This is a genomic window from Elusimicrobiota bacterium (genome assembly GCA_041658405.1).
Classification (GTDB): domain Bacteria; phylum Elusimicrobiota; class UBA5214; order JBBAAG01; family JBBAAG01; genus JBBAAG01.
Genome location: JBBAAG010000006.1, coordinates 1 through 57,671, shown reverse-complemented (window position 1 = coordinate 57,671; position 57,671 = coordinate 1). Strand labels below are relative to the sequence as shown.

Below are 57,671 nucleotides of genomic sequence, written 5' to 3'. Positions count from 1 at the left end.
ATGCTTCGTTTAAGGGAAACAATAGCGAGGGAACGGGAATAACAGGAGAAGTTTTTGCCGGTATTGAGCATTTTTTTGTAAAAAGTTTTTCGGTTCAATTAGATTTTGGCCCTGCCATTGTATCACTTACAGACAAAGGCTCATCAGAGTCTGTCAACGACTTGGAATACGTGGTTAATTTCGGAATAAATTATTATTTTGGGAAAAAATGATAGCTGTAATAGATGAAATATGATAATTATCGGAGGAGATAAAATGAAATTTGAAAAAGTGTTTTTAGTTTTTACGATTTGTATTTTTACATGTTCTGTTTTAACTGCTGCAGGTTTAAGATTTGGTATGACAGGCGCAATAAAACAAAAAGTGGTAGAGTTGGATAAGAAAGTGGTAGATAAAAACAAGGAAAAGATCGTCGCCCCAACAACTCCAGGCGACGGAACGGGTAGAGACGGCTTAGGAGCAGGCCCAGTACCAGTGGTTCTTGGAACAGCTGGAAATTATGTGATTCTATCAAAATCAGGTATTTCAACCATTCCAACCTCCGCAATCACTGGTAATATCGGAGTGAGTCCCATCGCAGCGATCGGTATCACAGGATTTTCAGAAGCAATGGATGTCTCAAATCAATTTTCAATTGCCACTCAAGTTACTGGAAGGATATACGCTGCCGACTATGCGGTTCCAACCCCTGCTAACCTGACAACAGCTGTAAGCAATATGGAAACTGCGTACACCAATGCCGCAGGACGAGCTGCTGATTTTACCGAAATTGGTGCGGGAAATATTGGCGGGATGACACTACCCGCGGGTACATATAAATGGGGTACCAGTCTTTTAATCCCGACGGATGTTACGCTCTCGGGTGGGCCAAACGATGTATGGATCTTCCAGATATCGGGAGATCTAACCATTGCCGCTGCGAAGAATGTGATACTATCTGGCGGTGCACTACCCAAAAACATTTTCTGGCAGGCCTTTGGTGCTGTATCCCTTGATACGACCGCGCATTTTGAAGGGGTGATACTGTCACAAACAGCAATTACGCTGAATACTGGTGCAACGATAAACGGCAGATTATTGTCGCAGACTGCGGTAACTCTTGATTCCAACACGGTTGTACAACCTGCCCCGTAAGGCAAGGGATAGAGGGAATTAGAAGAATGAAAAAAATATGTGTTTTATTACTGTTTTGTAGTATATTTATTGTGGGTATAAACACAAAAGCACAAGCAGAAATTAGTACCACAAAATTGGATACCAGTCTAACTAAACAGATACAAATCACAGAAGTTGATGGGAGAACTGTAACAGTTGGCAGCGGGATGCTGGACGACATTGAAAAAAGACAGGTATTCGATATTTGGAATAAAAACACAAAAATTGGGCAACTGCGAATCACTAGAGTACAAGCCCACAAATCTATTGGCAGGGTAATTCATAATTACACCGGGCGTGTAGAACCAGGAAATATAGTTGTCTATACAGGAATAAAACTTAAAGTCGGGGGAGCAGGAATAACAGCAGGCGGAGATGTTTTTCATTTATCTTCATCTACCGTATACGGTTTTGGAATATTTTATGAGTTTGTAGGGCCTAAAGGCTGGGGTGTTGAACTAAATTCAAGTGCGTATACACGAAGTGATTCATACAACTATTTTCCAGATGATATATATAGGCACACAGGATTCGGTAATGACCGCCATTATTCGTTTCCCATGCTTGTGAAATACCATTTTTTTTATGATACTAATTTCTCGGTATATTTTGGGGCAGGGTTGTATTATAACGAAGTTCATGCTTACTGGCTTACTTATACATACAGTTATGACGAATTCGTTGAGGGTCCTATGCCGATTATGAGTACTGGGATTGAGTTTTGGGCTAAGCACAATATGCATTTAAGGCTGGATGCCAAACTGTTCATCGGAAAAGAAACTGTACACTCAGGTTCTACTACAACACTATTACTGTCTCCATGTTTGAGTTATCATTGGTAATGAAACTTCCCGGGTAACAACAAAATAGAACGGGTGTAAATGTAGTAGTGGTAATATAAAAAAACGGTAGTTTATTATTATTCATTCACGGGAAATAATGAATACGCCGCGAAACGGCTTGCCCGGGAACTACAGTGCGATGTTGAAGCTATAGTACCAGTTCCAAAATTATTCCCGTTATTAATCTTACTCTCCCTTATGCGTATAGGAACAATGACAAAACGTACCAGTCACGATCCTGCGCCTTATGACCGGGTAATTATCCTAACCCCTATCTGGATGGGCCAACTTGTCTCGCCGATACGCGGGTTTATACGGAAACACATGAAAAGTATCGGGAAACATATTTTTGTGACCACTTGCAGAAGTGATGAGGAGAATAAGGATACAAAATTTGGATCCGAAAATGTTTTCAAAGAAGTCAAAACGCTAGTAGAGGACAAACTTATGCTTACAGAAGCGTTGTCAATAAAATTATTGTCGTCAGGAACGAAACAGTAAAGACAGAAATGGGTTATCCACAGTATGCACAGAATTAACAAAGAGAAAGGAAAAAGTAGCAAAAAGGAAAGAGAAATTACGACTACGGCTATATCTTGTTCATCTCATAGACTGGTATTGACAATGGGGAGTACTCTAGATATCATAGTACATCAGAAAAGGTGATAAGTTTTATGAAGCTAATAAAAGAACCTGTTTTTACTCCGCTTTCAATCACAGAAATCCAGCCTTCGGGATGGTTAAAAAATCAACTTAAACTCCAGGCAAAAAGCTTAAGCGGGAAAGTTGACGAATTTTGGCCTGATATAAAAAACAGTAAATGGTTCGGCGGTGATGCCGAAGGATGGGAGAGGGCTCCGTACTGGCTGGACGGTGTTCTACCTCTTGCCTATTTATTACGGGATAAAAAACTAATAAATAAAGTAAATAAATACATGTCTTATATTATTTCCAACCAGAAGGACGACGGATGGCTTGGGCCGTATTACAAAAATTATGATTTATGGGGACAGTTTTTAGTGTTAAAAGTCCTGACACAGTATTATGACGTAACCAAAAATGAAAAAATTGTAGATGTAGTAAAAAAAGCATGTAAGAATATTAATGTTCATATAAACAAAAACACAGTAAATAACTGGGCGCATTCCAGATGGTTCGAGGCACTGATACCAATTTATTGGTTATATCAGAAAACGAAGGAAGACTGGCTGCTGAGATTAGCCATAAAATTATATGCTCAGGGTTTTAACTGGGGTAATTACTTTAAAAACTGGCCAATAACAAAAGCAACACCCAAGGGTGGATGGAATTACATGGGCCACGTTGTGAATAACGCAATGGCAGTAAAGTCGCACGCATTAATTTATCAGATGACCGGCGATAATATTGACAAACAAACAGTGTATGAGATGATCGATAAACTTGATAAATATCATGGAATGGTTACAGGTGTTTTTTCAGGTGATGAGTGTTTAGCAGGGTTAAATCCTGTTCAGGGAACAGAGCTATGCGCAGTTGTAGAATATATGTATTCATTAGAAATATTATTATCAATTTTAGGAGATACAGTTTTTGGAGATAGGCTGGAACTAATTGCGTTTAATGCATTACCCGCAACATTTTCACCTGATATGTGGGCACACCAATACGATCAGCAGGTTAATCAAATTGAGTGTGTAATAAATCCCAACCCTGTGTGGACAACAAACGGGCCTGATGCAAATATCTTTGGGCTAGAACCTCACTTCGGGTGTTGTACCGCAAATCTGAGCCAGGGATGGCCTAAATTCACTGCGCATTTATGGATGAAATCAAAAGATAACGGTTTAGCAGTTTGTGCTTACGCTCCGAGTAAAGTAATCACTAATATCAACGGCAGTAAGATAGAAGCAAGTATAGAAACAAGCTATCCTTTCAGCGATACTATAACAATAAAACTTAAAACTGATAAAACAGTAAGATTTCCTTTATCTTTACGAATCCCATCGTGGGCCAGGAAAGCACTTATTAAAGTTAATAATAAAACACTGGGAGATACTGTGAAACCCGGCCATTTTTTTAGGATTAACAAAAAGTGGAGCGGGTTGACTATAATTACGCTAAAATATCCGATGCAACCAGAGGTTCTGAAAAGACCGAATAATACCGTAGCAATAAAACGCGGGCCAATTATTTATTCATTAAAAATCGGTGAAAAATGGAAACGTATAAATGAAAATACACCATACAGGGAACTCCCTCATGCTGATTGGGAAATCCGGCCAACAACTCCATGGAATTATGCACTTATGAAAAAAAATGTTAGTAATTTAAAATTTATTGATTATAAAATAAATGATTTTGTTTTTAAATCTGCAAAAGTACCGGTTACAGTAAAAGTTAAAGGCCAAAAAATTAATAACTCTAAACAAGTTGAAGATCTTGAATTAATCCCTTACGGATGGACAAATTTAAGGATTACTGAATTTCCTGTCAAATGAAAACAAAAGACTTATGAATTTGTTCCGTTACCATACAAATTCCAGGCCGGTAACTATCAATAATCCCAGGTAACTTCGTTCTGTTTTTACTGAATAATCGCGGGAGTAATCGTAACCCATAACATTTGTATGATTATATAAGTTATTAACCTGTAAAAAACATGATGACTCTATGCCAAACGATTTAAACTTATAATCCAGCTTGACGTCAAGCGTATGGTAGTCAGGAAGCCGTTCTGAATTATACTTACCGTATACAGGCTGATACGACACGTTCCCGGAACTATATACTCTTTTTGTAGCACCGGTTATTGGAGTATACGGGCTGCCGGTAGTATAATCAAACTCAGAATATAACATCAGTTTCGTTGATATTTTCCAGTCCACTACAATAGACATATTAAACCGCCTGTCTTGATCCGGATAAAACTCTTCATTCACAGGAATAATACTACCTGATGAAAGTTTAGATGAAATAACACGCCGCGAGTCAAGCAACGCTGCGCTTATCCATCCGGACAAGTTTGTATTACCACTTTTTTTCTTTTCAACAAATAATTCCAGGCCCCGGGAATAGCCGTACATATTATTAGAAGCAGTAGAATTAAAATTATTACTTTCAAATAATATCAGGTTACTATAATCTTTATAGAACAGTTCTGTCCGTAATAAAACTCCTTCTGCAATATCTTTTTCATAACCAGCAACATAATGCCATGCTTCCGGAAGCTTTAAACCAGATTTATCCTTATCTTTTAACACCCGCGGTTCAGCGATAAACTGTGTAACTTTCCCAACTGCAAGTTTTACAGTATCGTTTTGTGAAATACTGTACTCAGCAGAAAACCGTGGCTCAGTGACAGTCTGTCCATTAAAGTCCAGGTAAGTCATCCGGCAACCCGGAAGGAGCGTAAGTTTTTCATTGAACAAGCTTATCTCATCCTGAATAAACGGGCAGTAAAGAGTTGCGGTAGAAGTAGATTCCATCACAGTTTTTACTACCCGGTTTCTGTTATTCAGATTGGTATAGCTATATTCCATATCAAACACTTCTTTGATATCGGGATACTGCTGGACATCAATCCCCGCCTGTAAATGCTGTATTTCCGAAGGTATGAAATGAAATACCGGCTTCACGTTGTAAAGATATGACGTACTGTAGTTATACAAATAAAAGTATTGTACTTTAGTTGCGGATATGTTTAATTCATCAGTGATTGAAAAACTGGATAGGTCAGCGCTTAAATCACTTTTTGAGTATTGTTTAGTCCATCCGGCAATAAGGTTAAGATAAAAACTTTCCGCTGGTTTGTACAGCCACTGTAATGACACCACAGGCGTTTCGCTCAATGACAATGCTGAGACTGAAACTCCGGCTGCAATACCGGTACTGGGATTTACAGCCATGTTAATCTCCTCAAAAGAATACAAGCCGGATAACGTAAACTTGCTTTTCCCGGTTTTGAAAGTAAAGTTACCTTGAATATCGTAGTAATAAGGAAACATTATTCCCTGTTTATTTATAAGCAGGTTGAGAAGAAGGTCATAGTAAGTCCTTCTCATCCCGATGATAAACGACGATTCTTCCAGCAATGGCACCGGTACCTCAAGGTTCAAACTAGAACTTATCAACCCAAGAGTGAATGAACCTTTAATTTTTTTATAATCCCCTCTCCGGTTATTTACATTTATTACTGACGATAATGCATTACCGTAAATAGCGGGATATGCACCGGTATAAAACGCTATGTTTTCAATAAGTGAGAGGTTATACACGCTTAACAAGCCGCCGTAATGGTATAGTACCGGCAGGTAAATACCATCCCAAACACCTGCGTTTTCCCAAGGTTCTCCCCCGCGTACGTACATCATTGAACTAAAATAATTTGCACGTACTACACCAGGCATTGTCTGCAATATCTTTAATGGATCATCAAAATAGTTTTTCATTGCACGCTGAATTTCTTCTTTCCTAACTTCCTGTTTTGAAACAACAGCTTTTTCTTTTTCTGCAGAAACCACTATTTCGTTAAGAGACGGGACGTTCCCCTCATGTAGTGCAACATCGAGATTAATATCAGCGATAACATCAACTTCCGTTTGTTTTGATTCATATCCCATTGCATGGAATGACAACAGGTAATGCCCTGTAGGCTGAATTGTCAATACATACGTACCGTCAGCAGAAGTTTGTGCATATTTTTCTGTACCGTATATTTCAATATACCCGTCAGTCAACACGATGTTTGTAACAGAATCGTACAGTTTCCCCGTTATTTCATATGAATAACCTGTAGAAACATGTATGAGAATGAATGATAGTATTAGTAGATAGTTAAGTTTTGTTGCCATTGTCAATTACACCTTGATAGTTTACTTAGCATTATTAACCTGCGAAGTTACATTCTTCGTTGCAAACACGCAGTTTCGTATCTGAACATTTTTTAGTATCTGTATTACGGAATCAACGTGCCGATACTCAGTATCAACGTCGCTGTACAAAAAAACAGTTGCGTGTTTGTTGAACACTGCCAGGTTTTCCAGTATATCCATAAGTTTATCCGTATCTACCTGCTTACTGTTGTAAAACAACTTCCCGTCTTTTTTTATATACACATTTATCCGTTTCTTTGCGTCTATTTTACTCGCTTTTACAACCTGCGGCAGAGTTACAGTAACAGCTTTTTGTGACGATGTCAGTGTAGTTACCATCAAGAATATTAATAATAAAAACGCAATGTCTGACATTGACGAGACCGGAATATTAACTTTTCTACGCCTAATCTTTATCATAATGTTTTAAGCGAGATCCTGTAAACCCCGTTTTTCTGCAAATGTTCAATCAACGCAATAACATTTGCATACTTACACGCTTTATCCACCTTGATAATAGCACCGGTTCTGGTACCAAACTTCATGCTATCAAGGCTAATATTTATCTTGTTTTGAGACAACCGCCCGACAGCGTTAAGTTCAAGCTGGAACACTTCATTAACACTTACCACCCGCGGTTGCGCGCCCTTTTTTGGAAGCAGTATATTCAACCCGCTTTTGTATACAAAAGACATTGTGACAATAAAAAATATTATAAGTAAAAATGCTATGTCTGACATTGACGACATCGGTATCTCGTTATTTCTGCGCCTTACTTTGATCATAAAAAACTCTTCTTACTTAATCTTTTTTTCTATAAGCACTTCAACCAACCTATTTGTTAACCGTTCAGAATCGTTGATAAAGTTATCCACAGTGTTCATAAAAACGCTATGCGCGCTTACCACCACTATAGCTATAACAAGCCCGGCAACTGTTGTAATCAGCGCTTCATAAATACCCGCGGCAACAAGCTGGGTAGAAACTTCTTCTGCTACGGCAATAGATTTGAACGCGTTTATCATACCGGATACGGTTCCCAAAAATCCGGTTAGTGGCGCGAGGTTGCTGATTACTACGAGCATGTTTAGCCGTTTTTCAAGAATTTTTATTTTAATATTGATACACGCTTCCATCGATTTTTCCATTCTTTCAATTGTCTGGTCCAGCATATCAAGCCCTGCCGCCATGACTTCTGTAATATATGCGTTTTTGTGCTTAGCCAACACTTTTTTCGCAGATTCAACATCTTTTTCGTCGAGTTTTGCAAACATATCTTCAATTTCCATTCCCGGTTGTATTTTAACCATAAGAAAGACGGCGCTTCGTTCTATTATGTATGCCAGGCCAATTATTGAAAATATCAGTAGCGGCCACATGAATATTCCGCCCATTTTAAACCATTCAAGAAACGACATTCCTGCCATAAAACATTTCCTCCTAATCTGTTATTCAAGTTCAAACTTAAAAGGAATCCGTACTTTAACAGCTACCGGCTTCCCTTCTTTCGAAATTGCTGGCTTAAATTTTGATTTGTACAAAGCAGCAATAACTGCGGCATCAAATTCTGTACTACCGCTTTTCACAATAACAACTTTCCTCATCTTACCTTCAGCATCAATATATCCTTCCGCAATTACACTAGATTCAATGTCTCTTACCCTTGCGGTTAATGGATATTCCGGCTTAACTTTTTGTATAAATTCAGGCAGCCTTGCTACTTGAAAAAAGGGCAGGTAGTTAGAATAATTTTGCAATTCAGTAACTGGTTTTGCTACTTCTCTGGGTAGTTCCTTTACTTCTTTGGGAGTTTGCTCTACGGGTTTAAGTTCGCCGTCTGCATTTTCAGATTTCAGCATCATTGGAAGCAGAGGTTCCATGTCCACTAACTGTACAAGTTTATAGTCCAACGGATTAATCTCGTCTTCAACAATCATTACCCTCGGTAAGTAAAACATAAGAAAATGTACCGTAATCGATAATATTATTGATACGGTAAGCAGTTTGTCATTAAATACGCCGGTAGTCCGCACGGTATAATTGTCCTTTATAACCTGATAAATATCTATTCTCAAATGTCTTTCCCAGTTCTTTGATTTAAGTATATCAATATTCAATTTTCAACTCAATTGACAACTAAACGATGTCATAACCTGTTTGATTGGGTATAAGGATCCCAATTTCTCAGCGTTAGTGACCTTAAGTTAGATACCTATTAAATATTAAGGAACTAGTAACATCACAAGGGGTACCCCCTGTGGCGCGAAAAACAAAAACCGAGTAAAATAAATTGGAGTAATTTTCGTGGACCTCGCGCTTATGAAAAGTATCGTGGAACTTATTTTTGTAACCACTTGCGGAAGTGATGAAGAGAATAAGGATACTACATTCGGATACGAAAATGTTTTCAAAGAAGTCAAAGCGCTGGCTGGGAATAAACTTGTGTTCGCAGAAGCGTTATCAATTAAGTTATTATCGCCAAAAACAAAACCTTTGAGCGATGAAGAAATGATGAATATCAGGTTGTCAGATACTGTTTTCTGTAATGAAATTGAAAAACGTTTCCACCAAATGGTTGAGAAATTATAAGTCTGTGTAGAATCCTACAAAGAAAAAGGTGTTAGTTGGAGGAAGGCATGAAGATCGGCGATACTTGGAATGAGTCAGAAACTTATAGTGATGCGTTGACCGGGCGCTCCGTGCGTCGTTTGACCACCACCGGACGGATCAATCAGACTCCTACGTATCATACGAATTCAGGTTTTTCCGCTGACGGACGATACATGGTGTTCGTCTCCGTTCGTGAAGGATCTACATGGGTTATTGCCGCAGAGGCCGAGACAGGCGACTTGAAAGCGCTTTGGCGCGCACCGGGCGTCGGCGACCGTAATTATATTCACCGCGGGATGTGCCTCACCTTTGCCGACGTTGATGGCCGCGGAATTTGCGGTAACCGTGTCAGCATTGCCCCGAAATCTGGTGTAGTAGTGTTCACTATTGAGAGGCGCATCATGGCAGTGGATATTCACACCTGCGATGCGCGGATTATCTTGGACGACTGCGGCGATGAATGGATATTCGGAGCGCCAAGCGTTTCTCCCGATGAGAAGTACGTGGGAATCACACTAAGCTCAGCTCACCCGGAGATGCGGGGCAGCCAATGGCCACTAATTCCTCAAAAACGCTATCGCGAATATTTACACCGCCTTCGTTTGATCCGTGTACCAATGGATGGAAGCGGTATAATGGATATTCTTTACGAACACCCTTCGCCGGCCCAGTCCGCTCATTGCGCGTTCTGTCCGTCCAACGGCGGGCTGCTGTATTTCGATCTGGATCTCCCGCCGGGATACTGGGGTAAGGGCGACGGACATACATCGCGCATCTGGTTGCTTGACATACAGACAGGAAAGATCCGCCCGTTGAAGACATATTATCCAGGATATTTTCAAAGCCACCAAGCGTGGCTCTGGGACGGGTCTGCCATGTGCTATCATGGAAAAGCGGAAAGCGGCGGGGAGTATTTCGGAGTGGCCACGCCAACCGGTAACACAGTCTGGGAGAGGGTATTTCCTGAATCCAGTTTTTATGGACACAATACGCCGTTACCAAACAAGCCGGCGCTGATCATCGACGGATTCTTTTCCCGTGACAAGCTTCAATGGTTATATTATGGAGATGGCACAGAAAGCGAGCCGAAATTGGAACCTATTTGTTTGCACAATACCGAGTGGGGAAGCCTCCCGGGGCAGTATTCCCACCCGCATCCGTTAACAGACGCTTCCGGCAACTGGATATCTTATACTGCCGCCCATGGGGGACGGTCTGATGTTTATATTGTCAACGCGGGAGATTGAAATGCAGCCAGTTCTTAATAAATTCTTTTACATCCTTGGATAATGTCTTCGAACATTTGGGGCAAAGTATAGGGATGTATCGAAAACTGGACCGGGAGCGTAACCAAGAGTGTTCGCTATTATTTGCTATACCGCACTTATTGCAGAATTCAGAGCCTGAGCGGACACGTCGCTTTATCATAGGCTGTATTTATCCTTTCATGCTTGTGTATGTTTAAATTATAGCAATATTTGACCCTCTTGTTAAGGTTTGATAATTACCTTATAATACTGATTTTTGTTATAATGCTTGTGATATGAGTTGTTTAATAAAGGGAGTATAAATACCGAAATGCACCACAGTAATATACAAGTTTATCAGCACCCGCACAACTTTCATGAAGTCAAAGAATCAAATTTTAGAAAAGTTTTTGTTGTTATCATAATCACCGAACTAACCATGCTGGCTGAAATCGTGTTTGGCTACATTTTTAACTCAATGGCTTTACTTTCTGATGGATGGCACATGGCAACTCATGCCAGCGCTTTAACAATTACGCTTTTTGCGTACCTTATAGCGAAAAAACAGAAGAATAATACTGATTATACTTTTGGTACATGGAAAATCGAAATTCTCGGGGCATATACAAGCGCAATCTTGCTCGGAATAGTTGGCCTGTGCGTAGTATACTTTTCTGTTGATAGAATATTGCATCCCCTGGTTATCCAGTATAACCAAGCATTACTAGTTGCGGGTTTGGGATTACTTGTAAACGTTGCCTGCGCAGCGATACTAAGTTTCGATAAGCAGGGACAACATCATCACCATCATGATCATCATAATGACCACAACCATGAACACGGTCATACCCACCAGCTGGAACACGACTTGAACATGAAATCGGCGTATCTACATGTGATCGCTGATGCATTAACTTCTGTTTTCGCGATTGTCGCGTTATTAGGTGCAAAACTTATGCAGTTAAACTTTCTTGACCCGTTGATGGGTATTGTAAGTTCGATACTAATCTTCCGCTGGTCATTTCAATTATTGAGAGATACTGCAACGATTTTGTTGGACAGCGGAAACAATGAAGAGTTACAGCAAGAAATCAAAGGGATAGTAGAAAATGATAATGACACAAAAATATCTGACTTACATCTTTGGAAAGTAGAACAAAACAGGTATTCGTGCATTATATCTTTGGTTGCAAAAGAGCCTAAAGAATTGGATGTATACAAGGAATTGCTGAAAGAAGTACACGAACTGGCGCATATAAGCATTGAAATCGTTAAGTGTGATTGAGCGTCTTGCCTCTCCAGTCGTCCAGCTCTTTGATTCTCGCGTCTATCAGTAGAGTAGAGGATTTGCTCTTTATTGTTGTTCTATTTTCGCTGTGTTTTGTACTCATAGTCCGTTCCTCCGATTTGATTGCAAATATTATACCTATTTTTTGTGAAAGAGTAAAAAACGGGATTGGAATAACAGCCGATAAACGCCTGTGAGTTTGCATCCAAATACGACCCATTATTGCATTGAATTTTGACACAAGGATGTGTATAATCCTATCGTCGGTAACTACAACAACTTATGCACCACGGGACGGGGCAGGCGCGCTGGTATTTAAAGGAAAAATGTGGCTTATCGGCGGCTGGAATCCGCACAACGATGCTTTATGGGTGGTTGCAGGAAACAATATGGGGAAAGATGTATGGAAATTGCAAAGATAATATTTTGTAGGAGGATATCATGAGCGAAAAGAAATGGTGGCTTACGGAGCCGATACGGATAATAAAATTCCCGGATAAGTTTGATGATTTTACAAAGAAAATACAAACCCTTAAAAAACTCGGCGGTAATGCCGAACATTTGATAAACTACGCGTTTAAACGCGGGGGAAGCGATCTTCCTGAAGAAATATTTCATGTACCATGGGACCATTCTCTAGAAATTGATTCAGTATCCTTAAAAAAATATCTTGAGCATGCACGGAAACAAAAAACGCGGGTAATCGTGTACTACAACGTTCACTCCGAAAATACTAAGTATATCGATCTTATGCCGGCTTGGGTACAGAGGAAAGAGGACGGCATTGCCGTAGACAACCTCTACAGCAGAAATACTTCATTTTGCATCAACAGTCCATGGCGGGAACGGGTATTCAAAGTCGTACGTGACCTCGCGTCCTGCGGGGTGGACGGCATATTTTTTGACGGGCCTATATTTTTGGCGGACACGTGTTATTGCACCGCGTGCAAAACCGCGTTCCAAAAAAAGTATGGGTATGAACTACCTTCGAAAACTAAGCTTGTTTCCCAGCGCGATAACCCTCAGTGGTACGATCTCTTAGAGTTCCAGTCGGAAAGTATGCACGCGTTTCTTGCTGAATCCAACCGCGTGATAAAACAAGCGAACCCTGATACGTTGCTTTACATGAACGGCAACACGATATCTCCGGACTGGCCAACAGGCAGGAATAACCGTAAAATCATCGAAGTTACCGATATGCTCGGAACAGAGGGCGGGTTTCTTATCGGCGAGCTACGCGAGTCTATTTACAAACCCGGAGCTACCTCGAAATTGATCAATGGACTGGCGGGCGGTAAACCATCAGTAGTTTTCTGTGCAACGGGGCATAAACCCTGGAATTTCTCAACCTTACCCGCTGGTGAGATCAGTATTCTGTACAGCCAAACAATTACGCATCAATCGAACGTGAATATTTCGTATTCGGATGATCCGGAGTGTTACCCGAACGAGATGAAGGTACTGCAGAAATACAATGCGTTTATCAAAAAGTATCCTGAACTGTTTATAAACACCGCGTCGTTGGCATCCGTTGCGTTGGTGTGGCCTGCTCAAACAGGGAATTATTATACCGGTTCTGAAATACCGCTGACCGATTTTACAAAAGAGATGAAAGCTGAAAAAGCTGGGAATGTACTGGAAGAGTTTTACGGGTTCTACGCTATTCTTGCGAGGAACCATGTACCGTTTGATGTTATCGACGAAAAAGCGCTTGAGAATATCGACCCGAAGTACAAACTGGTAGTATTCCCCAATGTTGCGTGTATGTCAAAGAATGTTGTTACCGGCGTGAAAAAGTTTGTCAATTCCGGCGGGAACATTTTGTCTTCGTTTGAAACATCGTTGTACGATGAAAAAGGAAAGAAGTGTAAAAACCTGCAACTAGCAGATGTTATGGGTATTCAAAGTGTTGGTACGCCGTTCGGCCCGCTGAACTGGGACTTTATTTACGCAGCAAATCCTAACCATTTTAGTGTAAAGGGGTTGAATAAACGAAACTATATTGTCTCTACCATCCACGGGTTGAATGTAACCACCAAACTCGCAGCGCCAATAAAGTTTTATGAACCGCTGCTGGGACGGTATGCCGGTGCACCGAAGAAGTCTGAGAAACCGTTCCTTATTGAGAACAAGTATGGTAAAGGACGGTCAATCTTTTTTGCCGGAACTGTAGGACATGCATTAGCCAGGTTTAACCTTCCCGACTTTTATCGTATAACAAGGAATATATTGAAATCATTAGCCGGGGTTGAGGTAAAACTTACCAATACACCGACATCTATCGAGATTACGGTAAGGAAAAGTAAAGAAACCGGTGATGTTTATGCATACTTCGTGAACTTCACATCCGAAACTAAACGGCCGATTGAACAAATTATACCTGTGCACTACGTCGAGGTTGAACTCAAGGTTAAGAACAAAATACAATCTGTCACCGCGTTGTGGTCCGGGAAAAAACTTAAATTCACGCAAAAAGGAAATACTGTAAAGTTTGTACTCCCAAGAATTGGAGAGTACGAAGTTGTGAAGATAACATTGTAAAATAGCCCTGGTAATTGCCCCAATTTAATCTTCAGAAATGACACGGGAGTATGTATAACGATTGCGACGGTAACAATAACTACAGACTGGGTCAATATTGGATGTTAGAAGTGGGTCACTTTTCAATGTTAAAACACATCCATTTAATACATAAACGCTTCTGTGGTAATATTAACGAATAACTCAATGGATTGAGTTATTCGTTTGACAGATGTTTCCTGACATGCTATTATTTTTGCATTATGAAAGAATATATCAGAAAGTTCCTGTTTGATGAACTGGATAAAAGGTCGCATGGAGAACCGAATCTAATTCAGGTTGTTATAGGGCCGCGACAGGTTGGAAAAACAACTCTCGTTCTGCAGTTATACAAGAAGTGGGCCGGGCCAAAACTTTATAAAACCGCAGACTTGCCGAATACCCCTACTATTGATTGGATTACAGCGCAATGGGATGAAGCCAGGGTATTATACGAGAAGAAAAGAAGTAAAACACTTCTTATACTTGATGAAGTACAAAAAATACCGCGCTGGAGTGAAGTTGTAAAAAAATTGTTTGATGAAGATAAGAGAACAAAAAAATCGATACGAGTTATTCTTTTAGGTTCTTCATCACTTTTAGTGCAAAAAGGGTTGACTGAAAGCCTAGCCGGACGTTTTGAAATCCACAGGCATACCCACTGGTCATTTCCTGAATGTGAAGAATACTTTAAAATGAAAATAGAGGAATACCTTTATTTTGGAGGATACCCCGGAGCAATTCCTTTGCGTGATGATGAGCCAAGATGGTCAAAATATATCAGAGATTCGTTGATAGAAACTGTCCTGTCAAAAGATGTACTGCTCATGTCGGCGATTACCAAACCCGCATTGTTACGCCAGCTACTCGGCATTGGGCTGGTACATCCTGCTGAAATAATCAGCTACCAAAAAATGCTTGGCCAGTTGCAGGATGCCGGGAATACTACAACAATAGCGTCTTATCTAAGGTTATTATCTAATGCGTTTCTATTATCCCCTCTGGAGAAATACAGCGGCAGCAGAATCAAGCAGAGAGGATCCACCCCAAAAATATTGGTATGGGATAATTCATTAGTTACTGCCACGAGAGGCACTGGTTATAAGGTTACGCTGAAGGACAAAGCGTTGATGGGTAGATTGACTGAAAATGCTATAGGAGTGAAACTACTAGCTATTGCTCAAGAAATAGGTGGTGAACTTTTTTATTGGCGTGACAGAGACGATGAAGTAGATTTCGTAATTCAAGCCGGAGACAAATTAATTGCCATAGAAGTAAAATCTGGAAATTCTCCTGTACTTTTAACTTCACTAGATTTGTTTGGAAGAAGATATAAAAAGACACAGAAAACAGTCATTCTACAAACAAATAACTTAATAAAGGATAAAGGAGATTTTCAGTATATAACTATAGCGGATTTTTTCAGGAATCCTAGAAAAAGTATTAACTTAACTTAACAAAATCCGAATACCTGTACACATATAAATCCCCCTTTCAATAAAAACATGCACGTTCCCCATTACTAAATGATAACAGTGAAACAAATTGAAACATCTTTGTAGTCAAAGGTATAGTGTACTTAAAGCGGTAAAATGTACAGGATGGTAAAAGATGGCACTAGTGAAACGTTTTGAAATGAGTAGGACTATAACTAAAAAACTCCCCGGGGTGGACTCGAACCATCAACCACCTGATTAACAGTCAGGTGCTCTACCAATTGAGCTACCGGGGAATCCGTGCTCCCAAAAAACCGGAACGCAGAGTATTATAAAACATACTCACGAATAAATCAAGGACTGTCTATTTAGGTTGTTCGAGTGTATAGATATTCCCGTCTGTAGCTGCGATAACAACCTTATCCCCTTCAACTACCGGTTTTGATACTACCGGCACGCCAAGAGTGTATCCCCACTTTTTTTCACCTGTCCCGGCATCCAGCGCGTAAACATTACCATCATTTGAACCGACATACACCATATTATTTACTATTAACGGTGAGGACATCACTGCGCTGACACCCGCACTGCGGTAGGGTAATGAACACCCGATTTCTTTACCGGTTTGATACTCCCACACTTTTGTTCCCGCTGCGGTGTTTAATCTAACCACCTGCCCATCGGATGTACCGATGATAAGCCCGGTCCCGTCGGAGGTTACTACCGGCTCTGATGCGTTCCACAGCGATTTAACCGTGTACGCCCACACTACACCGCCTGTACTTTTATCGATAGCGTATAATTTTTTATCCGCTGTGAAGTATATTAAGTTACCGTTCTCCGCGACTTTTGCGCTGGTATACCGCCCGCCGAACTTATACCGCCAAACAGTACTCCCGGTAGTTTTATCCACAGCGTTAAGCACGCCGTGCCAGTTAAATGCAATATACACATTTTTTCCGTCGCTATACGGTGCCATCCTCGTACTTATCCAGTCCGTACTGCCTAACCCCGTTGATGCCCATACTTGGTATCCGGTATTCGCATCTAACGCAACAAACTGTGACGGTACACCAAAATATACAACCCCGTCCTTTACTTCCGGAGCATTGTATACCCAGCGCTGTTCCGGAGCGTTCAATGTATACTTCCAGCGTAATACACCGTCCTCTGCGTTTACCGCGTACAACGTACCCGTAACGGAAATACCATAAGCAATACCGTTGTTTATCACAACACTGCCGATGACCGCACTGTCAGTACCGTACTTCCACACAACTTTACCCGCTGTGTTATCAACTGCAACAATTGCGCTGGTATCTACTGTCCTATCATCCTGTGTTCCAACAATTGTTGTGTTTTTGTATATTGCCGGTGATGAGAACGCTGTATTGTTACCGGCATACACTGTGCTAACCAACTTCGGGGAAGTTACCACCGGGGTTTTAGTTATCATAAACTCAGAAGACATGCCTAGTGTTGAACCATCCACCCCGTGAACTTTTATAGATACTATGTGTTTACCCGTTGACAACTTTTTACCCGGGACAGGTACCTGGGTTTTCCATAACCATCCGCCTTGCGGGGTTAATACCAAAGATTTACCGTTATCGATCTTCGCCTCAACCGCAGCGATACCGGATACCGTATCGTACAGGTTAACACGTATATCTATATCCTCACCTGCCCGAACTTCCTGTGCGGGACTTGCGATAACTGCGTGGCGCGTAATTCCAGAGTACTTAATTTCGGCCGATAATTTACCGTTTTTGAATGTTATCACACGGAAACCTTTTGGTGAAAAGTCTATACCCCCGAATAACCATGATTGTGTAGCGATAATCATTATCTTACCGTACATTATTGTCCGTGTAGAATGCCAGTGCCCGAATAATAATGCCCTGGTGTTATATTTTGACAGTAAATCCAGCAACTTTTTCTCCGGGTGGTAGTGCTGGAACACCACAATTTCTTTGTCTTTATTCAATTCCAGGTCCTGCATAAGCCATGGCGTATACCTGTTCTCTTCTTTGCAGTTGACCACAACAAAATGCCGGGTACCGTAATCAAAGGAGTAATACGCAGGGCCTAAGAACATTTCATAATTCTTTACCGGTATATCGTGGTTTCCCAAAACGTTGTATATCGGAAGGTTAAACTTACTTATGATATCGGCATACTTTTCATAACTTTTTGTATCCTTCCCTGCATTCACAAGATCGCCGGTAGCTGTTATAAACGCAGGTTTTGGGGTTAATCCGTTAATCTCTTTCACTGCATTATCATAAACAGTGCCAAGCCCGCCTCTGCCGATATGGATATCCGTTATATGCACAAACGTATGATCAGGTGAGGTTGAACCCTCAACCGGGACAATCCCGAAGTTTGACGTCATCACAGCAGTTACTGTTGTGATATATGTATAAAACTTCCCTGCGAATCTGTAACCGTTAGGCTGGGTGGCATATACAAACGGTGATTTTATGTAGTCTGCAACGATTTTGTACGTCCCGTCTTTGCCGGTAAGGATAATACTTACACCATCAGTTATTTGTATACCTTCAATACCGTTTTCGCCGGGATCCATAACATTATTCCCGTTTTTGTCAATAAACACAGCACCCGATACTGTTATACTCACCGGTTGTACCGCCGCTGTTATTGTTGAGCTCACATCCTCGGGTTCATCATCCGCTGCAAGTACCGGTATTACAGTTAAAGCTACCAATACCGCTGCTAAAACACACATTTTTTGTTCTCTCATTCTTTTATTACCCCCATCCTTATTCTATAATTATTAATTAGTTTTAAGGTAAAACACAATACCTGCATTGAACAACCATTCCGGCCCGGCAACACTATAATCCCCCGAGGTAAGCGTGACATACGAATACGCGAGGTCAATATTTAATGCAAGCCAGGGTTTTAACCGTAATTCACTCCCGATAAAAGCGTTCATCATATTCCCAGTACCCGTGATATCTTCCGCTACAAAATCTATCAACCCGTACTCAACCCCGGCAAACGGTGACAAATTCTTATTTTGTAAGAACAAATAACATCCACGGAAGGATGTGTTATGCACATCTGGTTCAAGTGCATACCGTAGTTCCGCTGCAAAATTATTGGTAAACCCAACCTTTGCGCCGATACCGTAAGTACCTAATGTTACCCCGAGATCCATCTTTGAGGCAGCTACCACAGAAGAAGGGATTGCGAGGATATACACCAGAACCGCGGTAGTACATATTTTTTTGTATAAGTTCATATCACTGTCCTGTGGAAGACATTTTTTGTTTTAACTCACCGATTTTTTTGCGGATACCCCCGCTTGAACCGATATGAACTTCCGCAGGTTTTACAGTATCTTCTTGCTCAACCGCCCGCACGTCAAATACGGCGGTAAGAGTTTTTGGGGAAGACATCTTAAACGTTACTGGATTAGACGTACTCATAACATCACCGGCCCATTCTTTAAAAGCATAACCCTCTGCCGCTTTTGCGGTAAGCGTTACCGTAGTCCCCGATGAGTAATGTATCATATTCGGCTGTTTTGTAACGGCCCCCGCACCGGTAGGGGATATATTTATGGTTAAACTAAAAGTACTTTGGATGATGATCTCAAAATTTGCGGTTACTGCGGTATTGGTAGCCAATGCTAAGGTCAATGGATTTGTTTCGCTCGTCACCCCGCCGGACCAACTCGTGAACCTATAACCTTCAGACGGGACAGCAGTAAGTTGTAATTGTTCACCTTTAATATAAACACTTTTCTCCGGTGTTTTTGTTATGTATCCCCACTCAACCTGGTTTATTGAGGTGCTGAGAGTGCAGTAATACGTTACGGAAGATACCCTCACGGTTAATACAGCTGACCACGCGGATTCTTCGTTATGCTCATCAACAGCTTTTGTTTTAACACTATACTGCCCGATTGCGGGCCATGAATGCTGTACGGATACCGTTACTCCAGAAGTTTGCAGTGTAGTCTCCGTTGTAGTTCCGTCACCCCAGTCGTACCGGTACTTCACATTATCACCATCAGGATCGGTGGCGGCAGTATTAAACGTGCAGGTGGTATTCGTCAGAGTATAACTGCTGCCGGTAAGTGTATACGGCGTTTCCGGTGCGGTATTAACCGGAGTTGAATCCGCAACAAAAAAGTTTTGTATCAACGGTACCAGCGCATTTGCCATTTTCTGATGCCCGCTTACGTTTGGATGCCCGCTGGCACCCCAGTCTGCGGGATAGTTAAGCGTAACTCCGAGATCCGCGAAATGTACTTTACTATCCCCCGATTGTGTTACCACATCCTGGATATACGGCTTGACCGCGCTTTTTATTAATGTACTGTAAATACATACGATATGCGCATCAGGATTCCTTAACCGTATCTGTTGGACAAATGCGAGGTACGCGTTCTCAAACTGTGTTTGGCTGGGATTCGGGCTAGTTGAGAAATCATTAGTCCCAAGATGTATCGTAATAACCTGTGGTTGAGGTATAAAAGTCCAGGTTGAGGAATTAACACTATTCCCCAATGTACGGTAATAATACATAGGTAATGGCGTAGCGGAAGCCGTTACTGAATCGTCGTAGTTGCGTATAACACCCTTCCCTGACCATGCAACAACTGTAAAATCTGCGTTTAACGCCCGTGCAGCTATTGCTTCGTAAGTAAGATAATTGTTTTCCGTAGACTTTTTAAAAGTATCCGTCGCGGCGCCCATATTGCCATACCCGCAGGTGATTGAATCACCGATTGCTTCAATCCTCCGTGTGGGACGCGCGGGACATGCCTGTAATGCCTCCCCAGTATCGAGGATAAACCCGAGAAACTGTGTTTTCCCGAGTGACGCTTCATTTCTTCGCGTGATAAGTATTGAATGCGTGGTATCCGCTAGCCCGCTGGCAACAGGATATACCACTGCCGCTGCTACTGTCGAACCAATAACCAGCGGCTGCGCTGCGTTATCAACAAAAACGTTATACCAACAATCCGCCATTGGCTCCTGTACCCTGATCTTACATGAGGTACCGGTAAACCTTGCGTAAATATACGCGCCGGACCAGTCAAACGCAGGTTTTTTTGGGTTACTAAAATCTATCCGGCCGATATACTGTATATTTGTATTATCCGCATCGATTGACGTGGCGGTATATCCCGTAACAGGGATACAGAGTAAAATTATAACTACGATAAATATATTCATAATCAATATTATAACAACTTAACACATTTTTTGTTATAAACTATAGTATCAACAGAACATAAGGATTATTTTTTGAAAAAGTATATTGAACAGTTTAAAGATAAAGCAAGATCATTACCCCGCGACTTCTGGCTATTTTTACTGGCAACTGTATTCATTGGCTTTGCGTCAAGTATTGTGGAGTCTACATTCAACAACTTCTTGAATGAACAATACGCTATCACGAGCCTGCAGAGGACAGTGATTGAACTCCCGCGTGAACTTCCCGGTGTGATGGTAGTTTTTATATCTGCACTACTATTTTTCTTTTGTAACCGCACTTTGGCAGCGGTATCACAGGTTCTTGCTGCCATCGGGATATTATTAATTGCCCTTACAGCAAAAAGTTTTTCTGTAATGCTTGCCTGGCTGTTTATCTTCAGTTTAGGCCAGCACATATTTTTGCCGTTAACCTCGGATATCGGGATGGAACTCGCGAGGGATGGGAAGACCGGCCGCCGGCTTGGGCAGTTACAGGGTGCGGGTAATTTCGCAGCGATTGCCGGTAGTTTCTTTATTTTTCTGGGGTTCAAATATTTGAGGTTAAACTTTCCCACGGCATTCATAATTTCCGCTGTATTCCTGCTTCTCGCTGCGGGGTTAATATTCGGGATGAAAAAAAATATGCCCGTCCCGTTTAAAACAAAACTTGTTTACCGGAAAGAGTACTATTTGTATTACATCCTAACCGTGATGTTCGGCACGAGAAAACAGTTATTCATGACCTTCGCTCCGTGGGTATTGATCACCGTGTATATGCAGCCAACACAGGCAATCGCAACGTTGCTCACTATCGGCGGGATTATAGGTATAGTATTCAAACCCTTACTCGGGAGATGGATCGATAAGTACGGTGAACGCGTGATCCTTTCTATAGAAACCGTGATGACAGTATTTGTCTGCGTATTCTATGGATTTGCAGGTAAAATGTTCAGCCATGGTGTTGCACTGGCAATCATCAGCGGGTGTTATATCATAGACCAGCTGCTAATGTCTGTGAGTATGGCCCGCGCTACGTATCTTAAGAAAGTAGCATTATCTCCGCAGGACGTTACCGCAACATTATCCGCAGGAACGTCGATTGACCACGTATTCTCGATAAGTGTTGCATTACTCGGCGGTATTGTATGGACTCGGTTCGGGTACGAATACATTTTCCTCAGCGGCGCAGTACTCGCACTGGTAAACCTTGTGTTTACGTTGAAGATACGCACATAAACACTCTACAGAAAATATATTATGGCATTTCCTGTTCAGGCGGGTTCTCCAACACTTCTGTTGGTAAGCCCATACCGTTTAGCAGTTCAATAAACGGGTCCGGGTCAAGTTCTTCAACATTGACCATACGTTTGACATCCCACTTACCGTTAGCGACAAGCATCGCTGCAGCTATGGGCGGCACTCCGGCAGTATACGAAATTGCCTGTGCTTCAATTTCTTTATAACACTCCGCATGGTCACAGATATTGTAGATAAACACTTTCTTAGGTTTCCCGTCTTTAGTTCCTTTAATAAGATTACCGATACACGTTTTACCGGTATACCCCGGCGCTAATGACGACGGGTCGGGAAGTAATGCTTTCAGGACTTTCAGCGGTATAACCTCAACACCTTCCGCGGTCTTAATCGGTTTCTCGGAGGTTAACCCGAGCTTGGTAAGTACTGTGAACACATTAATATAATGATCCCCGAAACCCATCCAAAAACGGATACTATTAGCATCAATATTTTTTGATAACGAATGAAGTTCGTCATGGCCGTTAAGATATATCGGCAGTTTACCGACAACCGGGAAGTTGTAGAACCGTTTCACATCATGTACTTTAGCTTCCACCCATTTACGGTCAATCCATGTCCACACTTTTTTGAACTCACGGAAGTTTATCTCAGGATCAAAGTTTGTTGCGAAATATTTACCGTGACTACCTGCGTTGACATCCATAATATCGATGGTATCAATCTTGTCGAAGTAATGCTTTACCGCAAGCGCGCACCATGCGTTGACTATACCGGGATCAAACCCAACCCCAAGGATTGCTGTAACCTTATTGTCCTTACACCGGTCACGGCGTTTCCATTCGTAGTTCGCGTACCAGGGCGGGTCCTCGCATACCTTACCCGGATCTTCATGTATTGCGGTATCCATATACACCGCACCGGTATTGATACATGCTTCAAGGACTGACATATTAACATACGCCTGCCCGAGGTTAAGGACGATATCAGATTTTGTTTCTTTGATAAGCTTACTTGTTGCAGCTACGTCTAATGCGTTGACCTGGCGGGAATACAGTTTTTTACTTTTATCCTTAACATTATTTTTTCGGTTAACGCTTTCTATTATAGCATCACACTTTTTTTGTGTCCGTGACGCTATACAGATATCGCCTAATACGTCGTTATGCATTGCAGCCTTATGCGCTGCTACATGCGAAACACCGCCCGCACCGATGATCAACACGTTCTTTCTCATCTAAACTTAATCTCCTTGTTTCATATTACGACAAACTATCTTTAAAATCATTATAACTAAAACTTTTTATGATGTCCAATTTACCGTTTAACCTTTTCACTACAATCGACGGCATTTGTAAACCGTTGAACCAGTTTTTTTTCACCATAGTATACCCCGCAGCGTCGGTAATACGCAGTTCACTGCCTATCCGCAACGGCGATTTAAAAGAGTACTCACCAAAAATATCACCCGCTAAACATGACCGTCCCGCAACGATGTACCTATGCTTTCCGGTTTTACTTATACCGTATTCCATCTTCGCCGGGATGCGGTAGATCAGGAGGTCAAGCATATGCGCTTCCGTTGATGCGTCGACTATCGCAACACTTTTTTTGTTACGCACAATATCTACGACTGTAGTGACAAGCTCTGCGCTTTGAGTGATAGAACTTTCCCCGGGTTCAAGGTATACCTGCACACCAAAAGTTGTGCTAAACTCCTTGAGTTTATGTGCAAACTTTTCAAGCGGGAACCCTTTCTGCGTAAAATAATACCCGCCGCCAAGGCTTACCCAGTCAAGTTTTTTCAGTATTTTCCCGTATTTATCCGCGATGAAACTAAGGTTTTGGCAGATGTTTTTATAGTCATTATTCTCGCAGTTATAATGAAACATTAACCCGGATATTTTTGGAAGCACGCGTTCTACATCATTAATACTGCACACGCCTAACCGCGAATATTTACGTACAGGATTTGCAAGGTCAAAATGCGAATAACTAATCCCGGGGTTCACACGTAAACCCAAAGGCAACGTCCTGACTTCTCTATAAAAACGGTTTAATTGAGAAATAGAATTGAAGATAACCTTACTTGCATACTTTTTTACTTCACTGATTTCGTTATCCTTCCATGCAACACTGTACGCATGAACTTCTTTCCCAAACTTTTCATGCCCAAGCCTTGCTTCGTACAACGAACTACTTGTGGTTCCATCCATATACTTACGCATAAGGTTGAATACTGACCATGTAGAAAAACATTTAAGCGCGAGCACTGACTTTGTCCCGGAAAGTTTGCGCAACTTCTCTATTTTAAGAAGATTATACATCAACTTATTTTCGTCGATAAAATAATATGGCGTTTTCATAATAAAAAAATATATCACATTTAAATATTTTTGTAAATACTATGAAATATTAAATGCTGCGAAGTTTATATTTAAGCCCTAACGCATTATATTTTGCCGGCGTGAATTCGTTATAAGGCAGGAACTTTAATTCTATAACGTTTGGTAGTGCAGACACAAAACGTTTTATAGCAGCAACATTTTTTTTGGTATCAGTGATCCCGGGGATTAACGGTGTCCGCACAACTACTTTACGCAGGGCAGATAATTTCCTGAGATTCTGGAGTATAAGGTCATTGGAATATCCTGTATACTTTTTATGAAGCCCGGGATCCATAAGTTTAAGGTCATACATAAAAATATCAGCATCGATCACGCGTTCAATATTTTCCCATTTAACATTCCCCGCGGTTTGGATTGCAACCCCGACCTTTACTTTCTTCAATTTATCCATTACCCTGCGGATAAACAATGAGTATACCAGAGGCTCACCCCCCGAAAATGTTACACCCCCACCGGAAGAACTATAAAACTTTTTATCCTTCACCACTTCATCACAGATATCGTTTACAGTAACTTCCTTCCCGGAAACCACCAACGCTTTTGTCAAGCACGCGGACGTACATTTCCCGCACGATATACAAGGCCTGCGATTGAATACATGTTTATTATGTAAAATCTTATGCCCGTTACCACAAATTATTGCGCACGCACCGCAGGTAATACAAAGTTCGGAATGAAACAACAACTGTTTTTTCGCGGAAATCGATTCCGGGTTCTGGCACCATACGCAATTAAGAGTGCATCCCTTAAAAAATACGGTAGTACGTATACCGTACCCGTCATGAACCGAGAACCGCTGGATATCAAAGATTACGGCTTTCTCCACTTAAATTGTATTACCTATTCACCTTCTATGCTTAGTCCGTGCAATAATATGATCCTGCATTTCTTTATCAAGCGTAACAAACTGGCTGCTGAAACCTGATACCCGGACAAAAAGGTTTTTATAATCCTCAGGTTTCTCCTGTGCTTTTTTTAAAGTATCCGCGGAGGCAACATTGAACTGCAACTGACCCCCGCCGTTATCAAAAAAGGTTTTCATCAGTGCCGCAACTTTTTTGTATCCATCATCATCAAACACGCTGGGATGAAGTTCAATAATAAACGACGTCCCTGCCGCGGACTTCCGATGGTCAATTTTTGCAACTGAATTACACACAGCTGTCGCACCGATAATATCCCGTCCCTGTGTTGCGGAAATACTGTATGCCAGCGGATCACCGGCCCTGCGCCCGTCAGGCGTTGCCCAGCAATTTTTCCCGCACGGATCAAGGTGCCACCGGAACGAAAACAGGTGCGTAAAATACTGCCCGGTAGGGCTGCGGTGTTTACTCATAACGTCGCAGTAATGCCCCGCAACTTCACGTGCGTACTTATCCACATAGTCAATATCATTACCGTACTTTGGCGCGTGGTTTAGCAACAACAGGCGCACAGGTTCAGTGTCCTTATAATTACTTTTTAATGCGTTATACACCTTGCGTAATGACAACTTTTTTGTTTTAAAACATAAAGTATCAACCGCAGCGATTGAGTCCGCAACATTTGGCACACCGATCCCGCAGGTACTATGGTAGTTATACCTTGCTCCGCCTTTTGTGATGTCCACCCCGCGGGATACACAATCATCCGTCATCGCAGAGAGGATAGGCATAGGATAAGTTGACGCCTGAATTTTTTCGCCGGTATTCGACATTGCAACCGCGTACTTCGCAAAATATTCAACCTGTTGCTTATATATTCTCATTAACTGCGCAGAGTTCTTACAGTTATATAGATACCCGGTTTCTACTCCAAGCTGTCCGCCAGTACGCATGTCTTTACCATTATTTATTGCGAGCTCAAAACATTTTCCGAGGTTCATTAAATGACTCACCGCTCGGGGGTTGGCTTTCCCGGAGATAGTCACTTCAATACACCCGATAATCGCATAATCCCTCGCGTCTTCCAAAGAAATACCTTTATCCAGCAATGACGGGATTATAATATCGTCGTTGAACATCATGGGAACACCCATACCGTCAGAGATAACATCCGCAGCAGCTTCAATTAACCCGAAATCCGTTTTCTTGTGATATCTAACGGATACCGGGCGGATCATATGCAAATCCTTCAGCACTTTTAGAGTGATATACGACAACTCATTTACTGCGTCAGTACCGTCAACCCTCTGCCCGCCAACCATCGTGTTCTGCACATCATAGGGTTTCCAGTATTTCAAAAACAAGTCTGTCATTAATTCAGTAGCTGTCGCGTCATCAACCTTATCCTTTTTGAAGTAAGGATAAAGAAACTGGTCTATCCTGCCGGGTGATTGCGCGTTAGGCTGGTCTTCCATAGTAATCATCATATGCTGGAACCATAATGATTGCACAGCATCGATAAAACTTTCCGCAGGATAGTACGGCACCCGGCGGCAGGTATCCGCAAGTATTAACAACCTCTGGCGTTCTGTACCACCACATTTATTTGCACGTAGTTCAAGTTCCGCAGCATAGTTCTCCCCAAAAACTTTTACAGCATTACAAATATCGATAATCCCGTCTAAAAACAGTTTATGCTCATAAAAACCTGGTGCTTCAGGTTTTAATTTCTTAATTACAGCAATTGCTTCTTTAGCTACACCGGAATACCCTATCTTTAAAATTTTTTCGTGATTCGGCACACAATGCCCGTTACACCAACCAGAACCCATAAATATGCCGTTATATCGATAACTTCCTATTTTGGGATCAGAAATAGCAGTATTTAAACTCACCGGCGCCTGCCGTGTCCAAAACTCAAGAACGTCGACAAGCTGCGCTTTTTGTTTTCCTTTGTATGGTTTTTTCGAAACATAATCATTTATATCTTTCACCCCTGACCCAAATAATTCGGGATATGCGATCATCATACCGTTTACATGCGGGTAATACCCCGCAATAATTGATGATTCATCCATCCGCGGTTTAGTATTTGCTATGAGGTACGCCAACGCTTTTGCACGTCTAAGTTCGAACGGTACGGCAGTGTTAAGCTTATACCCTTCCGTCAACAATACAGCGCGGTCAAGCAGAAAGTCATACCGCTGTTTACTCCCTACATCCTTCTCCGCTTCAAGTTTAAACTGCTGAAACCTTTTTGATAGCATACAGAAAATCTCCTGATATGAACTTATGTATAATCAACACCCGCGCTCTAATTTTATAATTATATAAAATTGTACTCAGTATAAATATTTTTAACATTATTGTTGCAACATAGGAAAACGGGTACTATAATTACTTTTAAACAATGGCGTTATCATAATTGAAGGGGTATTTATTTGATAAAAATATGAACGCATATTTGAAGAAACACGAAACACATATCCGCACGTTGATAGAAAACTATGACCCGGCATACGACTGGGAAGAGCTCTACAGATTCCATAACCAGCAGATAAAATACCTGCAGCATGAACGGTTAATACATTTATTAGTAACCCTCGCGTTTGCCATAATGTCTCTGTTAACAGTATTTTTCACTCTTTACTCCAAAAATACTGGCTTCATTATTGTAGACGCGTTATTTTTTATACTCCTGATTCCCTATATTATCCACTACTTCAAACTCGAGAACAGCGTCCAGGGTTGGTACCGCCTGGCAAACCAAATTTATGTGTTTAAAACAAAAAAAATAAAAGAAGGAGCATGCCAAGATGAGAAAAACAGGGTTTGACAACGAAAAATACCTTAACGAACAAACTGCAGCGATTATGGAACGCGCAAAAAGGTTTGATAACAAACTTTATCTTGAGTTCGGCGGAAAAATTATTTATGACTACCATGCTGCGCGCGTACTACCCGGTTTTGACCCCAACGTAAAAATGCGGTTACTCCAAAAACTTAAAGACAATGCGGATATCATACTATGCATCTACGCCGGTGATATTGAACGCCGTAAAATCCGTGCAGATTTCGGGATCACCTACGACGTTGACGCTATGAAGCTTATTGACGACCTCAAAGAATGGGATATAAACGTCCTCGCGGTTGTAATCACGCGGTTCGGCAACCAACCCGCTGCGAAATTGTTTAAAACCAAACTTGAACGCCGCGGGGTTAACGTATATACTCACTTCGCAATCAAAGGATACCCAACCGATATTGACACAATCGTCAGTAAAGACGGGTACGGCGCTAATCCGTATATAAAAACAAATAAGCCGTTAGTTGTTGTCACCGCACCGGGCCCCGGCAGTGGGAAGCTCGCCACGTGCCTCTCCCAGCTTTATCATGACCACCAGCACGGCAAAAACTCGGGCTACGCTAAATTCGAAACATTCCCTATCTGGAACATCCCGCTTAAGCATCCGGTCAACGTTGCGTATGAAGCCGCTACCGCGGATATCAAAGATTTTAATATGATTGACTCTCACCACCTTGAAGCATACGGGGAAACCTTGATAAACTACAACCGCGATGTAGAAGTATTTCCTGTGATACGTCGTATACTAGAAAAAATAATGGGTACCAAAGATGTGTATAAATCACCTACGGATATGGGTGTCAACCGTGCAGGCTTCGGAATAACTGACGACGAAATTGTGAAGGACGCGGCAAAACAGGAAGTTATACGGCGCTACTTCCGTGCGTGTTGCGAGTATGCTATGGGGTTGGAAGAAAGAGATACTGTCCAGCGTGAAGAAATGCTGATGGAACAACTCGGGCTGAAACCTGAAGCCCGCAGTGTTGTCGCACCGGCACGTGAAGCTGCAAAAGATGCGGAAACAAAGAAAAAAGGGCATAACGGTATTTACTGCGGTGCAGCGATTGAGCTGCAAGACGGTACCGTAGTTACCGGCAAAAATTCTGCGTTGATGCACGCAGCATCATGCCTTGTACTGAACGCAACAAAAAAACTTGCGGGGATACCTAAAAATATACATTTATTATCGCCTAACATCCTGGAATCCATAGGTAAATTCAAAAAAACTATATTAGGCGCAAAAAATGTCAGCCTCGACCTGGAAGAAACGCTTATAGCGTTGAGTATAAGTTCCGCATCAAATCCCGCAGCACAGCTTGCGATGGAAAAACTCAAGGATTTACAGGGTTGTGAAGTTCATACCACGCATATCCCCACACCGGGAGATGACGCCGGATTAAAAAAACTTGGGGTAAACCTCACGAGCGACCCGCAGTTTTCAACAACAAAACTTTACGAAAGTTAAACCCGGGAACAATCAACTGTTTATTGCCCGAGTTCCTTAATAGCTTCATGCACTTCCTGCTGATGCGCCCGGCTTTCAAGCCGCGACAATAAACTATATGCACAAGGAACTACAAAAAGGGTTAACAACGTAGAGAACAATACACCGCCGATTATAACTACCGCCATTGGTATTCTGGACTCCGCACCGGGCCCGAGCGCCAAAGCAGAAGGTATCGCCCCGGCAATAGTGGAGAACGACGTCATAATAATCGGCCTTAACCGTATGGGACATGCTTTCATCAACGCGTCATTAACATTCTCACCTTTTTCCCTTAACTGATTGGTAAAATCTACCAGCAATATAGAATTCTTTTTCACAATGCCCATCAGAAGTATTATACCGATAGCGCTGTAGATATTCAACGAGTTATGAGTTAGCAATAACGCAATAACTGCACCGGAAATACTAAACGGTAACGCAAGAAGTACGGTGAACGGATGAATAAAACTATTAAACTGCACACCAAGTATCATGTATGCCACAAAAATCCCAAGAATTAACGCAACGTATAAGCTATTAAACGATTCCTTAAACGTTTTTGAACTGCCCGAAAATACGATTTTATAACCCTCGGGCAATACTTTTTTTGCTATTTCTTCAACCTTCTGTAACGCTTCACCCTGCGACTTTCCCTGCGCGATATTGCCAAATACGCGGATTGCGCGTTCACGGTTTTGCCGCATAATTGACAGCATACTAGGCTGCTGGCCTATACTAACAACATCAGATAACCGCACAGTTTCCCCGCGGTTATTACGTACCCATATCCTGCTGATATCCTTAACCTGTTTACGGTCCGACGATACCAACTGTACGCGAATATCATACCTTCTCCCACCGGCAGTATATTTACCGGCACGCACACCGGCAATCAACGCGTTTATTGTGTTGCCAATAGTAGAAATACTCACCCCGCGTTCCGCTGCTTTATTACGGTCAGGTAATACAGCGAGTTCCGGTACGCCAATACGATAATCGCTATCAACATCAGTCATAACGCCGGAAGCATCCATTTGTTTTGCCATTTCCTTGCTTAACTCCGCAAGTTTTGCCCAGTCACGCCCGCGCAGCGTAAACTCAACCGGGAACCCGCGTTGCGAGCCAAAACTTAACAACGACGGGTCTTGAACCGTAACCCTGCGTACACCGGGGACAGCCTTAATTTTCTCGCGGACCATAGGAATTATTTCCTGCTGGGTAAGCACACGGTTTTTCTTTTTGTTTATAGGCCGGGTTTTGGGTTTTTTTAGTGTTAACGAAATATTGCCGGAGTTAGAATCACTACCCCCGAAATTACTGAAATACGTTTGCGACTCGGGTATTTGCATAACAGCTAGTTCTGCTGCGGCAAATACTTTATCCGTAATTTCCAATGATGTCCCTATATCAGTTTGTATCCGGACATTCAACATACTCTGGTCCTGCGCAGGAGCAAACTCTTTTTTAACTAAATTAAACAAAAACAATGACCCCGTGAAAAACACTACTGCCACGAATATTACCCTCCAGCGATGGCGTAAGCACTGGCCTAGCAGGGAGGTATATACTTTCCGTAATACCGCCATTATACGGTCCATCAACCTGCCGATACCCGTTGTGTGGCCCACGGTCAAAAACTGCGCGCTGTACATCGGGGTTAATGTCAAGGCTCCCAGTAAAGAAATCATTACTGCTGATGATATTGTTACGCCAAACTGGAAAAAGTTTTTGCCAATAACGCCTTTCATAAAAATTACGGGGATAAATATTGCGAGTATCGACAACGTAGCAGCAATCGCGGCAAAGGATATCTCCCGTGCGCCTTTTATTGCAGCGCGTATCCGCGGCTCGCCTGCTTCCCTGTGGCGTGTAATATTCTCAAGCACCATAATAGCATCATCCACCACAATCCCTACGACCAGCGATAATGCTAATAACGTGAATGTATTCAACGTAAACCCAAAAAGTTTTATAACAAAAAACGCGCCAATAATCGACATCGGAATTGTCAGAAATATATTTACTGCCGAACTAATAGAACCAAGGAACAGCCAGCACACAAACGCTGTCAGAACAACTGAAAGGATTAACACAAAATTCATTTCTTTTATAGATTCTTCAACAAACTTTGTAGTGTCAAACCGTATAGACAGATTTGTGTCTGCCGGAAGAAATTTTTTTATTTCCGCAATACGTTTCTTAACATTTTTCGCAACTTCCACAGCATTTGTCCCGCGCTGTTTCCGTATCCCGATCCCCACCGACTGCTCACCCATCGTTCTCGCTATATGCCTGAGATCTGCCATTCCGTCTTCAACATCCGCAACATCTTTTATCCTGAACTTTTTCCACATAGGCGCACCGCGGCGGCCAGGAATAATTATTGATTGAAACTCTTCAACGCTACCGGCTTCGCCTACTACGCGGATATTAAGTTCCTTTGTCCCGGTGTCTATATATCCCGCGGGGACTTCAGAATGTTCCGACCCGATCGCTGCGGTAACATCATCAACTGTGAGTTCGTTTTGCAACATTTTATCTGAGTTCAGCCATACACGCAAACACGGTTCCGCGAACCCGCCAAGGGTTACTTCGCCAACACCAGGGATCGTGGAGAACTGGTCCTTAAGATAATCCTGGGTAAACTGCATAAGTTCTTTCATCCCGCGTTTCCCTGAGAAGGTTATCCATACTATCGGCTGATCTTCCGGATTGGACTTCATTATTGTAGGGGGTTCCATATCTTCCGGTAACGAGTGTTGTGCCCGCGCAAGCTTGCTCTGAACCTCTTGTAACGCAACATCAATGTTTTTATTGATATCAAACGTAACAGTTATCCATGCCTGCCCTTTTCTTGATGAAGAATTAATTTCTGTCACGCCCTGGATTCCAATAACCGTACTTTCGATAATATCCGTAATTGTTGTTTCAATAATCTCCGGCGCTGCGTTTTCCCATGACGCGCTTATACTCAATACAGGCGCGTCTACGTCGGGTAACTGGCTTACGCCAAGTGTCATAAACGAAAGGCCGCCAAATACGATGATACCAATCAATAGCATCCATCCGAATACCGGGTTTTTTATTGATATGTCAGACAACATTATTGGTTATTACTCCTTTTTACATCCCAAACTGTTCAGTTAACACCCTCAGCATTGATGCGTTATAGCCCACCTGAACTTCTGCGCGGTCAGCCGCACGTTTGAGTTCCAGCATCGTAGTCATCGCGGTTAATACTTCAAGGTTATTCACCAAGCTATACTTATAATCCTGTAATTGAAGCTCATAGTTTTTAACAGATTTTTCATACGCATTACGTAAAGGAGATATTTGCGCTATCGCAGAAGAATAGTTATTATATATCCTCGTGAGTTCAAGCCGTATATCCCGTTCTTTCCTCGCGATTTGTTCTTCGACGATACTTTTCTTAATCTCTTCTTCTTTCACTAACGATTTAATCATCCCGCCGCGGTATAACGGGTAATCAATAGACAGGGTTAAGTCCCAACCGGTCCCGTCTTCCACCAGTTTCCACAGGTTCCAGCTGTTAGTCAGTGATACTGATGGTAATAAACCCGCTTTTGCGGTTAATACGCGTAATGACTGGAGTTCCAGCTCTTCCTTTAACATTTTGAGGTCAGAACGTCCCCTGATATTCGAACAACAATCTTCAAATGTGACGGCAGTAACACTTCCTGCGTTCACGGTATAGTTAATACCATCAAAACTTTTGCCGGTATAGTACGCCAATGTTTCTAACGAAGTCTTACGGTTATACACCAGCTGTTCACGTTGCGCAAGAAATTGAGAGATACGGTATTCTAATGTCAATACTTCACTTTCCCGCGACTTACCGATACGTACACGGTCAGACAGTTCTTTTACCCGTTTCCTTAGTAATTCAATAGTTTCATCTGTGTTACGTATATCAATATCGTACTCCGCGATGTTATAAAACGTTTCAGTAACCCCTGCAGCTATATCGCGTTTAACGCTTTCCAACAACATTTTCTCGCGGGTAAGTTCATGTTCAGCAGATTGTACCGCAACCTTCTTTTTCCCGCCGTAATATAGCGGCTGGGTTACCGTAATCTTTGGTTCGTTCACATCCGCCATCCTCGAAGATATTATACCGGTAAGGTAATTTTTGTATCCCGCGCGGATATCCGGGAATTGATCACCCTGTGCTTGCCCGATATGCTCGCTCACCTGCCGAACTTTTTGTTCCTGTAACCTAAGCAACTCAGGGTTTGTTATCGTATAAGAAACACATTCAGTTAATGACGGCATAGGTTCTGCGTGTACCGGTACAAACACCGTTGTGTTTATAATAACACCAACTGCTATAACCAAAAAACCTGTCTTTAAACTCATAATATAATTAGACATCGATATATAACAAATAGTTTACATCAACACTTTACGTAAACCATATATGGAACTTCAACTGCGGAAAGAATAAGTGAATAAATCCCCAGAATATTCCAGCAAAGAAAAACTGCCCGATTACCAACCCCAAAAATGTCGGGATCAATGTTTTATACAATTTCACACCGCCGACCCTGAATATTATACCTTTACACACCCATGCGACAAAAAACGGCCACCATACATGCGTAGCTGCGCCGTTAGTTGCAATGAGGTATCCGATAGGGTTCAACGGCATTTTTGTCCATACGAATTGGCGGATCACAAACATTATTCCCGTAATCACAAACCCTGCGGCATACGCAACTTTTTGCGCAAAATACGCAATTGGCGGCGTACTCACCGCGGTAGTAACTTCATTCCATATCTGCAAGCTATACGTTGTCCGTGTTCCCGTTGTTAGGTTGTTCAACCCGTACTGGTAATATGTTGAGAGGTACATTATTGCACCCAGGATAAACCCGGTGAATACTGCGCCGAGGCCTAGCCACACAATATGCCGGCGGGAAACACCGGTTTTATCGCCTAATTGAAAACTTTCAAGCTGATACACCGTACTTTGATTAAAAAACCCGCCGTTCATCATAAATCCAAATGACGATAATATTGCTAGGCTTGAGAGCGACCCGCCCAGCGATGTCAACGTATCCGTCCCCCATATATGGTAAGTTGCGCTCTTTATTTGTGAGATAGGCAAGGTCCAAACAGACGGAATCCCTGTCTCTGCGCGGATACGGCCGTAAACCATCACAAAACTTAATAGTACACCAAAGAAAAAGATCGCAAGCCATGGCGACATCCCGCTGATCATACAAAAACCTATCAACACCATAAACCCGAGCAGGCCGCCAAAAACTGCTACGCGGTAAGGTAACGGTTCAGTTTTATCGTCGATTTCCGGCGCGCTGGTAAACGCTTTCTTAAAAACGATATACAAATGTTTCCGCGCAACATACAGCACAATAACTACCATTGCCATGTACGCGCCAATACCTTGTTCATTGATTAGAGGAAACCCTCGAACATTAGTTTTTACCACTGCGCCAGCCACTACTACCAGCTGTTCAATCCAATAACAAATCCAGGTGGAAAACAATATTTCTGACGGAACAAGGTATCCTAACCCCACGACTTCCGGCCGGTGCGCGAGTATCACCCCGGAAATTGACTTCAGCGGCTGCTCCGTAAAAATTGTGCTGAACCTGAAATAGTTTCCTAAAGCTGGAAACGACGGGTCAATCGTGTTTAACAGATTGAACACCTGGCTAATCCCGGCAATACTGAACCCCAGCCACATTAACGGGTTGGACAAAAACGGTTTCTCATCTTTAGCATGCAACTTTTCTCCTGCCGCTTCTTCGCTCAAACTCAGAGGAATACTCAGCAACGGAAATGTCAACCTCTCATTTTCCGCCCACTGCTTTCTCATTACTGTCCACACACAGGTAGCGATCCACCAGTACAATAAAAAGAAGCCGAGATATACTGCCAACGGTTTAATCCAGTGTGCCCAGGGTACCGCGCCGTCCGGCGTACCTTCCCAAAATCCGCGGATAACTTCCGGATCCCGCGGGCCAAACCAGGACGGGACATATTGCCTGAAATCAGCATATTTGTTAAGTACAGTATCGTGGTAATACAACACGCTGGTGTATGGCAGGAATGCCTGGAATACGCCTATGCTGAACATCAACGTTGCAATTACGTTGAAGATAAACACTACCATAATTTCACCGCGGGTAAGCAGGTTTTTTACGCCCAGATATTTTAGCAGCGGGTAAAGAACTACCAAAAATATCAACCCGGCAAGCGCAGGTATCGGTGGGATGGCTTCTGTAAGGTTGCAGGACAAAAGCATTAACTCAAACTTCCATACCCACAATGCGGATATTACAACAAATACTAATGCAAGAATTATAGACCTGAACGTCATGTTGTCCTCCGGTTTATACTCAAATTTATTAAATTATACTCACACACCTATCTACGATTGAGATTACGCAGCATAACATCCGGCTTATCCGTCGTCAACCCATCCACTCCAATAGAATCTAGCCTCTGCGCTTCAACTACTTCATTCACTGTCCATACGTATAACTGCAGGTTTGCGTCAAGAGTTTTATCTACAAACTCGGAATTCACGGGTACATAATGAACATCAAGCCCGTCGAGTTTACCTTCTACCGTTTTTGCGATTACCGCATCAATATCATACGGCGCATAAATACCGGTATCCTTATCTTTTTTTGTACTAACCAAATACAACGCAATATTATCAGGCATCATCTTCTTACATTCAACCATAGTTTCGTACCCGAACCCGATACTCAATACCTGCGCTTTCTTACTGCTGGAATTAACAATCCGGCAGTATTCATTAAGAATCTCAAGCCCGGCTTTTATTTCTACCACCAAAACCTTACCTGCGGGGATAGTATCAATAATTTCTTCAAGTGAAGGTATAGTTTCGCCTTTATACTTCTCATCCTTAACTTTCCCGAAGTCCAATGCGCGTAATTCCGCGAAAGTTGAGGTTGCGATTGTAAGATCCACACCAGCCATCCTTAACGCGCTTGCGTCATGGCTTGCAACCACACGCCCGTCTTTTGTCAACCTAATATCAATCTCAACCGCATCCGCTCCTTGTTTCCATGCAAGATTAATTGACGCTAACGTATTCTCCGGCGCGATAAAACTTGACCCGCGATGGCCTATGATAAGCATTTCCGTACTTCCCCCTTCAATTACTTCATAATTCTATCAAGCTCAACCGCATACACGTTTTTGTCAGAAGAGCCAATATAAAGCTTACCTGACATTATACACGGTGTTGATGTTACCTGATAATCAGATAATTGGTAATTATACACAATTTTGCCGGTATCGGGATTCATAATATGTACCGTACCCCAGGATGTGGATATCACAAGATAATCGTTGTAAATCACCGGTTGTGCGCGGTGGATCCCATGCTTAGCTTGTACCCGCCATAACAACGCGCCAGTACTTTTATCATACGCCTGTACTTTATTGTCAGAAGAACATACGATAACTTTATCTCCATAAATCACAGGTTTTGACGTGCTATGTGTAACAGTCGAACTCCATACCGTACTGCCGGAGGACAAGGTTAACGCGTACACTTTACCGATATCGTTGAGGTACAGTTTATCCCCGTCAATCACCGGCGAGTTCGACCCCGGTGCGCCCCACATTCCGCGATAAATACGACGGGACCATACCACACCGCCTGTGGAAACAGAAATCCCGCGGGTATACCCATCCCACCCGCCGAAATAAACGGTACCGTTTTCACGGTTATATGCCGGGCAAATTGATACCGCATATTTTGTATTGTATCGCCACAATACCGTCCCGTCGGTAAAGGAAAGCCCTGCTATTAATCCGTTTCCATGCGCAACAACGATCCGCGTGTTATTAAAATCCCCATCCTTTGACTCAGCTACTACCGGCGTGGAATATACCGGCACAGTACTCGTGTATTTCCAGTACAACGCCCCCGCGGTTTTATCCAACACATAAACATTACCGTCATGAGAACCAAATATAAGTTTGTCCTTATAAATGACAGGATCACCGGAGATTATGCCGTTAGTTGCGTATTTCCACTTCACTCCGCCGGTACTCGCAGATAAACAATACATTGTTCCATCTGCTGAACCGCAGTAAACATTTCCATTTTCAACCACCGGCGCTGATATCACCATATCACCAGTTGCGTACTTCCACGCTACTGCGTTATCTCCGACGGTAAAGTTATAAGATTTTTCCCAAATATACCCTATTGTGCCGGTAGACACTACGTTGCCGGAATAAAACGTTGTTTTCTCAGTGAGTACCATCTGTATTATCAACGTATGATTCCCCTGAATCACTGGAATGTTTTGTTGCCACAACTGTGTTATCGTAGAGTACACAAGCGTGTATGTTGTATCGCGGTCCACCTTCGCGCGAAGGGACGCTTTCACTGCGGTAAGTGTTAATGTTGAAAACTTAACCGCACAAGTAATGGACGTTGCAGTATCAACCTGATACCCCGGAGATATGAGTTCGTACTCGGGCGCAGATTTTTTTGTATACAGGCCAATCACCACTTTATCCGGTGATTCAGGCTTATCGACTTCTTTGTTATAAGTGAACACCTTATCCCCTTTTACCTGAATGATACGATAGCCGCAGGTAAGCGTGTCTTTGGTTACCAACACGTGAATACCATTCCATATAAAATGCCTTGTTGCATGTAAATGCCCGGTGAACCACGCGCGGATATTATAATCTTTAATCACCTGATAAACCTCCACGTTATTGCCAATACCTCTATCCGTTGGCAGGTGGTGGGAGAACAGGAATACCGGCATTTGTGTTCCTATTTTTTGTAGGTCAGAACGCAACCACTCCAGCTGCGCAGCTGTGATAAACCCTGCACCGGTTGAAGACACTCCGGTGTTGAGTAACACAAAATGGATACCGTTGTGGTCGAACGAATGGTATGGACTGCCGTAACGTTGCTGGTACGTATAGTACCCGACATCGTTATTCTGTGTCTCGTGATTACCAAGAACCGTGTAGTACTTATAGTTAAGTCCATCCATTATCTGCGCATACTTATCGAACTCACGTACGGTTCCGTAATTCGCGAAATCGCCGGTGAATACCGCGAACTCCGGCGCGGGTGTTAGCTTGTTAATCTCGGCAATAGTCGACGATAGGTACACCGCGCCTTTTTCCATATGCCCGTCAGTAAGCTGGATAAACGTAAAATCTTTTGATTCAGCAAAACCTGAGATTGTAGTCAATAATAATACTGCAGCAGTCAATATTGTTTGTATCAATATCATAAAATCCCCCTATTGCATGATGTATTTTACAATACATATAGATTATTGGCGATATTTATTTTTTATAGGGGAGGGTATCATCTCAAAATATTTGGACTAGGTGGAATAAAGGAATGGATTTTTTTAATATCTAAAACCAACACATCGCCGTCTTTTTTGTAAACGCCGTTAGCGTTAAAGGATATTTTGCCGGCAAACTCTGGCTGTAATCCGTACTGTTCGATCAACGCATTGCCTTGATTCAACACTTTATCAAAATCTTCGCCGAACAAACTGGTCTCCATCAAATGATAAACATCTTTTTCTTCACCAGCCACTCGCCAGCCGACCACCGCGTGGCCGTCTTCGATTGACAACAATATTATGGGGTCCAGCTCGATACTTTCCAGCAAGCTCGAGAACAGCACTGCTAATTCTACGCAGTTGCCTTTATTCTTCAACACTTCAGACGGCAACTTTATGCGTTGTGAGAAACCATACGCTATCGGCTGGTTAATATATGTCATCCCGTAATTATCTTTTAACGTATCGTAAATCAGTTTTACCTGCGTTAAATAATCCTGATCCTTTTCTTCTACTGACCTTGAATCCGGAGTAGGACGGGTAAACAAATGAGGGGATTGGACGCCCACAATTTTTATCGGTGGAACACTCGCCGCGCCTTTTTCGCTTGCTTTAGATATTACGTCCGTCAAACTCCTGTCGTTATACGTCACCCACGTAGCAAGCGTGTCAATCATATCGTACTTCACGTTTTTCGCATCAACAATTTCCTGGACAAACTGGTCATACGGCAACAATGTAACGGGTAACATGTTATGCAACAAAAGCGCGGGTTTACCTTTAGCATTTAGTTTATACACTTCCACCGATATTTTGCTAAGAGTAGGAACAACTTCGACCGCTCTTACTTCCTCTCGCGTGAGAGATGGAACAATATTCAGTTCTTTTGTTTCCCCGGGCGGGACAACTACTTCCCAGAACTCATCACTTTTCTTGATATCTATACGCGCTGACACGCTAAACTTAACTTCTTTCTTAGTACTATTAGTGATATTGATACTTGTTACAGCAACATTTTTCGCGTCAAACAAATGGTAAACCGCAACAGGTATTTCTTTCATTGTGTTAACCGTAACTGCGTAATCAATCTTTTTCTTCGGAACGATAATATCAACTTTGGCCGGGAGAGTAATGTTTTTGTATTTTCCAAACCGGTACGTCACCGCTGCGCGATGGCTTAACCCTAACGTATGGCTGAGCATTGCGTAGTCAAACAAGAAGTTGTTTACCACAACGCCAAACCCGGCTGTAAGGTTGTTGCTATCGTACCCCAAACGCAACATCATAATGTTCCACACTCGGTATTCTGCGCCACAATATATTTTCAAATACTGCGACGAGGTAAGTTCAAGGTCGGCGGTGAGTATAAGAGCGTTATCCAACAAACTGGACGACACCCCAACCCTAGTCATCATCGGCGCTTTATAGTCGGTATCGTAACGCCTGAAACTTGAAACAAAAATGTTTTGTATGTCCAACCCCACCCTCACAATTTCCGTGAGTGTATACAACGCGCCAAAATCGAACCCCAGCCATGTGGAGTCGATATCGTCAAACTTTTTGTTCACAACCTTTGTCCCAATACCTAACTGTAATTTATCGGTTACAGAAAACGCGTTTGAAAACAACAACGCGCTGTTAACGTCGCTGACCTCGCCGGTAACGGTATTAAAATAGTCACGTTTTACCGTACCCGGGGAAAACATTTGGACTAGCCCTAACCCAAAAGACCAGTTATACTTCGTCGGCACTGCCACTCCAATACATTCATACTTTGTCAACTCAAACAACTCGTTGTGGTTAAACATAAGCTCTAGATTCCGCATCTGTCGCAACCCTGCGGGGTTCCAGTACAACGCGCTGATATCATCCGCTACAGCAGTCCCCGCGCGGCCCATGCCCAACACGCGCGTACCAATACCGAGGTTAAGAAAGTATCCGGGCAACCCGCCGGTATTCTCCGCCGCGGAAGACCACGTAACACAAACCGATATTAATAATAGCCACGCCAATACTTTTTTCATAATATTTTCGAGTTTCTTGAGTAAACTATTTCACTCCAATCCTCGTCTTCAACACTACGCCGCTTGCTTCAACAACACAGATATACGACCCGATATCCACAATATCGCCTGCGCTGTTTCTACCGTCCCAGTACACTTCGTTCGGCCCCGCGAGGCTTGACCCGACAGTCCCAGCAACAACGTTTTGTTCCCATACACAGTCGCCGATTAAGTCGTAGATACGGATTTTTACGTTGGAATCGTTCTGGAGGATATACCGTATTTTTGTCGCATCATTGCCCGCTTTGAACGGGTTAGGATAGTTCGACAAGTTTTCTATAGTATTCTCACCCTGAATATATTCCATAACTTTGAATAACGACAAATGGTTCACCCGCGCAATAACGTTTTTCGCAGCAGTATCCACGTGAGAGTCCGGGATCAACACCCACCCGTTCTTGGTTTCATGCCAATAAAACACGCGAAGGTTTTTCTCGTCCAGCCCGGGAATGTCGTTAGCGGTATACGGAATACTTATGGTAATATCTTTTGCTAACTCCGTCGTTCCGTCGGTAAACTTGATTTCTACTACAATATTCGTGTCTTTAACCTGAGGATCATTAATTACCCGGGGGAGGTTGATTATATCCGGACGCGTAACCTCGAGTTTCGTGGTACCAGCCACAGTACCCGCGGGAACGTCAATCTTTAACCCGTCGCTGTATACCAACGCAGTATCCTGCGCAGGGTCAATCGTAAGCCGTACGGTAAACTTGTAATGCGCAGTGTTTGCAGAAGACCAGTTACCCGCGTTATCGATCGCTATCGCGTGGAGATACAACACGCCGTCGGTTAAGTTTGACAACGTTATCGTGTCCCACGTAACAAAAATCCCGGTTTCCGGAATAACCGAGGTAGAACTGTTGCCGTTTAACAAATAATAATACCCTCTAATCCCGGACTCATCACTTTTGGGCATTGTAAAAGTAAACCTCGCGAAACTGTTTGCGTACGTGGTATCGTGTTCTGGATGTGTGGTTGACGTTATTAAGGGCGTTGCCGGAGGAGTAAGGTCAACCGGATTGCTGCCAGTAGAAATTAAAATAACACATATACCATCGGAAACACGGAATGAGCTTTGCAACCCCGCGCCGTTCTCTGATTTTACGGTGAAATAATATGTCGTTCCAAAATTCAAGTTTAAACCTGTTCTGATAACATATGTTGACAATCCGATGTCAGTCCAGTCGAGATAGTCCGTCGTTCCTGGTGTTGTACCGATAGCGTACCAATATTTTGCGATTCCCGACTCTGGATCGGACGACGTACCCCAGTTCGCGGATAATGTGGTGGTTGATACTGACAAATCAATGTCGTTTCCCAATCCGTCCCAAATGTAACTTGGTCTAGTTGGTTGAGTGATATCACCGATTATTAATATTCCATCGGAAACAGTTGCAGTACTTTGTAATCCAGAACCGTTTTCAGATTTGACGCTGAAATAGTATGTTGTACCTAACGATAATGTTAATTCTGTTTTCACGACATAGGTTGAAAGACCAACATCAGTCCATTCGACAAAATCTGTCGTTCCCTGTGTCAAACCAATAGCATACCAATATTTTGAAATTCCTGACTCCGGGTCGTACGACGTACCCCAGTTTGCGGATAATGTCGTAAGTGATAGCGTTGTATCAACATCAGCACCTGTCCCATCCCAAATATAACTCGGTACAGTTGGCGAAGTTTCGTCAGTATTATCGATTGGAAACGATGAAGAAATCACATAACCACTAGTTAGATTAGTAAACGCGGAATAATACATGGTGTTGAAACCGACGCCATCATGCTCACTATTCCTCCCTCCGGTAATATATAAATAGCCGTTATTCACTACACTGGAATGGTCATACAACGAAGTCGGGATAGTGTTTGGTAAAGTACTAAAACTTCCTATACTACCATCAGCATTGAGTTTCGCAAGATATACGGTGTTTAAGTTGGTAGGAACGCCAATACATCCTCCGGTAACATATAAATAACCGTTATTCACTACACTGGAATGTGCAAACAACGAAGTAGGAATAGTGTTTGAGGAAATATTAAAACTTTCCACACTGCCATCGGCATTGAGTTTCGCATAATATACCGTATTAAGCAAACTTATGCCGCCATTACCTCCTGTAATATATAAATATCCGTTATAAACCACACTGGAATGTCTATCCAAATGACTGGGAATGGTATTACTATTCGTCTGAAATGAAGCAATACTACCGTCACAGTTAATTTTTGCATAATATATCGTATTTAGAATACTACCATTGTTTCCACCTGTAATATACAGATATCCGTTATTAACCACACTGGAATGGTACCCCAACGATGTCGGGATAAGGTTTGGTGAAGTGCTAAAACTTCCTATACTACCCTCCGTATTAAGTTTCGCATAATATACCGTATTACGAGCTGTAATGTATAGATAACCATTATAAACAACACTGGAATGATGAGAGTAACTCGTGGGCATACTAGTTGATGATGTAGTAATAAAACTCCCCACATTTCCATCAGTATTGAGATTTGCACAATATATCATATTACCCGCTGTAATATATAAATAACCATTGTAAACAACACTAGAATGGCCATTTACACCTACCGGAATAACATTTGTAGAAGTACTAAAATTCCCTATACTACCATTTCCAGAATTATCCACTACTTTCATTTTAAACCAGATACTATCGTCATAAACACCATTAAGTGCAACCAAACTATTCCATTGAATATACGATGTCCCAACTGGCTTATAAAAATTATTACTAATATATTCTGAATCAATATCATACCAGGGACCGGTGCTGCTAGTGGTGCTATACTGCCACTTAGTAGTAGTAACCTGTTCCCCTGGATCGGGGTCGGAAACGGTATAATTAATTTTTATTGTTCCATTAGTACCCTCGACGCTTGTAATAGTAACACTTGGTGGTTCAGCAACGTTTTCAACTTGAAAATTAATAGTATCATCCGCTGTCCCTTGGTCGTTGTCGTAGGGTACAATTTTAAACTTCGTAGTAGTTACGTTGATATTCGGCTCATCCAAATTTGAGTACCAAACCAGCGAACCGGAATAATGGCTACTATCAATATTTGCAGTACTCCCCACCACAGTCGCGGGTTTCCATGTACTCCCACCGTTGGTAGAGTATTGACAAACTATGCTTAACACATCATTATTCGTATCAGATAAAGTATAAGTAATCGCCACTGTGTCTCTTACCACCGAAAATATGTCATTCACGACAACCGCGGGCGGGGTATTGTAGTCCACGTGAATAAGATTCGACGTCGTCGCCAATCCTAACGCACGGCCATAGGGTGTAACACGGAAGTAAATGTTGCTGTTATCAGTCCCGCTTGAAATATTTCCCACACAGTTCCAAACAAGATTACCGCTAAACTGACCGCTGGTAATGTTGTAAGTCGAACTATTGATTATAGCGGGAGACCAGTCAGTCCCGTTGTTAGCTGAATATTCGCAAAGCAAGGATAAGTTTTCGTCGGGTGCCGCAGTGATTGTGTAATTAAACGTAATTGTATTACTAGTAACCTCACCGGATATATTCGATAACGTTATGACCGGTTTGACGTAGTTGTCCACCGCAAACGGTCCCGTGGTTTGGTAACACGAATAAAATACGCCGTCGGTAAGTTTCATTCTGTACCATACACTTGCGTCTTCTACGAGGTTAAGATTGTTCGTCCCTGACTGGGTGTTCCACAAAATATACGACGCCCCAAGAGGTTTCAATTCATTATTAGTTATTGCAGAACTTGATATGTCATACCAGGTTACGTTATCACGGCTGTATTGCCAATTGGAGGTTTGTAAATTGTTACCATCGGGATCGACAGAGGTATAACTGATTTTTATCACCCCGCTGGGTTCTTTCATATTATCACTGATTCCGGAAATTGTTAAAATCGGGTTGTGACGGTTGTCAACGCCGAAGTCGGATGTACTTACCGGCGTACCTAAAATCTGTGAATCTGACGGCGTTATCCTGAACCTTACCGTGAACGTAGAGACGCTTACCCCGAGGTCGACTTGCGACTTCCATATTACCGTTCCCGACGCGCTGACAACATTGTAGTAACTCGTTGTCCCGTTAACCGTCGCGCGGATCCAATTCGCTCCACCGTCGGTAGAGTATTCGCAGTATAACGATAAGTTATCGGCAAACGTATCAGTTATTGTATAAGAAATATTTATATCCGAAGTAGTTTGTATTCCCGTCGATGCATTTAATGTCACTATGGGAGAATCATTGTTGTTTATTAACAATGAAAAAGTATTTGAATAATCCTGGGTCACCAACCCACTTTGTATATTTGCATAATATACTGTATCACTGGGATATAAATTACTACTAATGTAACCTCCTACAACATAAATTTTGTTATTTTTCGCTATACAGAATGCTTGTTGCAGTGAGATGGTGCTTGTGATAATGGCAAATGTGTTTAAGACACCACTGTTATTTATTTTTGCGTAATATATTCTGCCTCCACCTACGAGATAAAGACAATCGTTGTAAATCACACTTGAATGTTGCTCTATAGCCATAGAATTTGCTTCATTAAAAGAACCGATACTTCCGTCATCACTCAATCTTGCATAGTAGACCTTAAATGAATTAACAGAATTATTTTTTCCACCAGTTATATATACATACCCATTATACACAGTACCAGAAAGGTAATACAAAGGAATTGGCAATGTGATAGTTGATGTTTGAAAATCTTGTATACTACCATTAGAATTGTTTATTTTTGCATAATATATTTTATCAACAGCATGTACATTAGAATCAAGTCCACCGATAATATATAAATATCCGTTATATGCTACACAAGAATGTCCCATTACTCCTGTGGGAATTTTATGCGCTGACGTTTGAAAACTACTAATACTGCCATCATCGTGTATTTTTGTATAAAAAACATTATCATTTCCGTAGGGTTCCCCTCCTGTCACATAAAGATAATTGTTATATAAAGTACTAGAATGCAGACAAGATTCTTGAGGTATCCTGTTTGCGGAAAGAAACCATTCGCCGATGTTTCCATCAGAATTAATTGTTGTATTATAAACGGTATCCAAATGTCCACTATTAGAATTCCCCCCTATGAGATAAATCCTGTTTTTATTTACTACAGCATTATGTCCATATGAAGGGATTGGAACTTTATTTAGCGAATAAACAAAATTATTGATATCTCCATTCCCAGAATTGTCCACTACTTTCATCCTGAACCACATAGAATCATCATAGAAACCGGAAAGGAATAATGTACTCACCCAATTAACATACGACGTTCCTGGTGTTTTATAATAGTTGTTACGGATAGTATCTTCCGAAATATCGTTCCAATTAACGTTATCTCGGCTGTATTGCCATTCGGTAGTAGTAACGCTGTCCCCGTCCGTATCGTACGCGGTATAGTTTACCCGTATCGTCCCGCTTGACCCGACGATACTGTCAATAGTCACCGTCGGCGTAGACCCCAGCGAGTACACATTTACCGGAATAAGGGTTATTAATATTAACAACAACAGTTTTCTTCTGAACTTCATATATTTCCTATCCATGCAACCTATACTATTTATCTATAACCACAATATGATACGGTTGTATCTTTTGTCCCGTTTGCGTCGCTGCACTTCCCGGCGTGGCTTCTTCAATATCAAGATAATATTTAGTGTTAGTCTCTTCAATATTTTTTATCTGTATCCCAAACCCCGCGGTGGGCTGCTCGCCCATAAACGCTGCGAACACAATGTTTTTCGCAAAATCTATATCCGGCAAAGGAAGCGTCGAAGCGTTATTACCGTTATGCTGTTGCCACAACGCCCGCCATTCCTGTTCGGTTTTGATAATCAGCACCTTTTTTTCTTTTATCCCGCTACGCACATCCTGCCATTGTTTCACAACGTGTTTAACATCAACATTCTGCGACTTCCCGCGTAGCAACGTCGATTGGCGTTCCTCAGGTAGTTTGGCGAACACGGTAACGGTTTTGTTGATAACCATTTTTTGCGTGTCATCTGTTACGGTTGACGTAGGATGAAAAACCACGGTTTCTGTCTTTTTCGCAACATCTTTTATTACAGGAGATGTGACGTTTGTTTTGTTAGGATTACTATCATTTATTACAACTGCCGTTATCGTTTGTTGTACCTGTGCCTGCATTTGTGTTTTGGGTTTCACATTAAAATACAAGCAAGCGAGGCATATCAACAACAATGCAGAATACACGTACGTTTGCGGGCGGTATATCATGGAAACAGGTTTGTTTGGCACAACGACGCCAACATCGATTTTGTTTTGAACATCCCGCACAAAGTTTGGCGGTAAGGATTCTTTACCCATAGAATTGTATAACTGTGTCACATTATGCATCCCGGCTAAAAGCGCGGCACAGTCTTTACACTCATTCAAATGCTGCGCTACCTGTTGTTGTTTCTCAGCATCCAACTCTTTCTCGTCGTACAGTACCAACAAATCCTTTACTTCACTGCATTTCATCATAAACATATATCCTTGTTTTCACGTTTTATAATACTGCTTCAACTTGCCGTTCAGCGTTACCAACGCGCGCGCCAACCTCACCCCTACCAACGACACGCTGCAATTACAGATCTTTGCGATTTCCTTCAACGATTTTCCTTCGATATACTTCAACACAAACGCTACACGTTGTTCCGGCGTCAACTCGTTTAACGCATCCTGCAACAACCGGTTAAACTCTTTTACCACAACTTTTTCTTCCGGCCCAAGTTCATTACTCATAAATTCGCGTTTTATTTCATTATCTTCTTCATTAACCACTGACTTATCTAAAGATTCATATTTAACAATGTTCCCGTGCTTGACATTATTCAACCACAAATTAACAGCGATCCTGTGCAGCCATGTAGAGATACTGCTTTCCTGTTTAAACTCGCCAATCAGTTTTAATGCCCTGCAAAACACTTCCTGCGAAAGATCCTTCGCATCAGGTTCGTTACCCGTCAAACGATAACTAAGGTTATAGACTTGTACTGCGTACAACTCTACAATCTTACCAAACGCGTTACGGTCGCCGTTTATGGCGCTCGTTATCAACTCGTTTTCGCTACACACACGATTACCGGTATCTTTTGGTTCAACATTATTCCCTTGCACTATTCCCTACTCCTGTTAGACAACTAACTCAAACAAATTTTACACAAAATATATATTATTATTTTCCGCTCATCGCGGTGGAATGAAATTTCAAATGTTCTTCAAGATGTGCTTGCCAGTAGTCCCAGGTATGGTTCCCCGGGTATTCGTTGTAGGTATGCTTAACTTTTAACTCATCAAGTTTTGTGTGTAATGCCCGTGCATCAGTGATCGCACCGGTCTTTGTATCATCCACCCCGCAGTCGAACAATAGATTTACACCATTTTTCTTCAATACCTTAGCCTGGGCGTATACGGAATAACAACTCCACTGCTTTTTGTTAGATTTATCATTAGGATCCCCAAGGATTTCACGCAAGTGCCAACTGTCAAGCTTGGTTGGATGCGCTTCAAGCTGCAGGATACCCGATAACGATGATGCGGACCCGAACACCTTTGGGTTGTGCGCGGTAAGGATCATTGCGCCGTGACCGCCCATACTCAACCCCATGATCCCGCACTTGTTTTTCCCCGTAAGGACAGGAAACTTTTTGTTAACCTCCGGAACGAGTTCTTTTATGATATACGTTTCATACTTAGAATTCGATTTAATCTTACTGTCGAGGTACCACCCGAACTGGCTGCAATCGGGAAACACGAGTACCATTTTGTACTTATCCGCCAGATCTTCAACATTTGTACGGTCCACCCAGTCACCGTAATACCCCCACGCACCGTGGAGGATGTACAGGACAGGAAACTTTTCCCCGGGCTGGCGATTAGGAGGAAGATAAACATAGTATGTGGTATTGTACCCCAACGCATCGCTGTACAACGTAACCGTTGAAATATCCACCTGCGCGGAATACGCTGAACTACTTGCCAGAAATACACTGATAAACGCAATTGCAGTTAATACTTTATTCATGCAATAACCTTTCCGAATATATTTACGCGAGCTTGATGACAATAATCCCTGCGACGATAAGGACAATCCCCGCTATTTTTAGAGGAGGACATTTTTCACCCAAAAACTTTATACCAAATATTGCGCCAACAGCAACTGCGAGCTCGCGAAGCGCAACTACGTAACTCACTGGCGCAAGGCGGAACACAAAAAGGATTATCAAGTATGTCAGTAACGACCCAATCCCGATGATAAACCCATGATTCCGGTAGTTTTTCCACGCATCAACGAGTTCCCCGCGGTTAGTTTTATTGAACAACGCAATTGGGGTTAAGCATAACGCCGCTACAAAGTATAGTTCGTAAATATACGCCACGGGGCTTATCGTTCCAACCCCGAGTTTGTCAACAATTGAGTATCCCATGATTGATACGCCGGTAAGTAATGCGTACACTAACCCCTTCATCCTTTTCGGATGAACCGGCTGGCACAAACCTGTCAGTATTGTTCCCGTACTTATCGCCAGGATACCCGCTGCGCCGGTGACCGATATTTTTTCTTGTAATACAAAAAACGCGGTTAACGCTGTTTCTGCAACACCCGACCCGCGGGCAATCGGGTATGACGTAGAAATATCGCCGTGCTTATACGCTTTACCCAGTAACGAAAAGTATATTGCGTGTATCACGCCTGACGCTATGATGTAAGGCACAGCTTTTATCCTGAAAAGTTCTGTTGGAGATAAAACTAGAAGTATTGGAGAGAACACAACGCTAACCGCAGCAAGGCCAATGTATACCGCATAAAAATTCCCGGCTGCTCGTTTTGCCGCGAAATTCCATGCCGCATGAAATACCGCGGTGATCAGGACTAACGAAAAAACCAGTAACGTCATCCGGAGATTTTACTCCTGCCCTTCCTCGGTGAGTTTGAGGTAAAACTTGCGGTAGTCAAACTTTGCTTTATCACTATCCGGCAAGCTCATCATCTGCATTGCAACATCGGGATGACGGTTAAGCGCACCGGTTATCATGTAGGGTATACTATAACCCCACGCCATTTCTTTCACCAACGGCAGAATTGACTCGCTGATAACGTCAAGTAACGGCAGGATATCAAACTTCGGGTTCTTAAGAAAACTTATAAGGAGTTCAAGCGGGCAATTCCCTGCCGCACGGCCAATACCGTATAGCGTTCCATCGAGGTAATTCACTCCCTTGATAATCCCTTCAATCGTATTCGCAAACGCCAATTGTTTATTATTATGGCAATGAATCCCGATTTCTTTGGACTTAAGGTACCGTTTGAATTTTGACACGTAATAATCAACATCTTCACTATACAACGCGCCGTAACTATCAACAATATAACACGCCATAACTTTAGTTTCTTCCTCGATCTGCTGCAACGCCTCGTCAAGCTCGCGGTCCAGCGCTTTCGAAATTGACATTATGTTTATAGTCGCTTCATACCCTTTATCCGTTGCATTGTTTGCAAGAAGTATTGCTTTATCAATATCTTTTACATACGTAGCGATACGGATAACATCAACTATACTCTCCGTCTTTGGCACGATATCTTCCGCCAAAGCTTTATGCGCGTCCTGCATAATAGCGAGCTTCGTAGTTTTTTTGTCAATACCATCCGCAACCTTTTTTAACTGTTTCTCGTCACAGAACCGCCATGGGCCGTACTCAGCCTCCGAAAATTTCATCTTACTATTACGATACCCGAGCTCAACGATATCAATCCCCGCAGCACAAGCGGCTTTATACACGTTTCTTACAGTTTCAAACGTAAAATACGAATTATTCATCAACCCGCCGTCGCGGATCGAACAGTCTATAACCTTAATCTCCGGGCGGAACATAATGTTTATTTCCCTTCTATTATTATTCTTTAAATATTATCAGTGCCTATAATTATACCAATTTTTGTTTATATCGTTATTATCTCCGGAGCGATGCTTTGGAGAACACGTGCGCGGGTATCTCGACGTCAAACTCAATTGACTTAATAATAAACTCCGTCCCGTCTCCGCGTTTAAGCGCGTCCTTGAACACCATTTTTTTGGGGTACCACCGGTCCCCTACCTGAAACACGTCAGCGATCTTAAACGTTTTCAACAACTTCCCGCTTTTCGCGTAAAGATCGGACCGCAACGGTACATACCGTTCCTTGTCCACCCATATTTTGCGTTTATGATACGCAAGATCGTCAACTTTCCCCGTAAGTTCCAAAATATAGCACTGCCTGGCATTGACCATCTGTTCCGTTGCAATCACAACGTCATACGCATCCGCGAGTTTTGTGTTCTCCATAAAATCTTCGTACGACAAATCAGAGCCCATGACTGACTGGCGAAGCATATGCCCTGCAATTTTAATTACGCGATCCGCGGACGGCGACCATATCCACAGTTCATCCCCGAGTTTTAACATCTTCGTCCCTTTTTCCCGTGCAGGCGCGAGATACTCGGTAAACGTTTTATCGTTACCTTCGGACCACGATTTTGATTCTACAGTCCTTGCGGGCCCGCGTTCAGTCTTTATTACCATCTCAGAGACTGACACCTGTGTTTTAGCGTTATAGTTTTTATCAATAAGTTTAAGTATCTGTGTTCCGGTAAACGTATCTTCGCAATAACATAACGTGGCAACCATTACCATAACTGCTATACCGCACAACCCAACAGTAACGTTTAAACCCTGTCTATTATTCCACACTTTATACCTCCAACTCCTTAAACAACTGCGCGGTTTGACGCCCATAAATCCCAAACCCAGCAGCGATAGTGCCAAGTACTGACGCTATAACACCCGGGATGAATCCTATTACATAACTCATCGGAGTTACCTGCGCGCGTAAAACGTTTTGCAACAATATTGTCGACGACTGCATTTTTCCCGTAAAATCCCACCCGTATATTTGCAGGTAAAATGATACCGCCAAGCCAAATACCGTACCGACAACTGATCCAGCAATTCCTATAAACACAGATTCCAGGATTAAACTCCGGTAAATAACGCCTTTGGGTTCACCCATCGCAAGCCGTACGCCGATCTCGCCGTACCTACGGATACTGTTCATCAATCCGGCATTCCACAGGATCAATACCATCGCAAAGATGAATGCCGCAGCTAAAACATACCCAACTATTTTTGAAAAGGATATCATAATACCGAACTGGCTTTGTTCTGCCAACAACCGCATGGTTAGCGAGTACTGATCAGTTTTTTTGTAGTTATCAACATTAAATTTTTCTTTCATCACCGCCAATACAGGTTCAACATAATTCATATCCTTTGTAAACCCCAGAATTTCACCCGCGCTGTCTTCCATCTCGAGCATATACTGCGCATCGGCAATATCCGTAATAACAGCCCTGCGGTCAAGAACATCGCTGCCAAACCGTACAAGCCCGGTAACCGTAAAGTTTTGCATTGCCATACTTCCGTAGATAGTAGAACTTATCAGCGTTGCTTTATCCCCGACCCTTACCCCCAGTTTTTTTGCCAGTATTTCTGATAACAACAACTCATTATGTTTTTTAGGCAATACACCAGCAACCACGCATTTATTAAGGCTCAATAACCCAACCTCGGGTGTGTCTTTCCCGAGAAGGTTGACTGCCATAGCGTACATCGGCATCTGTACCCGTGTTTCACCGTTTTTGTCAGGAATATCAATTAACCCGCCGAACTTGATCCTCGGTGCCCAGGTCATTGACGGATACTCGGTTTCAAACTTTTTCACAAGTTTTGTAACCCCGCTTACTGCCAAATCATTAGGTAACTGCTCCGCAAGTTCTTTATACCCGTTAGTAGTAATTTTTACATGCCCGGCATCAAACCTCGCGCTAATATCTATCATTTCGTTAAACATCCCAGCCATCCAGCTATAAAACACTACTGTCAAGAAAACGCCGGAACTTATTGTGATTATAGGAAACAAACTACGGGAACGGTCCCTTAACAAACCCTTAATTATAAAACTTATCATGACACTTTCCCCCGTAACGCTTCCGTCGGGTCAAGTTTAGATATTTTCCGCGGAGGGATGTAACTCACGGTTGTTACCGTCATCATTATAATTAACACCGTACCCAATATTAACGCTGCGGGATATACTGGCAACAATTTCATCGCAATCGCGAATCCGTACTGACTGCTGTCCATCGGCATATCAAACCCGTGCTTCGCGGTATACCACATCAACGGCGTACCGTATATAAATCCCACAACAATAGCGAGCACTCCGTGCATCGCGCCTTCCATAGTAAACAACCCGATCACCGTTGACCGCTTGAACCCCAACGCCATAAGGGTCCCGATTTCCTTTTTCCTGCGGAATATCGACAGTATTTGTGTATCAAAAATACCTATTAACGAAAGTGCTAAAAGTATTACGTACAAAAACGATGACGTCTTCTTTTTCGCAGCGACAATATCATTTATTTCTTTCATCAACATATCCAATGAGTGAAACGTCCAGCCCGCAGGCGCAGGCGGGGATAACACTTTTTGACGAAGAATAACCATCGACGCATTGTTGTTAGTCCCCATAAGTTTTGACAACCGGCCGATACTCATCCATATCGTACCATTATCAATCGCAGGTACGTTGGTAACCATAACTTCTGCGATCTTTGCATCTACAGCGTCAAACGTCCCGTTTTTATCCCTAAACCTGATTGTAACCGTATCTCCGGGTTTAAACTTATTTTTTTCCGCCATCCTGCTTCCAACCATAACAGGTATCGCGTCACCACTGGCTTCCAACTTTTTTGTCGGTATCCGCAAGACAGTTTGGTTAGGATCGATCCCACGGATAAGAACAGGCTGCATTCTTCCCTGCGGGTAAATCATTGCGGGACGGAATAATACCGCCGCAGCATCGCCTGATTTTGTAAGTTTATCCAGTTCCTCCGGGAGTTTGCCAAAGCTATCGTCCCAGGTAACCGCGTCATACGGATCGTACGTATTAATCCAGTACTGCCCTCCCGCAACATCATCCTGCTGGGTATAATACGCGGACTGCTTCAACATTCCCGTGAACATTCCCTGATGAAATATTATTAAAACGTATGTAAACGACAACACCGCTACGCTTAACCACGTGCGCAAGCCCGCGCCAAGAACGTTCTTCAACGCCAGATTAAATATAGTTTTCATAAAATTACTATCCAGCCTTTTCGTCAGAAACAACTTTACCGTCAACCAACCGGATTTTGCGTTTCAGATGCGCAATAACCTTCTCATCATGTGTCGCAAAAATAAACGTTATCTTCAACTCGTCATTAAGCTTCACCATCATATCAAGGATGTTATGCGAGTTCTCGGCGTCAAGATTCGCGGTGGGCTCGTCCGCCAACACAAGCTCAGGTTGTTTCACAATTGCGCGTGCAACCGCCACTCTCTGCGCCTGCCCGCCGGAAAGCTGGCTTGGCCTTGAACCAATTTTGTCGGTCAGATGTACCCATTCCAGCGCAGCTAATACTTTTTTCTTACGTTCCGCCGGCGGAGTTTTCAGCAACAGCAACGGTAATTCGACATTTTCGTATACCGTATAAACCGGCAGGAGATTATACGTTTGAAAAATAAAGCCCATATGTTTATTCCGCAACAACGCTGCGTCGTTTTCTGACATTTTGCCAGTTTCTTTCCCGATAACCACAGCTTTCCCTTCACTCGGTTTATCCAAGGAACCTATTATATTCAGTAACGTCGTTTTTCCCGACCCGCTGGGGCCGACAAGGCCGGCAAACTCACCTTTTTCAAAAGCTAGGTTAATTCCGGTCAGCGCGTAAAACTTTTCCGCACCCATCGGATACGTTTTTGTCATTTGTTCAAGTGTAACAACTGGCATTTACTAATCCTCCCATGCATATCATAATCTTTTAATATCCACTGGCTTACATTATATCATCTTTTTTATTACTCCAACGAATCGTCTCCATTACGTGGTAATGTCTCAACCTTGACATGTTTTCATTGAAAATATATAATTATCTCAATGACATTAAACTATAGGACGGATAGATACTGGACATTATTCATGGTTCTGGAATAATTAAAACATGATGACAAAATCAAAACTAAAGTTTTTAGCTGGCTGGGACGTATGGATTGCTAGGCGTTCAACATCCGGCTTTATAAACGACTTCAAAACACTGTTTAACCAGATGTCCGGTTTTAATCTAAACGCAATCTGGATATGGGGTTTTCTCGATGATAAACACGGCGGAGTAGAAGCCGGTAAAGAGTTGATAAGCTATGCGCGTAGTAAAGAAATACTTCTATGTCCCGGAATAGGTGTGTACAGTTACAGCGGCGTATGGTGCCGAGGAAACCATCAATACAATCTAGAAACATATTTAGCAAAATATCCTGAGAGAACAGCAAAAATGAAAGTAACGTATCAGGATGTTCATCCGCTTCACTCTAAATTTGTTAATGCGTGCCCTTCAAACGAAGACAACCGTAAATGGATGGCCGAAGGAATCAAATGGTTCATAAACACGTTAAATCCTGACGCGGTATATTTTGAGACAGGTGATTATGGTGTTTGTGGTTGCGATAAATGTGTTGGTTTAAGTAATTCTGTCGCTAGTAAAATAAAAATACAGTTACCTATTTGGGAAGAAGCGCACAAAATAAACCCGGGACTTACGATATTCTGGAGTACGTATGTTAACTACGACAATTTATCACAAGAAGATACCGAAATGATGGAAAGAATACCTTCTTACGTATATACAATATGGACTGTCACAAGAGATTTTTATTACGATAAAATTGAAACAAGAAATCCTCTTCCTGAAGGGAAACATCTCGCACTTGCTCACGTGGGCGGAAGCACGCATTTTGAACTGCCTTACAATTCGCTATACCCTCGTTATTCTCTGCGGTTATTCCAGCCGCAGGTGAACGGGTTACGGATTTTAGCTGAAGCCTGTAAGAAAGAAAGATGGGACGGGATTCTGATACCAATGAGCGGGCTTGCTGATAGAACAGATAACGAACTTAATTACAGGATTGCCGGGAAAATGTTGGAGGCACAGGATTTTGATAGCCTTGCTGTTGAAGAAATAGAAAATATGTTCGGGAAAGGCGTGGGTACAAAACTGTTGGATATATTCTTGAAAATAGAGAAATTAGCCAAAACCCTAAAAAAATACTTTTTTTGGTTCCGAAGTTTTTATAACGTTCCCGCCACTCAAATGGGTTATACTTTCACGAAAGAATTGCCTGCAAAATCGGAAAGTATAGCAATAATAAATTTACAAAATATTTCTGCTCAGTTAAATGAAATTGCAAAAGAAGTACAAAAATGTAAACTTGAAATGTCTGTAAACGGGAAAGGCAAGATCTGTCAGGTCGAAGATTGGGTTAGCGAACAGGTATTGCTTACAACTCATGTTTATCCTAAGTTCATCGGGATACAATCTAAACGTGAACTGTCAGATGAATATATAAACGACCTTGAAAAACAAGTATTGTCTGACCCAGCGTTGAAACCTATAAAAATAGCTACCATGCGAATGTAAAGCGGATATCTTCCTTAAGGTCACTGGGCTGGACAGTTTAGGTGTTTTTACTAACCGTTTCCCGAAATTTGTATGATGTGGTTGTAGCACATATCATCACAAAATCCGAAGTCAGTTATTATAGATGGACGGGCATTACATCAGGATCGCAGCCATGTTATGATACCGTGCATCAATCCCTCGCCGCCCCGGCGCGCATTTTCAGGGGTGTCTCCATGTATATGAGTACCAAATGTCTCGTATAAACCAAACTCGTCAAGTAAGAATCGTTCAAAGTAACCTTTGGGCCGGATCGCTAAATCAGGACCGGCAGGCATCCACAAACCATTGGAATATTGTGCCACACCCTTTTTAATCGCTTCTCTCAACACAGGCGATGAGGTTAAGATACCATCGTATCCCGTATCTTTCGTAAAACATTGCTGGCCATGCAGTTTCCCTGCCAGTTTTAATCGGTATCCTTGCGCGACCCATTGCCGGATACCGTTCTTAACGTTTTCGATCTCACGCGGCGCGGGGGTGCAATGCCAATGCTTTCCTCCATACC

44 protein-coding genes and 1 tRNA gene (1 of these 45 running past the window's edge) are annotated in these 57,671 nt (G+C 42.4%); 15 read left to right on the top strand and 30 right to left on the bottom strand.

Annotation, left to right across the window (positions count from 1 at the left end):
• The 5 genes from WC955_02375 to WC955_02355 all read left to right on the top strand — a co-directional run.
• Nucleotides 1-212: the 3' end of a hypothetical protein gene (locus WC955_02375; protein MFA5857890.1), read on the top strand. The gene continues 265 nt to the left of window position 1, outside the view; 212 of the gene's 477 nt are visible here — the last part of the coding sequence; its start codon lies beyond the left edge, outside the window; the stop codon is at nucleotides 210-212.
• Between the two features lie 289 nt (nucleotides 213-501).
• Nucleotides 502-1,134 (top strand): ice-binding family protein, encoded by a 633-nt coding sequence (locus WC955_02370; GenBank protein ID MFA5857889.1) that lies wholly within the window; start codon nucleotides 502-504, stop codon nucleotides 1,132-1,134.
• Nucleotides 1,135-1,160: 26 nt separating this feature from the next.
• Nucleotides 1,161-1,997 carry a hypothetical protein gene (locus tag WC955_02365; GenBank protein ID MFA5857888.1) on the top strand — a complete coding sequence of 279 codons (837 nt, stop codon included), beginning with the start codon at nucleotides 1,161-1,163 and terminating at the stop codon, nucleotides 1,995-1,997.
• Nucleotides 1,998-2,210: 213 nt separating this feature from the next.
• Nucleotides 2,211-2,498, top strand: coding sequence for a hypothetical protein (locus WC955_02360; protein ID MFA5857887.1), 288 nt, complete (start codon nucleotides 2,211-2,213; stop codon nucleotides 2,496-2,498).
• Nucleotides 2,499-2,671: 173 nt separating this feature from the next.
• A complete protein-coding gene (locus WC955_02355; GenBank protein MFA5857886.1) occupies nucleotides 2,672-4,477 on the top strand; it encodes a beta-L-arabinofuranosidase domain-containing protein in 1,806 nt (601 codons plus the stop codon).
• Nucleotides 4,478-4,504: 27 nt separating this feature from the next.
• On the opposite strand, the gene WC955_02350 is transcribed toward WC955_02355, so the two are convergent.
• Genes WC955_02350 through WC955_02330 form a run of 5 tightly spaced genes read right to left on the bottom strand, consistent with a single transcriptional unit; the run spans nucleotide 4,505 to nucleotide 8,925 of the window.
• Entirely contained in the window at nucleotides 4,505-6,829 is a 2,325-nt protein-coding gene (locus WC955_02350; GenBank protein MFA5857885.1) for a TonB-dependent receptor, read from the bottom strand.
• A 21-nt stretch (nucleotides 6,830-6,850) separates the two neighbouring features.
• Nucleotides 6,851-7,270: a biopolymer transporter ExbD gene (locus WC955_02345; GenBank protein ID MFA5857884.1), complete on the bottom strand. Its 420-nt coding sequence runs from the start codon at nucleotides 7,268-7,270 to the stop codon at nucleotides 6,851-6,853.
• On the bottom strand, nucleotides 7,267-7,635 hold the full coding sequence (locus WC955_02340; GenBank protein MFA5857883.1) for a biopolymer transporter ExbD: 369 nt from the start codon (nucleotides 7,633-7,635) through the stop codon (nucleotides 7,267-7,269). The genes WC955_02345 and WC955_02340 overlap by 4 nt, the downstream gene beginning before the upstream one ends.
• Nucleotides 7,636-7,647: 12 nt before the next feature.
• A complete protein-coding gene (locus tag WC955_02335) occupies nucleotides 7,648-8,277 on the bottom strand; it encodes a MotA/TolQ/ExbB proton channel family protein (protein MFA5857882.1) in 630 nt (209 codons plus the stop codon).
• Nucleotides 8,278-8,298: 21 nt separating this feature from the next.
• Entirely contained in the window at nucleotides 8,299-8,925 is a 627-nt protein-coding gene (locus WC955_02330; GenBank protein MFA5857881.1) for an energy transducer TonB, read from the bottom strand.
• A gap of 244 nt (nucleotides 8,926-9,169) precedes the next feature.
• Between WC955_02330 and WC955_02325 the strand changes: the two genes are divergently transcribed.
• From WC955_02325 to WC955_02300, 6 genes are all read left to right on the top strand, one after another.
• Nucleotides 9,170-9,439, top strand: a complete 270-nt coding sequence (locus WC955_02325) for a hypothetical protein (protein MFA5857880.1) — start codon at nucleotides 9,170-9,172, stop codon at nucleotides 9,437-9,439.
• Between the two features lie 47 nt (nucleotides 9,440-9,486).
• Nucleotides 9,487-10,707, top strand: coding sequence for a hypothetical protein (locus WC955_02320; protein MFA5857879.1), 1,221 nt, complete (start codon nucleotides 9,487-9,489; stop codon nucleotides 10,705-10,707).
• Nucleotides 10,708-11,038: 331 nt separating this feature from the next.
• Nucleotides 11,039-11,992 (top strand): CDF family Co(II)/Ni(II) efflux transporter DmeF, encoded by a 954-nt coding sequence (dmeF, locus tag WC955_02315; GenBank protein MFA5857878.1) that lies wholly within the window; start codon nucleotides 11,039-11,041, stop codon nucleotides 11,990-11,992.
• Between the two features lie 248 nt (nucleotides 11,993-12,240).
• Nucleotides 12,241-12,417: a hypothetical protein gene (locus tag WC955_02310; protein MFA5857877.1), complete on the top strand. Its 177-nt coding sequence runs from the start codon at nucleotides 12,241-12,243 to the stop codon at nucleotides 12,415-12,417.
• 19 nt (nucleotides 12,418-12,436) lie between these two features.
• Nucleotides 12,437-14,536: a beta-galactosidase trimerization domain-containing protein gene (locus tag WC955_02305; GenBank protein MFA5857876.1), complete on the top strand. Its 2,100-nt coding sequence runs from the start codon at nucleotides 12,437-12,439 to the stop codon at nucleotides 14,534-14,536.
• Between the two features lie 242 nt (nucleotides 14,537-14,778).
• Nucleotides 14,779-16,011 carry an ATP-binding protein gene (locus WC955_02300; protein MFA5857875.1) on the top strand — a complete coding sequence of 411 codons (1,233 nt, stop codon included), beginning with the start codon at nucleotides 14,779-14,781 and terminating at the stop codon, nucleotides 16,009-16,011.
• 202 nt (nucleotides 16,012-16,213) lie between these two features.
• Here WC955_02300 and WC955_02295 read toward each other — a convergent pair.
• The 4 genes from WC955_02295 to WC955_02280 form a co-directional block, all read right to left on the bottom strand.
• Nucleotides 16,214-16,286, bottom strand: a tRNA-Asn gene (locus tag WC955_02295).
• Nucleotides 16,287-16,354: 68 nt separating this feature from the next.
• On the bottom strand, nucleotides 16,355-18,754 hold the full coding sequence (locus WC955_02290; protein ID MFA5857874.1) for a PQQ-binding-like beta-propeller repeat protein: 2,400 nt from the start codon (nucleotides 18,752-18,754) through the stop codon (nucleotides 16,355-16,357).
• Nucleotides 18,755-18,787: 33 nt separating this feature from the next.
• Nucleotides 18,788-19,258, bottom strand: coding sequence for a hypothetical protein (locus WC955_02285; protein MFA5857873.1), 471 nt, complete (start codon nucleotides 19,256-19,258; stop codon nucleotides 18,788-18,790).
• 1 nt (nucleotide 19,259) lies between these two features.
• Nucleotides 19,260-21,203, bottom strand: coding sequence for a GDSL-type esterase/lipase family protein (locus tag WC955_02280; protein ID MFA5857872.1), 1,944 nt, complete (start codon nucleotides 21,201-21,203; stop codon nucleotides 19,260-19,262).
• Nucleotides 21,204-21,275: 72 nt separating this feature from the next.
• On the opposite strand from WC955_02280, the gene WC955_02275 reads away from it, so the two are divergent.
• Nucleotides 21,276-22,460, top strand: coding sequence for an MFS transporter (locus WC955_02275; protein ID MFA5857871.1), 1,185 nt, complete (start codon nucleotides 21,276-21,278; stop codon nucleotides 22,458-22,460).
• Between the two features lie 19 nt (nucleotides 22,461-22,479).
• Here WC955_02275 and WC955_02270 read toward each other — a convergent pair whose 3' ends face one another.
• The 4 genes from WC955_02270 to WC955_02255 are packed head-to-tail and all read right to left on the bottom strand — an operon-like array spanning nucleotide 22,480 to nucleotide 28,016.
• On the bottom strand, nucleotides 22,480-23,715 hold the full coding sequence (locus WC955_02270) for a saccharopine dehydrogenase family protein (protein MFA5857870.1): 1,236 nt from the start codon (nucleotides 23,713-23,715) through the stop codon (nucleotides 22,480-22,482).
• A gap of 25 nt (nucleotides 23,716-23,740) precedes the next feature.
• Nucleotides 23,741-24,844, bottom strand: a complete 1,104-nt coding sequence (nspC, locus tag WC955_02265; protein ID MFA5857869.1) for a carboxynorspermidine decarboxylase — start codon at nucleotides 24,842-24,844, stop codon at nucleotides 23,741-23,743.
• 49 nt (nucleotides 24,845-24,893) lie between these two features.
• Nucleotides 24,894-25,712 carry a glycyl-radical enzyme activating protein gene (locus WC955_02260; GenBank protein MFA5857868.1) on the bottom strand — a complete coding sequence of 273 codons (819 nt, stop codon included), beginning with the start codon at nucleotides 25,710-25,712 and terminating at the stop codon, nucleotides 24,894-24,896.
• A gap of 18 nt (nucleotides 25,713-25,730) precedes the next feature.
• Complete coding sequence (locus tag WC955_02255; GenBank protein ID MFA5857867.1) at nucleotides 25,731-28,016, bottom strand: pyruvate formate lyase family protein; 2,286 nt, start codon at nucleotides 28,014-28,016, stop codon at nucleotides 25,731-25,733.
• A gap of 185 nt (nucleotides 28,017-28,201) precedes the next feature.
• Between WC955_02255 and WC955_02250 the strand changes: the two genes are divergently transcribed.
• Both WC955_02250 and WC955_02245 read left to right on the top strand, forming a co-directional pair.
• On the top strand, nucleotides 28,202-28,585 hold the full coding sequence (locus WC955_02250) for a hypothetical protein (protein MFA5857866.1): 384 nt from the start codon (nucleotides 28,202-28,204) through the stop codon (nucleotides 28,583-28,585).
• Nucleotides 28,566-30,080, top strand: coding sequence for a DUF1846 domain-containing protein (locus WC955_02245; GenBank protein ID MFA5857865.1), 1,515 nt, complete (start codon nucleotides 28,566-28,568; stop codon nucleotides 30,078-30,080). Before WC955_02250 ends, WC955_02245 begins: the two co-directional genes overlap by 20 nt.
• Nucleotides 30,081-30,100: 20 nt before the next feature.
• On the opposite strand, the gene WC955_02240 is transcribed toward WC955_02245, so the two are convergent.
• The 16 genes from WC955_02240 to WC955_02165 form a co-directional block, all read right to left on the bottom strand.
• A complete protein-coding gene (locus WC955_02240) occupies nucleotides 30,101-33,205 on the bottom strand; it encodes an efflux RND transporter permease subunit (protein MFA5857864.1) in 3,105 nt (1,034 codons plus the stop codon).
• A 19-nt stretch (nucleotides 33,206-33,224) separates the two neighbouring features.
• Nucleotides 33,225-34,478: a TolC family protein gene (locus WC955_02235; protein ID MFA5857863.1), complete on the bottom strand. Its 1,254-nt coding sequence runs from the start codon at nucleotides 34,476-34,478 to the stop codon at nucleotides 33,225-33,227.
• A 46-nt stretch (nucleotides 34,479-34,524) separates the two neighbouring features.
• Nucleotides 34,525-36,465, bottom strand: coding sequence for a DUF6785 family protein (locus tag WC955_02230; GenBank protein ID MFA5857862.1), 1,941 nt, complete (start codon nucleotides 36,463-36,465; stop codon nucleotides 34,525-34,527).
• Nucleotides 36,466-36,512: 47 nt separating this feature from the next.
• Nucleotides 36,513-37,256: a glycerophosphodiester phosphodiesterase family protein gene (locus WC955_02225; protein MFA5857861.1), complete on the bottom strand. Its 744-nt coding sequence runs from the start codon at nucleotides 37,254-37,256 to the stop codon at nucleotides 36,513-36,515.
• A gap of 20 nt (nucleotides 37,257-37,276) precedes the next feature.
• Nucleotides 37,277-39,391, bottom strand: a complete 2,115-nt coding sequence (locus tag WC955_02220; protein MFA5857860.1) for a PQQ-binding-like beta-propeller repeat protein — start codon at nucleotides 39,389-39,391, stop codon at nucleotides 37,277-37,279.
• A gap of 77 nt (nucleotides 39,392-39,468) precedes the next feature.
• Complete coding sequence (locus WC955_02215) at nucleotides 39,469-41,478, bottom strand: PorV/PorQ family protein (GenBank protein ID MFA5857859.1); 2,010 nt, start codon at nucleotides 41,476-41,478, stop codon at nucleotides 39,469-39,471.
• A gap of 25 nt (nucleotides 41,479-41,503) precedes the next feature.
• Nucleotides 41,504-47,098 (bottom strand): hypothetical protein, encoded by a 5,595-nt coding sequence (locus WC955_02210; protein ID MFA5857858.1) that lies wholly within the window; start codon nucleotides 47,096-47,098, stop codon nucleotides 41,504-41,506.
• Between the two features lie 25 nt (nucleotides 47,099-47,123).
• Complete coding sequence (locus WC955_02205; GenBank protein ID MFA5857857.1) at nucleotides 47,124-48,053, bottom strand: protease complex subunit PrcB family protein; 930 nt, start codon at nucleotides 48,051-48,053, stop codon at nucleotides 47,124-47,126.
• Between the two features lie 18 nt (nucleotides 48,054-48,071).
• On the bottom strand, nucleotides 48,072-48,689 hold the full coding sequence (locus WC955_02200; GenBank protein MFA5857856.1) for an RNA polymerase sigma factor: 618 nt from the start codon (nucleotides 48,687-48,689) through the stop codon (nucleotides 48,072-48,074).
• Nucleotides 48,690-48,747: 58 nt separating this feature from the next.
• Nucleotides 48,748-49,596 (bottom strand): alpha/beta hydrolase family protein, encoded by an 849-nt coding sequence (locus tag WC955_02195; protein ID MFA5857855.1) that lies wholly within the window; start codon nucleotides 49,594-49,596, stop codon nucleotides 48,748-48,750.
• Nucleotides 49,597-49,618: 22 nt separating this feature from the next.
• The gene (locus WC955_02190; protein MFA5857854.1) at nucleotides 49,619-50,470 is read right to left on the bottom strand and encodes an EamA family transporter; all 852 of its coding nucleotides are present in this window, start codon (nucleotides 50,468-50,470) and stop codon (nucleotides 49,619-49,621) included.
• A gap of 9 nt (nucleotides 50,471-50,479) precedes the next feature.
• Nucleotides 50,480-51,445: an aldolase catalytic domain-containing protein gene (locus tag WC955_02185; protein MFA5857853.1), complete on the bottom strand. Its 966-nt coding sequence runs from the start codon at nucleotides 51,443-51,445 to the stop codon at nucleotides 50,480-50,482.
• A gap of 79 nt (nucleotides 51,446-51,524) precedes the next feature.
• A complete protein-coding gene (locus tag WC955_02180; protein ID MFA5857852.1) occupies nucleotides 51,525-52,301 on the bottom strand; it encodes an outer membrane lipoprotein-sorting protein in 777 nt (258 codons plus the stop codon).
• 1 nt (nucleotide 52,302) lies between these two features.
• A complete protein-coding gene (locus tag WC955_02175) occupies nucleotides 52,303-53,577 on the bottom strand; it encodes an FtsX-like permease family protein (protein ID MFA5857851.1) in 1,275 nt (424 codons plus the stop codon).
• Entirely contained in the window at nucleotides 53,574-54,749 is a 1,176-nt protein-coding gene (locus WC955_02170) for an FtsX-like permease family protein (GenBank protein ID MFA5857850.1), read from the bottom strand. The genes WC955_02175 and WC955_02170 overlap by 4 nt, the downstream gene beginning before the upstream one ends.
• 7 nt (nucleotides 54,750-54,756) lie before the next feature.
• Nucleotides 54,757-55,443: an ABC transporter ATP-binding protein gene (locus tag WC955_02165; GenBank protein MFA5857849.1), complete on the bottom strand. Its 687-nt coding sequence runs from the start codon at nucleotides 55,441-55,443 to the stop codon at nucleotides 54,757-54,759.
• 211 nt (nucleotides 55,444-55,654) lie between these two features.
• On the opposite strand from WC955_02165, the gene WC955_02160 reads away from it, so the two are divergent.
• The gene (locus tag WC955_02160; protein MFA5857848.1) at nucleotides 55,655-57,124 is read left to right on the top strand and encodes a hypothetical protein; all 1,470 of its coding nucleotides are present in this window, start codon (nucleotides 55,655-55,657) and stop codon (nucleotides 57,122-57,124) included.
• Nucleotides 57,125-57,264: 140 nt separating this feature from the next.
• Here the strand turns inward: WC955_02160 and WC955_02155 are convergent.
• Nucleotides 57,265-57,671 (bottom strand): hypothetical protein (locus WC955_02155; GenBank protein ID MFA5857847.1); only part of this gene is annotated, 407 nt, incomplete at its 5' end.

Excerpts from the sequence above, each read along its gene's own strand:
- WC955_02365 (MFA5857888.1), top strand. The coding sequence starts at position 1,161 with ATGAAAAAAATATGTGTTTTATTACTGTTTTGTAGTATATTTATTGTG.
- WC955_02360 (MFA5857887.1), top strand. The coding sequence starts at position 2,211 with ATGACAAAACGTACCAGTCACGATCCTGCGCCTTATGACCGGGTAATT.
- WC955_02355 (MFA5857886.1), top strand. The coding sequence starts at position 2,672 with ATGAAGCTAATAAAAGAACCTGTTTTTACTCCGCTTTCAATCACAGAA.
- WC955_02350 (MFA5857885.1), bottom strand. The coding sequence starts at position 6,829 with ATGGCAACAAAACTTAACTATCTACTAATACTATCATTCATTCTCATA.
- WC955_02345 (MFA5857884.1), bottom strand. The coding sequence starts at position 7,270 with ATGATAAAGATTAGGCGTAGAAAAGTTAATATTCCGGTCTCGTCAATG.
- WC955_02340 (MFA5857883.1), bottom strand. The coding sequence starts at position 7,635 with ATGATCAAAGTAAGGCGCAGAAATAACGAGATACCGATGTCGTCAATG.
- WC955_02335 (MFA5857882.1), bottom strand. The coding sequence starts at position 8,277 with ATGGCAGGAATGTCGTTTCTTGAATGGTTTAAAATGGGCGGAATATTC.
- WC955_02325 (MFA5857880.1), top strand. The coding sequence starts at position 9,170 with ATGAAAAGTATCGTGGAACTTATTTTTGTAACCACTTGCGGAAGTGAT.
- WC955_02320 (MFA5857879.1), top strand. The coding sequence starts at position 9,487 with ATGAAGATCGGCGATACTTGGAATGAGTCAGAAACTTATAGTGATGCG.
- dmeF (MFA5857878.1), top strand. The coding sequence starts at position 11,039 with ATGCACCACAGTAATATACAAGTTTATCAGCACCCGCACAACTTTCAT.
- WC955_02310 (MFA5857877.1), top strand. The coding sequence starts at position 12,241 with ATGTGTATAATCCTATCGTCGGTAACTACAACAACTTATGCACCACGG.
- WC955_02305 (MFA5857876.1), top strand. The coding sequence starts at position 12,437 with ATGAGCGAAAAGAAATGGTGGCTTACGGAGCCGATACGGATAATAAAA.
- WC955_02300 (MFA5857875.1), top strand. The coding sequence starts at position 14,779 with ATGAAAGAATATATCAGAAAGTTCCTGTTTGATGAACTGGATAAAAGG.
- WC955_02290 (MFA5857874.1), bottom strand. The coding sequence starts at position 18,754 with ATGAGAGAACAAAAAATGTGTGTTTTAGCAGCGGTATTGGTAGCTTTA.
- WC955_02285 (MFA5857873.1), bottom strand. The coding sequence starts at position 19,258 with ATGAACTTATACAAAAAAATATGTACTACCGCGGTTCTGGTGTATATC.
- WC955_02280 (MFA5857872.1), bottom strand. The coding sequence starts at position 21,203 with ATGAATATATTTATCGTAGTTATAATTTTACTCTGTATCCCTGTTACG.
- WC955_02270 (MFA5857870.1), bottom strand. The coding sequence starts at position 23,715 with ATGAGAAAGAACGTGTTGATCATCGGTGCGGGCGGTGTTTCGCATGTA.
- nspC (MFA5857869.1), bottom strand. The coding sequence starts at position 24,844 with ATGAAAACGCCATATTATTTTATCGACGAAAATAAGTTGATGTATAAT.
- WC955_02255 (MFA5857867.1), bottom strand. The coding sequence starts at position 28,016 with ATGCTATCAAAAAGGTTTCAGCAGTTTAAACTTGAAGCGGAGAAGGAT.
- WC955_02250 (MFA5857866.1), top strand. The coding sequence starts at position 28,202 with ATGAACGCATATTTGAAGAAACACGAAACACATATCCGCACGTTGATA.
- WC955_02245 (MFA5857865.1), top strand. The coding sequence starts at position 28,566 with ATGAGAAAAACAGGGTTTGACAACGAAAAATACCTTAACGAACAAACT.
- WC955_02240 (MFA5857864.1), bottom strand. The coding sequence starts at position 33,205 with ATGTTGTCTGACATATCAATAAAAAACCCGGTATTCGGATGGATGCTA.
- WC955_02235 (MFA5857863.1), bottom strand. The coding sequence starts at position 34,478 with ATGAGTTTAAAGACAGGTTTTTTGGTTATAGCAGTTGGTGTTATTATA.
- WC955_02230 (MFA5857862.1), bottom strand. The coding sequence starts at position 36,465 with ATGACGTTCAGGTCTATAATTCTTGCATTAGTATTTGTTGTAATATCC.
- WC955_02225 (MFA5857861.1), bottom strand. The coding sequence starts at position 37,256 with ATGCTTATCATAGGCCATCGCGGGTCAAGTTTTATCGCGCCGGAGAAT.
- WC955_02220 (MFA5857860.1), bottom strand. The coding sequence starts at position 39,391 with ATGATATTGATACAAACAATATTGACTGCTGCAGTATTATTATTGACT.
- WC955_02215 (MFA5857859.1), bottom strand. The coding sequence starts at position 41,478 with ATGAAAAAAGTATTGGCGTGGCTATTATTAATATCGGTTTGTGTTACG.
- WC955_02210 (MFA5857858.1), bottom strand. The coding sequence starts at position 47,098 with ATGAAGTTCAGAAGAAAACTGTTGTTGTTAATATTAATAACCCTTATT.
- WC955_02205 (MFA5857857.1), bottom strand. The coding sequence starts at position 48,053 with ATGATGAAATGCAGTGAAGTAAAGGATTTGTTGGTACTGTACGACGAG.
- WC955_02195 (MFA5857855.1), bottom strand. The coding sequence starts at position 49,596 with ATGAATAAAGTATTAACTGCAATTGCGTTTATCAGTGTATTTCTGGCA.
- WC955_02190 (MFA5857854.1), bottom strand. The coding sequence starts at position 50,470 with ATGACGTTACTGGTTTTTTCGTTAGTCCTGATCACCGCGGTATTTCAT.
- WC955_02185 (MFA5857853.1), bottom strand. The coding sequence starts at position 51,445 with ATGTTCCGCCCGGAGATTAAGGTTATAGACTGTTCGATCCGCGACGGC.
- WC955_02175 (MFA5857851.1), bottom strand. The coding sequence starts at position 53,577 with ATGATAAGTTTTATAATTAAGGGTTTGTTAAGGGACCGTTCCCGTAGT.
- WC955_02170 (MFA5857850.1), bottom strand. The coding sequence starts at position 54,749 with ATGAAAACTATATTTAATCTGGCGTTGAAGAACGTTCTTGGCGCGGGC.
- WC955_02165 (MFA5857849.1), bottom strand. The coding sequence starts at position 55,443 with ATGCCAGTTGTTACACTTGAACAAATGACAAAAACGTATCCGATGGGT.
- WC955_02160 (MFA5857848.1), top strand. The coding sequence starts at position 55,655 with ATGATGACAAAATCAAAACTAAAGTTTTTAGCTGGCTGGGACGTATGG.